Genomic DNA, 50424 nt, shown 5'->3' on the forward strand with positions numbered 1-50424 from the left:
GAGGGTTGGGAGGAGATGCCCGACTTCCTGGCGGACTACCCGCCCGCGAAGGTCGCCGAGATCACCGGGATACCCGAGGCGGACATCCGGCAGGCCGCGCGGTGGATCGGCGAGGCGGGGGAGTGGACGAGCTGCTGGACGATGGGCCTCAACCAGTCCACCCACGGCACCTGGAACACCAACGCCCTGATCAACCTGCACCTGGCCACCGGCGCGATCTGCCGCCCGGGCTCCGGTCCGTTCTCGCTCACCGGCCAGCCCAACGCGATGGGCGGCCGCGAGATGGGGTACATGGGCCCAGGCCTGCCCGGCCAGCGCTCCGTCCTGGTGGCGCAGGAGCGGGCCTTCGTCGAGGAGCTCTGGGGTGTCGAGGCCGGCACGCTGCGGACCGAGGCCGGGCGCGGCACGGTGGAGATGTTCGAGCGGATGGCCGCCGGCGAGATCAAGGCCTGCTGGATCATCTGCACCAACCCGGTCGCCTCGGTCGCCAACCGCAAGACCGTCATCGCCGCCCTGGAGGCCGCCGAACTGGTCATCACCCAGGACGTGTTCACGGAGACCGAGACCAACGCCTACGCCGACGTGCTGCTGCCCGCCACGCTCTGGGCCGAGTCCGACGGCGTCATGATCAACTCGGAGCGGAACCTCACCCTGGTCGAGGGCGTGGTCGACCCGCCCGGGCAGGCCCTGCCCGACTGGCAGCTGATCGCCCGGGTCGCCTGCGAGCTGGGCTACGCCGACGCCTTCGGCTACACGAGCGCCGAGGAGGTCTTCGAGGAGCTCAAGCGGGCCTGGAACCCGGCGACCGGCTGGGACCTGCGCGGCGTCAGCTACCCGCGGCTGCGCGGGACGCCCGTCCAGTGGCCGGCGCCCGCCGCGGACGGCCCCGACCGCAACCCGATCCGGTACCTCAACGACGGCGTCAGCCAGACCCTGCTGGAGCGCGCCGACGGGAGCAGACCCCGACTCGCGTTCCCCACCCCCACCGGCCGCGCCCGGTTCTTCGGCCGCCCGTACCTGCCCGCCGCCGAACTCCCGGACGACGACTACCCGTTCGTCCTCAGCACCGGCCGCCTCCAGCACCAGTGGCACACCCTCACCAAGACCGGCAAGGTGGCCAAGCTCAACAAGCTCGACCCCGGCCCGTTCGTCGAGCTCCACCCCGACGACGCCGCCGCGATGGGCGCCGGGCAGGGCGACCACATCGAGGTCGCCTCCCGCCGCGGCCGCGCCGTGCTGCCCGCCGTCGTCACCGACCGGGTCCGCCCCGGGAACTGCTTCGCGCCGTTCCACTGGAACGACCTCTTCGGCGAGTACCTCGGCATCAACGCCGTCACCAACGACGCCGTCGACCCGGTCTCCTTCCAGCCCGAGTTCAAGGCCTGCGCCGTGGCGCTGCGCGTGGTGCCCGCCCCGACCCCCGAGGAGACCGCGCCCGTGCCGGTGACCGCAGACCCGAGTGCGGGGACGGGGCAGCCGCCCCTCGCCGTGCTGCCCGTGCCGGCGGTGCCCGGGGGCGCGTCCGAAGCCGTCTCCGCCCTGACCGCGCTTTTCGGCCTCGCCGACCTCGCCCCGCCGGTGCTCGCCGAACCGGAGCGCCGCTACCTGTCCGGATACCTCTCCGGGTACGTCGCGGCCGCCGCCACGGCGCCGTCCGGCGCCGTTCCGGTGCTCCCGGCGGGAGCGCCGTTCGCCCCGGCGACGGCGCTCTGGGTGGACGGGGTGCTGGCGGGCATGTTCTCCCGGGGCGCCCCCGGGCCGGCTGTCCCGGCCGCGCCGGTGGCGGCCGGCGCCGAGCCCGCCGCGCCGACCCGGGAACTGCTCGTCCTGTGGGCCTCGCAGACCGGCAACGCCGAGGAGTTCGCCGCCGCCGCCGCGGCCCGCCTGGCCGGGGCGGGCCGCGCCCCGACCCTGCTCGCGATGGCCGACACCACCCCCCGGCGGCTCACCGCCGGTACCGACGTGCTCGTCGTCACCAGCACCTTCGGCGACGGGGAGGCGCCCGACAACGGCGCCGACTTCTGGCAGGGCCTCACCGCCCCGGACGCCCCGCGCCTGGAGGGCGTGCGCTACGCCGTCCTGGCGTTCGGCGACTCCAGCTACGACGACTTCTGCGGTCACGGCCGCCGGCTGGACGAGCGCTTCGCCGAGCTGGGCGCGACCCGCCTGCACGCGCGCACCGACTGCGAGGCCGACGACGACGGGCCCGCCGCGCAGTGGCTCGACCAGGTGACCGGCACGCTCGTGGCGCCGGTGGAGCGGGCGCCGGCGCCCGCTGTTCCCGCCGTGCCCGTGCCCGTGCCCGTGTCCGCCGCGCCCACCACCCCGGCCGCCACACCGGGCGGCTTCACCAGAGCGGCCCCCTTCCCGACCCTGCTGGTCGGCAACCGTCTGCTCAGCCTGCCCGGATCGCAGAAGGAGGTGCGGCAGTTCGCCTTCGACACCCGCGGCGGCGAACTCGCCTACGGGGCCGGCGACGCCCTCGGCGTGTGGCCGGCCAACGGCGCCGGACTGGTCGCCGAATGGCTCGCCCTGACGGGCCTGGACCCCGAGGAGCACGTCCGGCTGGCCGACGGCGACGACCTCCCGCTGGGGGAGGCCCTGCGGACCCGCCTCGACATCGCCCGCCTCACCCCGGACCTGCTCGGGTTCGTCGCCGACCGCACCGGCGACCGCATCCTGAAGCGGCTGCTGCGCCCCGACAACAAGGGCGAGCTGGCCAAGTGGAGCTGGGGCCGGCAGGCCGCCGACGTGGTCGGCGCCTTCCCCCTGCGCGCCACCGCCGCCGAGTGGGTCGGAGTGCTCAAGCGGCTCCAGCCCCGCCTGTACTCGATCTCCTCCAGCCCCCTGGCCCACCCCGGCGAGGTCCGGCTCACGGTGTCCGTCGTCCGCTACACCAACGACCTCGGCCGTGACCGCGGCGGCGTCTGCTCCACCTACCTCGCCGACTGCGCCGACGACGGCCCGGTGCCGGTGTTCGTGCAGCGCTCCCCGCACTTCCGGCCGCCCACCGGCCCGACCACGCCGATGATCATGGTGGGCCCCGGGACCGGGGTGGCGCCGTTCATCGGATTCCTGGAGGACCGGCAGGCCCGCGGCCACACCGGCCCCAACTGGCTCTTCTTCGGCGAGCAGCGCGAAGCCACCGACTTCTACTACCGGGAGGACCTGGCGGCCTTCCGCGCCGCCGGCCACCTGGACCGCCTGGACGTGGCCTTCTCGCGCGACCAGCGCAACAAGGTCTACGTCCAGGACCGGATGCGCGAGCACGGCCCGCGCCTGTGGCGCTGGCTCCAGGACGGCGCGCACTTCTACGTGTGCGGCGACGCGGGCCGGATGGCCAAGGACGTCGACCTGGCCCTGCGCGAGATCGTCGCCGCCCACGGCGGCCTGGACGAGGAGGCCGCCGCCGCGTACGTCCGGCAGCTGGCGAGCGACAAGCGCTACGTCCGGGACGTCTACTGAGCGGTGGCCGACGCCGCCCGGGGCGGGGCCGGTATGCCCGGGGCAGCGACGGTTCGGTCGGGCTGCCCGGCTTGCTCTTGCGACGCCACGATGAGTTGCGGACGCCCGCCGTCGCGGGGTGTGGCAGCCGGGGGCGCCTTCCTCGGCGGCGGCACCCAGCCGTTCTCCGAGCCGCAGCCGCAGATCCGGCGGCTGATCGACCTGAGCCGGGTCGGCCGGGAGCCGCTACGGGTGACCGCCGGGAGCGACCTGGAGATCGCGGCCACCTGGACGAAGGACGACTCGACGATCCGCCCAGGTCGTTGAAGGGCAACCTGGGCCGCTGCACCGGCTACCGGGCGATCGAGGACTCGGTGCGCGGCGTCAAGCACGGGGAGGAGCCCCGCGCCTTCCGCCGCTACCGGCTGCCCGCCCACGCCGACGTACCGCGCACCGCCGTGCACTTCGCCGAGACCTCCGACCCGATCGACCCGCTCGGCGCCCAGTCGATGAGCGAGAGCCCGTTCAACCCCGTGCCGCCGGCCTTCGCCAGCGCGCTGCGCGACGCCACCGGCATCCGCTTCACCGAGGCGCCGTTCCTGTGGGAGAAGGTGGGGCAGGCCCTCGCCGAGCACCGGGCCGGGAGCCGCCGTCCGCCGCACGGGTGAGCGGTGTGTGTGGGCGTCGCCCGCCGTCGGGGCCGCCGCCGCCCGGGCCGTCCCCCACGCGGCGCCGTCCGGCGTGCGGGGCGGCCGCCGACCCCCGAGAGTCGGCAGGAAGGCGACCCGACCGGCGGACCGGCCCGGGGCGCGGCGGCACGACGGGAGGAGCGGGATGGGCGCGAGCAGGCCGGCGCCCGGAGCGCCCACCCGGCACCCCCCGGCCGCCCTCCTCACCACCACCTGCCTGGTGCTCGCCCTCGCCGCGGCCGCGGTCGTCACCTGGACGTCCCTCGGCGACGAGGCCGACGACCGGCCCCTCCTCCCGCTGCTGCTCGGCAGCTGGCCCGCCACCGCGACCCGGGTCGGCCTGGTGCTCACCGCCGTCGCCGCGGTGGCCGTGATCGGCACCCTGGTCGCCCGCCACCCGCCCCCGGACCTGCCCGCCCCGGCCGCCGTCGCCCCGGTCGCGGCCGCCACCCTGCTGATCAGCGCCGAACAGCGGGGCCACCCCGTGGACGCCGTGGTCGGCCTCGCCGGCACCGCCCTGGTGCTGCTCGACGTGCTGCCGCGCGGCCCGAACCGCCGGGCCGGGTTCGCGCTCGGCCTGGCGATCGCGTTCCACCCCGTCCTGGCCCTCTTCGCCGTCGCCCTCCCGCGCCGGCGCGCCGTCCCCGCGTCCGCCGCCCTGACCGCCCTCGCGGTGGCCGCCCTGGTGCAGGGCACCGTCCTGATCGCCGACCCGGACCGCGCCGCCCGCTTCTGGCGCCGCTTCGACGCCCCGGCCGTCACCGGCGACCCGTCCGACCAGACCGCCCTCGGCGTGCTGCTCCGGCTCGGCCTGCACGGCCCGGCGCTGCTGGTCGGCTGGCTGGCGGTCACCGTCACCGCCGTGCTGCTCGCCGTCCGCCGCTCCGGCGGCTACGCGCGGGACGGCCAGCCGCTGCTGGCGGTCGGCGTGCTCGGCTGCGCCACCCTGGTCGCCGCACCGGTGGCCGGGCCGGGCCACCTCGGGTGGCTGCTGCTCGCCGCCACCGGTCGGCTCGGCCGCCGGCCCGAGTCCCGCGCGCTGTGGCCGGTGATCGCGGTCACCGTCGCGCTGCTGCCCAGCACGCTGCTCGACCCGGAGATCGAACCGGTCAGCGGCCTGCTGCTGCGCAAGGCCCCCACCCTGGTCGCCCTCGCCGCGGCCGCCGCCCTGCCGTTCCTGGCCCGCGACGACCCGCTCTGGCACCTGCGCCGCGCCCCCGGCCCGCCCCTGCGGCGGCGTCCCGCGCTGCCCTGGATCCCCCTGCTGCCGGCTCCGCTGCGGCCGGTCTCCCGCCCGAACCCGGTGCTGGAGCTGCTCTTCGTCCAGGTCGGCTACGGCGTCTACTCCTACATCCGCAACGTCGCGCCCGAGCGCGTCGCCACCGCCACCGGCCACGCCCGCAGCGTCTTCCGGCTGGAACAGCTGCTGCACGTGGACATCGAGCCGGTCGTCAACGCCTGGGCCCTGCGGACCGGTGACTGGCTGCTGGACGCGGCCCAGGGGTACTACAAGGTGCTGCACTTCGTGGTGCCGCTCGGCGTGCTGGTCTGGCTCTACGTCTGGCACCCGGACCGCTACCGCACGGCCCGGACCGTCCTGTTCGCCGCGACCGGCCTGGCGCTGGTCGGCTTCTGGGGCTACCCGCTCGCCCCGCCCCGGCTCGTCCCGGGGCTCAACCTGCGGGAGGACCCGTCCGGCATCCCCGGCGAGGCCCCGCTCGGCGTGCTCACCTCGCTCTCCAACCAGTACGCGGCGATGCCGTCGCTGCACATCGCCTGGTCCTGCTGGTGCGCCCTGGTCGTCATCACCACCGTCGGCCACCGCCGGCCGGCACCCCTGGCGGCGGTCTACCCGCTGCTCACCTTCCTCGTGGTGGTGGCCACCGCCAACCACTGGGTGCTGGACGCCGTCGGCGGCGTCGCCGTCCTGCTCGCCGGCGCCCTCACCCAGTACGCCCTCACCGCCCGACTCCTCACCGACCCCGCCCCGGCGCCCCCGCCCGCCGTCCTGACCCGGGAGGGCGCGTAGCGGGACGGGGCCCCTGGCGGCTCCGCCGAACGTCCTGCCGACGTGCGGCGGAGCCCCAACCGGCCTCTGTCACGGCCTGGTTCGAGCACGACCGCTCCCGTAGGATCGGCGGCCATGGTCGACCTCTACGCTCCCACCCACCCGTACAGCCACGGCTTCCTCGACACCGGGGACGGCAACCGGATCTACTACGAGGAGCTCGGCAACCCCGAAGGCAAGCCCGCCCTCTCCGTCCACGGCGGCCCGGGGGCGGGTGCCCCGCGCCGGCCGACACGGGCCTGGGACCCGGAGCGCTACCGGCTCATCCGCTTCGACCAGCGCAACTGCGGCCGCAGCACCCCGCACGCGAGCGACCCGGCGGCGGACATGCGCCTGAACACCACCCGGCACCTCATCGACGACATCGAGCGACTGCGCGAACACCTCGGTGTCGAACGGTGGTTGCTGAGCGGCGCGTCCTGGGGATCCACGCTCGCGCTGGCCTACGCGCAGCGACACCCGGAGCGGGTCACCGGGATCCTCATCCAGGCGGTGACGATGACCCGCCCCGCCGAGACCGACTGGCTCTACCGGGGCGCCGGGCGGTTCCAGCCCGAGGCCTGGGACCGGTTCCGCGACGGCGTCCCGGAGGGCGAGCGGGACGGCGACCTGCTCGCGGCCTACGCCCGGCTGATGGAGAACCCCGACCGGGCCGTCCGCGCGAAGGCCGCCGCCGACTGGCTCGCCTGGGAGGACGCCGTCGTCTCGAACGAGCCCAACGGCATCCCGGGGATGTACAGCGACCGCGAGGTCGACGAGCAGATCGCCTTCGTACGGATCTGCGCCCACTACTTCAGCAACGGTGCCTGGCTGGAGGAGGACCAACTGCTGCGCGACGCCCACCGGCTGGCCGGGATCCCGGGGGTGCTGGTGCACGGCCGGCACGACATGGGGAGCCCGGTGGAGACGGCGTGGGCGCTGGCGAAGGTGTGGCCGGACGCGCGGCTCCACATCTTCGAGGACTCCGGGCACGTCGGGAGCGAGGCGATGGCCGAGGCCTCTCGGGCGGCCATCGAGGAGTTCAAGGACCGGTGACCCGCCCGGGGTCCGAACACCCGGCCACCACGTGGTCACCGAGGGCCGGCACGTCCCCCGGCGACCACGTGGCGGGCGGTCCGGCCCGCGCGCGGATCAGGAGGGCCGGCCCCCCGCGTACGCCAGCGGTGGGGCGATCGCCTGGGCGTCCGCGCCCTCGCCGACCCACAGACCGATCAGGAACGCTGCCGTCGCCTCCAGCAGGCCCGCCCGGTCGAGGCCGCCCCCGTCGACCGGTGTGCAGCCGAGGTCGCGGACGAGGCCCCGTACGGTCTCCAGGGCCGACGCGTCGTCACCGCAGAGCGGCACCGCGAGCGGGCGTCCGTCGAAGACCGGCGGCGTCCTGCGCCACACGCTCTCGTGGCAGAGGTTGAACGCCTTGACCACGGAGGCGCCGGGCGCCGCGGCCGCGATGCGCTCGGCGGCCGAGGGGCCGCCCCGGGTTTCGAGGACGAAGCCCGGGGCCACCGGGTTGGTGCAGTCGATCAGTGCCCTGCCCCGCAGAGCGCCGGCCAGACCGGACACCACGCCGACCGCCGCCGCGTACGGCACGGCCAGCAGCACCGCGTCCCGGCCGTGCTCGGCCGCCTCCCGCGCGGTCCCCGCCCGTGCGCCGATCCGGTCGGCGAGGGCGCCGGCGCGGTCCGCGTCCCGCCCGCCCACCAGTACCTCGTGGCCGACCCGCGCCCACTGCTCACCCAGCGCCCGCGCCATCGTTCCGGTGCCGACGATCCCGATCCTCATCATGCTCGACCCCTCTGTCGTGACCCGTCCTTCAGAATCGGGACGACACTACGAAACCGCTGGGGCACCATCTGGTAAGTGACCACCGACCACGGCTTCCTCGCCGACTGCCGAGCCCGGCTCGCCTTCGATCTGCTCGCCAACACCTGGAACGCCGTCGTGGTGTGGGCGCTGCGCGACGGTCCCGCACGGCCCGGCGAACTGCGCGAGCGGATCGGCGGCATCAGCCCCAAGGTCCTCACGGAGACGCTGCGCCGGCTCCAGTTCAACGGTCTGGTGGAGCGCCGCGTGTACGCCGGGTCGCCGCCGCACGTGGAGTACACCCTCACCGGGCTGGGGCGGACGCTGCTGGAGCCGGTCGAGGCGTTCGGCGCCTGGGCCTTCGAGCACGGCGAGGGCGTGATGGCGGCCCGGGAGCGGGCGGAGGCGGCCGAGGACGGCCACGGCTGAGCCGGCCGCTCCGGTGCGGGCGGTCAGCGCCCCCGGCCGGCCCCGAGGGCGAAGCGGCGCGCGGCCGGGCGGCCCTCGACCAGGTCCGCGGCGAGGGCGCCGAGCACCGACGCGAACTTGAACCCGTGCCCGGAGAACCCGGCCAGGACCGTCACCGGGCCCCGCCGGTCGACCACGAAGTCGTGGTCCGGGGTGGTGGTGTACAGGCAGGTGGTGGCGGTCGGCGCGGTGTGGTCGACGCCCGGCAGCCAGCGCCGCGCGTACTCCCGCACCCGCTCCACCGCGCGCGGGTCGGGGTCGCCCGTGCGGTGGTCCGGGTCGACGACCGGGCCGACGCCGTGGAAGCCGACCTTGACGCCGTCGACGCTCCCGAGGCCGTACACGCCGACGTCCGAGACCAGTTGCGCCCCGCCGTGGTGGATGAAGCTCGGCCAGTCCAGCGGTGCGGCGGCCGGGAAGTGCACCGGCCGCTCCTCGGTCACCCGCATCGGCGGCAGCCCGGGCACGAGCCCCGACAGCAGGCCCGGCGCCCACCCGCCGACCGCCACCACGACCTGCTCGGCGAGGATCACCTCCTCCTCCGTGGTCACCAGCTCGACGCCTGCGCCGCCGTTGCCCCCGCCGCCGCTCCCGTCGCCGTTCCCGCCGCCGCGTACGGCGATCCGGGCGATCCGGACGCCGTGCCGGACCTCGGCCCCGTGCGCCGCGGCCGCCCGCTGGAACGCCGCCACCGCGTGGTCGGCGTGCAGCCGCCCGGCCTCGGGGTGGAACAGCGCGGAGGTGTCGGCCCGCAATCCCGGCCACCGCTCGGCCACCCGCGCCGGGTCGAGCAGCTCGGCGGGCCGCCCGGCGGCGGCCAGCGCGGCGTGCAGGGCCGAGGTCGCGGCGGCCGGGCCGTGGTCCACCGCTCCGGTGAGCTCCAGGAGGGCGGTGCCCGTCTCCTCCTCCAGCCGCCGCCACAGCGGCAGCGCCCGCACGGCGAGGGCGACGTACTCGGGCTCCGGGTAGGCCAGCCGGAAGATCCGTGAACTGCCGTGCGAGCTGCCGCGGTCGTGCCCCGGGGCGAACCGCTCCAGGAGCGTCACCCGCCGGCCCCGCGCCGCCAGGTGCCAGGCCGCCGACGACCCCATGACCCCGCCACCGACGACTACGACCTCACCGGTCATGCCCACTCCGTACGTTGTCGCCACGGTCCGCCTCCCGGCCGCGCCGCGCCCGGCCGTTTGACAGCGGAGACTACCGGAGGGCCGACGGCCCGGGTGGAGGGGGCGACGGTGCCGGTCGCCATCGACGGGAGAGCTGCGGCGGAGCGGTCGGCCCCACCTGGCGGGCGCTCAGGGGGTGCCATCCCGGCAGAAGTTCGGTCTTCGCACCCGGCCCGGTGGTGTACTGACGGAACCGGGAAGTTGTCCGAAGAACCGGTGGAGGTCCCACGGCGCGCCATGTTGGATTGTCCGGCTACGAGGAATCGGCCGAGGGCCGACCGAGCGGCGGACAGCCCGGATCGTCCGCGTACACGGGAGGGGGCAAGAGGTGGGTAGTGCTGGACGCCCGCAGGGGCGCCTGAAGGGGGAGACCGAACAGGCGGACGCCCTGGCACGGTTCGTGCGGGAGGTGACCTCGGGGGTGACCCTCCGCAGGCTCGCCCAGCGCTACCCCGCCGGTCGGACGAGCTGGAGCGCGTACCGCTCCGCGGAGAAGGACATCCCGTGGCACCTGCTCCAACGGCTGGTCCACGACCAGGTGGAGGACCCGCGGGCCCGGGCGGCGCTGCTGGCCCGGGCCGCCCAGTTGCACGAGCAGGCCACCCGGGCGGCCGAGGGGATCCAGCCGCCCGCGGCCCGGCGGTCGGCCGCGCAGCAGGCGCTGGACCGGGCCCGGGACGCGCAGCGGCAGGCCGAGGAGGGCATGGCGGAGGCGGAGGACCTGATCCGTGTGCTGGTCGCGATCGTGGCCGAGCTGCGGAGTGAGCTGGCCGGTGGTGCAGATGGTGTCGAGGGTGTCGAGGGTGTCGGTGGTACCGGCGGTACCGACGACCCGGAAGGTGCCACGACCGACCCGGTGGCAGCGCCGCTCCGGCAGGTCCGGCAGGTCCGGCTGCGGGAGGCGACCTGGTGTCTGGCCGAGGTACGGCGCATCAGGGAGAGCGCCCGTGAGGCGCGGCACACGGCCGGCCGGGAGCAGGAGGCCGTCGGGCTCCTGGTCGACCAGGAACGGTCACGGGTCGGGGCGGAGCCGGCGAGCAACGGGGTGGACGCGCACCTGCCGGTGCTGCGGCGGCTGGAGGCCGACCTCGTGGGGGTGCGGGAGGCGCTGGCCGGCCAGTACCGGGAGGTGAGCGGGATGGCTCTCGTCCCGGCCGGGCCCCGGATCGTCCGGGGGGAGCTGGTCCGGGTCGTGGACCACGGCCGGAGCGGCCCGACCGGCCCGACCCGCGAGGTCGCGGTCGGTGCGACCGTCCTCGGCCCGCCGCGCGGCGGGCCCACGGGTGCGCGATGGCGCCGTAAGGCCGGGGCGGGGGTGGTCGTCGGGGCGACGGGGGCGGTGCTGGCCGGGATCCTGGTGCTGGCCGGGGTGTTGGTGGGCGTCCGTCTGGGCGCGGCGGCGCACGGACCCTTCGACGCCGTCCCGCAGGCGGCCGGCGCCTGGGGCAGGCCGGGCTCCGGCGCCCCCTCACCGGCGGCCGGGAGCCCCTCGGCACCGGCTCCGGGGCCGGTCTCGTCGACCCTCTCCGCTCCTGCCACCCCGAGCAGTGCGCCCGACCGGTCCGGCGGGACGCCGACCGCACCGCCGGTGCCGCTGCCGTCCGCTCCGGTGGCACCCGAACCGGGCGGGACGGCCGCTCGGAGTACGGGAGCCGGCCAGCCCCCGGATCCCGCCGTTCCCGCCGTCCCCTCGGCCGAGGCCACGCCCGCCGGTACGCCCTCGGCGCCCGCCAGCTCCACACCGACGGCGGAGGTCCCGGCACCGGGCCGGCTCGGCGGCGCCCCGGTGGTTCCGCCGACGGGATCGGTGGAGATCAGGAACGGGAACAGCCAGCAGTGCATCGCCACGCCCGGAGGCACCCGGGAGGACGGCCGGGAGGTCCAGCAGTACCCCTGCGGGGACTTCCCCGACCACTTCTGGGAGGCGCAGAAGGCCTACACGGACCCGGACGGCGACACCTACTACCGGATCGTCAGCTACAACAGTGCCCTCTGTCTGTCCGTCCGGGACTCCAGTACCCGGGCCACCGCCGAGGTGGTGCAGTCGGAGTGCCGGAGCAGCCCCGGGCAGTCCTGGAAGATCGAGAAGTGGCCGCGCGGCATGCGGTTCGTCAACGACAACAGCCACCAGTGCCTCGCCGTCACCTACCGCAGTACCGCTCCGCAGGCGCCGCTGATGCAGTACCCGTGCGGGGACTACCCCGACCACTACTGGGACTACGGCCCGCGCCGGTAGCCCCGGTCCGGGCCCCGTCGGCGACCCGGGCGCGCCGGTGGCCCCGGTCCGGGCCTAGCGCGTAGGGACCAGTCCGAGGAGTTCGCCCAGCCGCTGGATCGTGGCGGGAGCCTCGCGGTGCAGACCGGCGACGTCCATGCCCTCGTCGCCCAGGATCATCAGCAGCGCCTGCTCACCGATCGCCAGCACCACGACGTAGCCGCCGTTGCAGCGGGTGACCACGTCGCGCAGGCCGCCCAGGCCGACCTCGGCGGCGGTGCGCCGGCCGAGGCCGAGCATGGCGGCGGACAGCGCGGAGGCCGACTCGGGATGGACGGCGGCCGTGTCGGCGGCCACGAGCAGGCCGTCGGCGGTCGAGACGACGCTCTCGGAGATGCCCACGACCCGGTCACGGAGGGACTTCAACTCGTCGACGAGTGCTGCGGATGACGTCTGGCTGCTCATGGTGCGCTCTTCTCGGTCTCTTCGGTCTTCTCGGTCCGCTCGGCGCGGTGAACGTTCGATGGCTGGCCGGAGACGGCAGCCGGGCCCTCGGGCCGGGTGGGCAGGCGGGGGAGCCCGCCGGCTGCGGTCGGTCCGTCCAGGACCTCCGGGCCGCGCCGCACGGGGACCCGGCGGGGCAGCGGTCCGTTCGTCGCCGGCGGCGGGCCGGTGTGCGGCGCGCGCGGCGCCACGCTCGGCACGGCGGCGGGCGGGACCACCGGCTCGCGGTGGAGCAGCTGCCGGGCGTCCATCCGGGCGAGGTCGAGCAGCACGGCGAACAGTCCGCGCCCGAGGGCGAACCCGATGTCGCGCGCGGTGCGCCGCCCGGTGGCGGCGACCAGGATCTCCCGGTAGCGGTCCGGGATCCGCGGGGCCGTCGACCCGGCCGGGGTGGCCGGGCGGATCCGGCTGCGGGCGAGCTGTCCGGGCGGCCCCCAGAGGCGGGTCAACAGGGCCACCCGCCGGCCGGTTTCCTCGAACAGCCGCTGCGGCTCGATGCCGGGGCGCAGCGCGATCCTGGCGGGGGCGGCCGCTTCGGCCACCTCCCAACTGCCGGGCGGGCTCAGGACCAGGGCGAAGGCGCCGTCGAAGGCGGCGGCCGCGCAGACCATTTCGAGTTCGGCGGCGCCGATCGACCCCTGGGCCACCAGTGCCGCGCCGAGGTCGCCGCCCTGGAGGCCGGTGACGCCTTGGGCGTTGGCGGCGGCGGCCGTCTCGGCGGCGGACCAGTCCGCCTCGCCGACGCGCCGTGACTTCAGCAGCAGGGTCTCGACGGTCGGGGCCCCGGGCGTCTCGATCGCGGTGATCAGCCCCCGCTCCAGGTGGATGGTGCCGCCCGGCGCGCTGGAGACGGTGACCGAGCCGGTGAACTCGCCCTGGCGCAGCGTCAGCAGGAGGGCGGGCACGTTGCGTGCGGCGGGAGACACGCGTGGGGACGCGGGCGCGGCCGGGTCGTGGAGACGGCCCGTCATGCCAGCAGGCCCGCTGCCCGGTCGGCGCTCTGGCGGATCGCCAGGGCGAGGTTGGTCTGCCCGCGGTCCAGCACGGTGGCCAGCAGCAGCGGGTCGCCCTGCCGGGGGACCACCTGGACGACGTGGTGGTGGCGGGTGCTGGTGACCACCAGGCTCTCCAACTCGCCCTCCGCCCCGGCCTCGCACAGCCGTTCGCCGATCAGGTTGGCCAGCTCGGCGAGTTCGGCTCCGGTCCCGAGCAGTCGGTGCTCCCCGGCGGACCGATAGGTGAGGCCCGTGACGGCGTCGACGAGCGCGGCGCCGACCACTCCGGGGGAGTCGAGCACATCGGAGAGGGAAGCTTCGAGCGCGTGCACCAGTACCCCTTCGCTTTCTGAACCGATGGCAGCGTACTTTATTTCACCATTTCCGTGCGGTGGCCACACCCGATGACCTTCTTGCTACTTTGATTCCTGCACACGGGGGTTCCGCCCGGATGGCACGCAAAGGACGAACAGGTCATGAACATTGACAGCGCACTCACGGACGCGATGGGCATCGAGGGCGCCATCGGCGTGGCCCTGGTCGACTACGAGAGCGGTATGTCGCTCGGGCATCTCGGGGGGAACCAGCAGCTCGATCTGGAGGTCGCGGCCGCCAGCAACACCGAGGTCGTCCGGGCGAAGCTGAGGGCCATGGCGGCGCTGTCGATCGACGATGTCATCGAGGACATCCTGATCACCCTCGGCGGCCAGTACCACCTGATCAGGCCCCTTGCGGGCGCGCGTGGTTCGCTCTTCCTCTACCTGGCCCTGGACCGCTCGCGGGCCAACCTGGCACTCGCCCGGCACAGCCTCAAGCGCATCGAGGCCGGGCTGGACGTCTGAGCCCGCCCACCGGAACCGGCCACCCCGGCCGGGCGAAATGCGGCGGACCGCGCTCCGCCCGGCAATTGCCGGGCGGAGCGAAAGCGATGCGTGATGAACCGATTACCGCCGGCCGCCCGTAGAAGGGGGTCCGGTATCCATTCGGGGAAATGCGTGACATTCCGATGACTGGGCGTCATATCCACTCCCGGCGGAACCCACAGTAATTCGACGGTGACGCAGCAGCGGCGAAATGCCACCCGCCGGAGTTCGCCCGAGGCGGCGGCCGGCGGCATCCCCCGGACCGGCCGGCGGCCGGGGAGCGTCCGCCTCCGCCGCTGATGCGTCGGCGAGCCGCCATGCCATGCCATGCCCATTGACCCGCGCGGCATGCGCGAACAGCTCCTCGGGCGCGGTCGTCGGGCGGGGGGAGCGGGGGCGGGCGGCCCGTCAGGGCCGGCGGCGCAGGCCGGCGACGAGGAGCGCGGCCAGCGGGCGCGCGTCGTAGCGGGGGTCGCTGTCGGCGCCGATGCAGAGGTTGCCGATGCCGCGCATGAGTTGGTACGCGGTGAGGTCGGAGTCGGTCTCGCCGGCGGCGGCCGCGGCGTCGAGGAGCAGGGTGCACACCGGCAGGAGGCGGTCGAGGAAGTAGGCGTGCAGGGTCTCGAAGCCGGCGCTGTCGGTCTGCATCGCGGCGGCCAGGCCGTGCTTGGTGACCAGGAAGTCGACGAAGAGGTCGGCCCACCGCGCGAGCGCCGCGTGCGGTGACGGGCTGCTCGCCAGCAGGGCAGGGCCGGCCTCGGCGCACGCCTCGACCTGGTGGCGGTAGACCGCGATGACAAGGTCCGCCCGGGTGGGGAAGTGGCGGTAGATGGTACCGATCCCGACGCCGGCGGCGGCCGCGATGTCGCGCACCGGCGCCTCGACCCCCGAGGTGACGAAGGCCGCGGCGGCCGCGTCCAGCAGGGCCCGCTGGTTGCGCCGGGCGTCCTTTCGCTTGGACCCGGCTGCGCTCTCCGCGCCCTGGCCGCTGTCGTTCACCACGGCCCTCCTCCCATGACCGACCGGGACCGTGGCGGACCCGGTCGACGAATGACGATCGACGAATGACGATCGATGGCCGACGCTTGTAAAGCGGAACGCCGTTCCGTATCGTTTGCGGAGCGAGGTTCCGTTTCGCCCATGATGGCAGAACACGGGGCCATCGGCCATGCCGTCCACCGGCTGTCCCGTCTCCACCGGACGGCGGAACGCCCACGATCGCCGATTCCCGGCCCGGCGGCGCCAGCCGCCGCCGGGCCCACCGAAGCCACCTGCGCAGCGAACCCGAACGGAAGCCACCTCCATGTCAGTTCCCCCCAGCACCGACGCACCCGCCACGGTGCTCTCCGCCAAGCCGGTCGTCCTGCCCGCCCCGGGCCGCGGTGAGGACCTCCAGGTCCGGGTGTCCGCCCCGGCGACCGGACGTGGCCTGCCGGTGGTCCTCCTCTCGCACGGCTTCGGCTGGTCGATGGACGGCTACGCCCCGCTCGCGGACTACTGGGCCGCCCACGGCTTCGTCGTCCTGCAGCCCACCCACCTGGACTCCCGCACCCTCGGCATCCCGGCCGACGACCCGCGCACCCCGCGGATCTGGCGCCTGCGCATCGAGGACCTCACGCGCGTGCTGGACGGGCTCGACGTCCTGGAAGCCGCCGTGCCGGGCCTCGGCGGGCGCGTCGACCACGGCCGCGTCGCCGTGGCCGGCCACTCCTGGGGCGCCCAGACGGCGAGCGCGCTGCTCGGCGCACGCGTCCTGGACGCCGACGGCGTTCCCGGCGAGTCCATGGCCGATCCCCGGGTGAAGGCGGGCGTCCTGCTGGCGGCGGCCGGTCTGGGCGACGACCTGACCCCGTTCGCCGCCGAGCACCTGCCCTTCCTGAAGCCGTCCTTCGACGCCATGACCACACCGGCCCTCGTGGTCGCCGGGGACCGCGACCAGTCCCACCTGTCCACCCGCGGCCCGGACTGGTTCACCGACCCCTACACCTACAGCCCGGGCCGCAAGAGCCTGCTCACCCTGTTCGGCGCGGAGCACTCGCTCGGTGGAATCGTCGGGTACGAGGTCGCCGAGACGACCGACGAGAGCCCCGCGCGGGTCGCCCTGATCCGGCGGCTCACCACGGCCTTCCTCCGCAGCACCCTCCAGGCCGAGGACGCCGACTGGCAGGCGGCGCTCACCGCCCTCGGGGCGGACCCCGAGCCTCTGGGCAGCGTCCGGAGCAAGTAGCGAGCCCGGCCCGCCCCGGCGCTACGGCGTCCGGTCGGCCTCCCGGACGTCGTGGAGGTGGACCAGGACGTCGAAGGACGTGCCGAGCGCGACGTGCCCGGGCGGGTACGGGTACTGCGTGCCGTAGGTGCGGACGGGCCGGGTGACGCTCAGCCAGGCCCTGGCGGCGGCCGGGGCGGTGCGGACGTCCAGGTAGAAGTCCCGATGGCGGACCTGGTCGAGGGTGTACTCGCTCAGGTCCGAGGTGGGCGGCCCCTCGGTGAACTTCTTCCAGGGGCCGCCCAGGGCGGCGTCCTTGGAGAGGAGCGATCCCTGGTAGAAGGTGAAGCCGATCGGCAGGTAGTCGCGGCCCATCGTGTCGTTCAGGTAGGCGCCCTGCGTCCTGGGGTACAGCGCCGGGTCGCCGGAGAGGCGGCCGACGTGGTCGTTGTGGGCGGAGAGCAGCACCTTCCCGCCGGTGCGCCGCTGCCACCAGGTGACGTTCTGCGCCATCACCTCGTCCCGGAAGCGTTCGAACTCGGGCAGTGTCGTGGCGTCCCCGGGGTCGAGGGAGAGGAAGGTGGCGGTCTGGGCGACGGAGCGGGCGTTCTGCTCGGCCCAGGCGGCGGCCTCCGGGTCGTTGCCCCGCAGACCGCCGACCAGGTCGAGGGCCTGCCGGGCCTGCGCGGCGAGTTGCCGGCGTTCGGCGAGCGGCCTGCCCAGGTAGGCGAAGGCGTCGTCGATCGGGCGCAGTCCGGTGTAGAGCGCGTCGAGCCGGGCGAGGGCCTGCGGGTCGGTCCGCCGCACGTAGTCGGTGATCCGGGCGAAGAACGCGTCGTCGAGCGAGGGCGCGCCGATGTCGTCGCCCATGAAGTGGACGGTGCGGTCCGGGTGGTGGCGGTTGTAGTCGCGCATCCACTCGATGAGGCTGACGAACTCCTCGCGGTCCCAGGGGGAGTCGGCCAGGGCTGCCTTGGCGACGCTGCGGGCGTCGCCGCCGCGGCCGGTCTGCAGGTAGTCGTCGATCCGGAGTCCGGCGGACCAACTGAGTTCCAGGGCGAAGGTGGTGAAGCCCTTCTCCTCGACGAGGTGGCGGAAGACCCGCTCCTTCATGGCGAAGAACTCGTGGGAGCCGTGGGTGGCCTCGCCGAGCCCGACCACCTTCGCGTCGCCGACCATCGCACTTAGGGCGCGCAGGTCGGCCGTGCCGCGGCCCGGTTCGGTCGAGCGCAGCGGGTGGGCCGCCCGGTCCAGCGCGCGGACCACGCCGCTCGTCCCGGCCGCTTCGACGGGCGGTGCCGCCGGCGCCGCCTGGGCCGCGACCGGAGCGAGGACCGCTCCGATCGCGACGGCCGCCGCGGCCAGCAGCCCCCGCCGACCGATGTGCTGGTGATGCCGTGCCATGTCTTCGACCCCTCAACTCGCTGACTGTGTCGTGGGATCGATCATCGCCTGCGATTCCATGGCGGCGCGCTGCGGATGGCCTCCGATTGATGCGGGGGTTTACCCCCGCGGGGCGAGCGACAAAGGGGCAGCCCAGGTTGCCCGGACGGCCCGGCCGCACCCCCGCCGGGTTCACCGGGGCAGGGTGATCGGGAGGCCCTCCTCGATGCGGCGCAGCAGCCGGCCGCCGTGGACCTTCGGGGCGTCGAAGCCGCGGTACTCGTCCGGGTCGTCGTCCGCCTCCGTGCGGAGGACCTCGGGGACCAGGACGGTGTCCGGGTCGATGTCCTGGGCGTAGCCGTCGAGGTACGGGGGCGCGATCACCGGGCCGCGCAGCGCCCCACCGACGAGGTCCGGGGCGAACTCGGCGGACAGCACCGTCACGTCCGCGCACAGGTCGCCGTGGATCATCACCAGCTTGTCCGTCATGTTCCCGACGAAGGCGCCGACCCGGACGCTCCCGCGGACCAGCAGTCTGGCATCGCCCTCCAGGTAGACGGCCGCGGCCCGCAGGTCGCCCAGGACGATCAGCGCCGGGCAGCCGTCGTCCAGGTTGAGGACGGCGCCGGCGACGTCCAGATCGCCGTCGACGACGAGGCCGCTGCCGTCCGGTTCCATCGCGTCCAGGTCCAGGTCACCGGCGACCGTCAGGGGGCCGGGGTGGACGTCGTAGTCCTCCTCGTAGAGGTTGCGGTAGGAGGAGGCGGGGAGCTGCCGCTGTTCGAAGAGAGCGGCGCAGTGCGCCCAGTCGTGGGGCGTGGTGACGGTGTCCATGGGCCGACTCTCGCACCCCGCACCGACAGCCGACCGGCTCGGGGTGGGCCGGCTGCCCGACCGGCCCGGGGGGCCCGGGGTGGTGACCGGCCGACGGTCTCACCCGCGGATCCGCCCGGCCGGCCCGACCGGGCCGCGGACTGCCGTGAACGCGCCCGGTACGGGCCTCGGCCGGGCTCCGGTGGGAGGGGGCACTACTGGCCCACCCGGCCGTCGACGCACTCGCGCAGCAGGTCGGCGTGCCCGCAGTGCCGGGCGTACTCCTCGATCCGGTGCACCAGCAGCTCCCGGACGGCGATCCCGTCCTTCTCCAGGCGCGCGCCGAGGTCGGTGTGTCCGGCCAGCGCGGCGTCGGTCGCCGCCTGCTCACGCGCCAGGTCGGCGTACGCGGCGTCGACGGCGGACCGTTCGCCGACCACGTCGTCGAAGTCCGCGTCACGCCTGCCGTACAGCTTGGGCAGCGGCTCGGCGTCGTCCAGCCAGTTCCGCCAGTCCCGTTCGACCTCGGCGAGGTGGCGGACCAGGCCGAGCAGCGACATCGTCGACGGCGGGACCGACCGGCGGGCGAGCTGCTCCGGCTCCAGGCCCTCGCACTTCATCAGCAGGGTCGCACGGTAGTCCGTCAGGTAGCCCATCAGCGTCGCGAGTTCGCCGTCCGGAGCGGGTCCGTCGCCGTTGCGCGGGTCGTTGTCCGGATCGACCCACATGTCGGGGTAGACGGTCGCCTGGGTCCATCGCACGGGTTGATCGTTCATACCGCCGATGATCGCCATTGCGGGTCTGGGCCCGCCAGCGGATTTCTCGACGGCGGGCCGGCCGCGCTCCGCAGGCGGCGGGGCCACCCGGTCGGCCGAGCGTACGGAACCGGCCGGACGCCGGGCAGCGGCCCGCGCGCCGCCCTGGGCGTTCCCCCGCAGGTCACGTTGGGTAGCACGATCATGACCATCCGTAGTGGATCGTGATGGTCCCGCACCGCCGCCGAGCGGCCACCCCGCCGCAGGTGACCGCCCCGGTGCGCGGCACGACGATGAGGAGCGGCGGTGTCGGAGCAAGGTCACCCGGGCCGGCGGCCCGACGCCGGCGACCCCGGGCCGGAGCCGGGCGCGACCCCCGCCCCGCACCCCGCGGCGCCGGGCGGCCCCGGGCCCGAGGACGCCCGCGGCGGGCTGGTCGCCCCCCGGCCGCCCGCCGACGGGGAGAGCGTCCCGGGGCGGGCCGGTCGCGGCGACACGCCCTGGCCGGACCGGATGCGGCCACTGGTGCGCATGCCGATGGCCGAACGCCCGCTCGCGGCCGGCGGAGAACCGCGGCAGCGGCCCGGCCCGGCGGAGGCGTCGGGCGTCCTGGACCTCGCCCTGCGGGTGGGCGAGGCGCTGCTCGCCAGCGGCGAGTCCGCGGAGGACGTGGAGGGCGCGATGCTGGGCGTCGCCCACGCCTACCGCGTCTACCCCTGCGAGCCGCAGGTGACCTACACCCTGGTGGCGATCTCCTACCAGCCGACGCCGGACGTCGCGCCGCTGACGGCCGAACGGGCGGTCCGCCGTCCGGCCAGCGACTACACCCGGCTCGCCGCCGTCTTCCGCCTGGTCACCGCCATCACGGCGGGCGAGGTGGCGGCCGAGGAGGCCCGGCACCGGCTGACCGTCCTGCTCGGCCGCCGGCCCCCGTACCCGGGCTGGCTCCTCGTCCTCGCCTCCGGGCTGCTGGCCGGCTCCGCGACCCTGCTGGTCGGCGGCCGGGCCGACGGCCGGGCCTGGCTGGTCTTCGGGACCGCCTTCGTCGCCGCCCTGACCGGTGACCGGCTGGCCGCCCTGGTCGCCCGCCACGACCTGCCCGAGTTCTACGGCTTCGTGGCCGCCGCGACACCGGCCGCGACGATCGGCAGCCTGCTCTCGCTGAACGGGCTCCACCTGCGCGGCTCCGTGGTCATCACCGGCGGGCTGTTCGCCCTGCTGCCGGGCCGCCCGCTGGTGGCCGCGGCCCAGGACGGCCTGACCGGCTTCTACCTCACCGCGGCCGCCCGGCTGCTCGAAGTGCTGTACCTGATGGCCGGCATCGTGATCGGCGTCATGACGGTGCTGTACCTGGGCGTCAGCAACGACGCCGACCTGACCCCCGACGGGGCGCCGGGCAGCACGGTGAACCCGCCGCTCCAACTCGCGGCCGCGATGCTGCTGGCACTGACCTTCGCCGTCCTGCTGCGCACCGACCGGGCGACCCTGGCCCCGGTCGTCCTCAACAGCGCCGTCGGCTGGACCACCTACGCCGTCCTGGCCGGTGCCCGCGTCGAGCCGATCGTGGCCACCGGGCTCGCCGCCGGGCTGGTCGGCCTGTTCGGCCAGCTGATGGCCCGCTACCGGGCGATGTCCGCGCTGCCGCACGTCACGGCGGCGCTCGGGCCGCTGATGCCCGGCTCGGTGCTGTACTTCGGCATGCTCGCCTTCGTCCAGGGCCGGCCCGAGGCCGGGTGCAGCTGGGTCGGCCGGGCGTGCGCCACCGCGATGGCCCTGGCCATCGGCGTCAACCTCGGGGGAGAGGTGGCCCGCCTCTTCCTCCCGGCCTCGCGGCCGGCGTTCACCTCCTGGCGCCCCACCGGCCGCCACCGCCGCTGAGGGGCGCCGTCCTCCCGGCGGGCGCCGCCGGACCGACCGACGTAGGTTTCGGCCGGGGGCGCGCGTGCGAGGGCCCGACGAACGGCCGCCCGGGAATGGCGGCCGCGGGAGCGGGCAGCGAAGGACCGGACGCACCCCACCGCCGCCACCGCGGCCTCCGCACGGAAGGAGCGACACCCATGCCCGACTTCGACGCCTTCGCCGCCCTACTGGACTACCCGGTGTACGTCGTCACCGCGGCCGCCGGCCGGGAGCGCGCCGGGTGCCTGGTCGGCTTCGCCGGTCAGTGCTCGATCCGGCCGGTGCGCTTCGCGGTGTGGATCTCCAAGGCGAACCACACCCACGCCGTCGCGTCGCGCGCGGAGTTCCTGGTGGTCCACCTGTTGCCCCGGCACCGCCACGACCTCGCCGAGCTGTTCGGCGGGCGCACCGGCGACGACACCGACAAGTTCGCGGACGTCCGCTGGACGCCGGGACCGGGCGGGGCGCCCGTCCTGGCGGACGCGGCGGCCCACTTCGCCGGCCGCGTCCACGCCCGGACCGACGGCGGCGACCACACCGGCTTCCTCCTCGACCCCGTCGACACCCGGACCACCGCGGACCGAGCGCCGCTCACCTTCCGCGACGTCACCGACATCGACGCGGGGCACCCCGCCTGACCGCCCCCGGCGTGCCGGGGACGGTCCCGGTCCACCGTCCGGCCGACCGCGCGGCCCACGTGCGGGTGACTCCGGCCCGGTTCCCTCCGCGTCGGCTGGACGGCGCGGTCCGGCCCGGCTCGGCTGGAGCGATGACCGACGAGACCCTGCCGCTCAACCTGGGTGAGCAGCTGATGGAACAGTTCCTCACCACGCGACGCACGCTCGACCCGGCCGACGTCCCGGTGCTGGCCCAGCAGTACGCCCAGACCCTCGGCATCGGCGTGAGCACCGTGTACCTGGCCGACATCCAGCAGAACCACCTGTTCGCCCTCGGCGGCGGTGCCGCCCTCCCGATCGAGGGCACGCTGGCCGGCTGGACGTACCGCACCGGGGGGCTGCGGGTGGCGGAGAGCGACGACGGCAAGCTGCTCGCCTGGTTCCCGCTGGTCGACGGCGCCGAGCGGCTCGGCGTCCTGGGCGTGCGGACCGCCGCGCTCGACAACGCCGCGGTGCGCCGCTGCCGGCTGCTCGCCGCGATGCTGGCGATGGTGATCACCTCGAAGCGCGACACCAGCGACAGCTACGCCCGGGGGACGCGGGTGGAGACGATGAGCCTGCCGGCCGAGATGCTGCGGGCCTTCCTCCCCCTGCGGACCGTCTGCAACGGCCAGGTCATCTCGACCGCCGTCCTGGAGCCCGCCTACGATCTCGGCGGTGACGCCTTCGACCACTCGCTGGCCGCCGGCGTCCTGCACGCCGCCGTGCTGGACGCGATGGGGCACGACCTCGCCTCCGGTCTGACCGCCGCGGTCGCCCTGGCGGCCTGCCGCAACGCCCGTCGCAACGGCGCCGACCTCCCGGACCTCGTGGACACCATCGACGACGCCCTGCGGCGCTGGTTCCCGGACCGCTTCGCCACCGGTATCTTCGCCCGGCTCGACCTCGCCACCGGCACCCTGCACTGGTCCAACTGCGGCCACCCGCCCCCGCTGCTGATCCGGGGCCACGAGGTCGTCGCGGACGCCCTGACCCGTACCGCCGAGCCGCCGCTGGGGCTGTCCGGTCTGTCGGGCGGTCCGCGCGCCGTGCACACCTTCTCGCTCCGGCCGGGCGACCGGATCCTCCTCTACACCGACGGCGTCGTCGAGGCCAAGGGCACCAACCACGAGATGTTCGGGCTGGAGCGCTTCGCCGACTTCGTCATCCGCGCCACCGCGGCCGGCGAGGCGGCCCCCGAGGCGCTGCGCCGTCTCATCCACGCCCTCCTGGAGAACCAGGACAGCACGCTGACCGACGACGCCACCATCATGATGATCGAGTGGCAGCCGTCCGACCTGCCGGCCTCCGACCCCGACCGGCTCCCGTGACGCCCGCCCCGGCGCTCCCGGCACGGGGTCGGCCGGTGCTCCCGGCGGGGGAACGGCCCGGGCGCGGCGCCGGACCAGGTCCGGCGCCGCGCCTTCGAGCCGTGCGGGTGGTCAGCAGCTGAGGACGGGGCCCGCCCAGTCGGCGTGGTCGCTGATGGTGCCGTCGCCGCCGTCGGTGACCACGAGCCGCAGTTCCTCGGCGCCCGTCAGGTCGGCGGTGAGGTGCCTGGGGGCCGACGTCACGGTCATCAGGCCGCTGTCGGCGACCTTGACGGCGTCCTTGTAGATCTCGAACGAGACGCTCGCGCGGCCGTTCGCCTCGGTGTCCACCCCCACGTCGGTGGCGAGCGAGGTGCAGGAGCCGCCGAGGAAGTAGACCACCTGGCTGAGCGCGTTGACGCCCAGGCCCTTGGCGTACGTGGTGCCCGCGATGGTGATGGTCCGTCCGTCCCGGGCCTGGTTCTCGCCGTTGCTCATGTCCTTCTCGACCGGGCCCCAGCTGTTGCCGGCGGAGGCCCAGGCGAGGTCGGAGAGCTGGTGGGCACCGGCGGCCGGGCCGCTGCCGCAGGCGAGCCGCGGGCCCGCCCAGTCGGCGTGGTCGTAGCTGGTGCCGTCGCCGGCGTCGGTGACCACCAGACGGACGGTGGTGGCGCCGGTGAGGTCGGCGGTGAGGTGCCTGGCGGGGTCCTTGCCGGTCATCGGCCCGCTGTCGGCGGCCAGGGCGGCGTCCCTGAAGATCTGGAACCTGACCGAGCCGTTGCCGTAGGTCTCGTCGTCGATCCCGACGTCGGTGACCAGGTTCCGGCAGGCACCCCCGAGGTGGACGCCGACCTCGCTGGGCGCGTGCACCCCCAGGCCCTTGGCGTACGCGGCGCCGCGGATGGTGAGGGTGTGGCCGTCAGCGGGCTGGATGTCGCCGTTGCTGCGGTCCCGCTCGACCGGTCCCCACTGGTTGGTGGCGGTGCCGAACGGGAGGTCGCTCAGCTGGGTGACCCCGGTGGGCGGGGGGACGGGCGAGCCCGGGGTGACCCGGAACATCGCGGTTCCGTGCCCCGGCACGACGGCGCTGACGGTCCCGTCGCCGGTGCTGGACTTCTTCGACCAGAGGTCCTTGACCTTGTAGGAGTTCGCCCCGGCGATGCCGAGGGTCCGTGCGGTCACGGTGATGGTGGCGTCGTAGGAGCCCTCGTTGGTCAGGGTGACCGCCCGGCCGCCGTCCGCCAGGGGCTTGGACATCACCACCAGACCGTTCTCGCTGGAGACCACCGAGCCCTGCCGGCCGAGCGGGTCCTGGTCGACCGCGATCACATCGGTGTTGGTCAGTATGGCCAGGGTCTCGGGGGCGGCGGTGCGCAGATCGGTGCCGATCATCAGGGGCGCGGCCATCTCGGCCCAGAGGCTGAAGTGGGTGCGGTACTCCGTCGCGGTCATGCCGCCGTTGCCGACCTCCAGCATGTCGGGGTCGTTGAAGGCCCCGGGCTTGGCGTAGTCGGCCAGGCCCTGGTTGGCCTGGGCGATGGAGATCATGCTGTCCCAGGTGTCGTCGATGTCGCCGGTGGTGCGCCAGGAGTTGCCGACCGGCGGGGCCCACTCCCACGGGCCGGTGCTGCCCCACTCGCAGATGCTGTAGAGGATCGGGCGGCCGGTCGCCTTCAGCGCGTCCCCCATCGCCCGGTAGCGGGTCCGGGCGTCGACGCCCTGGTTGTGGCAGTTGTCGTACTTGAGGTAGTCCACTCCCCAGGAGGCCCAGAGCCGGGCGTCCTGCTGCTCGTGGCCGAGCCCGCCGGGGAAGCCGTTGACGTCGCAGGTGTGGTCGCCCGCGCTGGAGTAGAGGCCGAACTTGAGCCCCTTGGCGTGGACGTAGTCGGCGAGCGCCTTGATGCCGTGCGGGAAGCGGACCGGGTCGGGGACGAGGTCGCCCGCGCCGTCGCGCTGCGGCTGCGCCCAGCAGTCGTCGAGGTTGACGTACTGGTAGCCGGCCGCCTTCAGGCCCTTGCTGACGAAGAGGTCGGCGATGCCCTTGATCATGGCTTCGTCGAACTGGGCGCCGCAGTGCGTGGAGTTCCAGTTGTTGAAGCCCATCTGCGGCGTCAGATTGAGGCCGTTGTCCAGCGCCAGCGCCGGTGGTGCGGTCGCGAGTTCGAGGCCGACGGCGAGGGCGCCGCCACCGGTGAACAGGGTCAGGGCGGTCAGCGCCGAGGCCATGCGGCGCGGCAGTTCCGTGCGACGCGACCGTGCGGCGCGGCGCGGTGGTGCGGTGCCGGGGGAGCGCAAAGGTCCTCCAGAGAAGGGGTGTCGGGTGGGACGGGGCCCCGGCTCCGGCGCTGCGCCGGAGCCGGGAGACAGGGGAGTTTCCGGCGGACGGCGCGTCAGGAGAGCAGGCTCCAGGACTGCCCGACCAACGATCCGTCGGGCGGGCCGGTCACGACCGGGGAGGTCGCGGCGGTCTGCGGCGCGGAGAGGACGAGACCGGTGGCGACGTTGGTGATGGTCAGCGCGCCGGTCGTGGTGCTCTGGACGACGCGCCACTTCTGGGCCGGGTCGGCCGGATCCCAGGCGTTCCGGACCCGGGCGGGCTGACCGGCGACGGCGGCGCCGGTCAGCGTGCCGTGGCGCTGCGTGTCGGTGTAGCAGTTGTCGGTGATGCGCACCGTGCCGTCCGGGTTCGGCGCGAAGTTCCACTGCTCGGAGGTGTGCCAGCTCCACCAGGTGTTGATGTCGGTGGGGGAGCCGTCGGGGGCGCTGCAGGTGCCCTGGACCTCCAGGGCCTGGCCGCCGGTGCCGCCGGCGCTGATGCCGTGGTAGCGGCCGTCGCCGATGACCGCGGCCGGCCCGGTGCCCGGCAGCGGCTTGAGGCGGTACAGGACGACGCCGTGCGGCTCGACCTGGGCGCCGAGCGCGCCGGTCACGTTGCCGGTGGCGCCGGTCCAGAGGTCCTTGGCCGAGTAGCCGGGGCCGGTCAGGCCGAGTTCGGCGAGCGTGGTGGAGACGTTCCGGTAGCCCGCCGGGTCCTGGTTGACGAGCAGGACGGCGGTGTCGCCGTCGGCGAGCTGCCGCTTGAGGACGATCGGGGCGGTGCTGCCGGCGGGCGGGGCGCCGACCAGGGTGGCGGGCCTGGTCAGCCGGTCCTGGTCGATCGCGATGACATCGGCGTTCTTGTAGACGGCGAGCTGCTCGGCGGTGATGCCGGTGGACCAGGTGAGGCCGTCCCGGGTGTGCCGGGAGTCCGCGGCGGTGCGCAGGTCCGCGCCGGAGATGAGCGGAGAGGCCAGCATGGCGAGGATCGACATCTCGCTGCGCGACTCGGTCACGGACATCGGCTTGTGGCAGGGGCAGGTGTCGGTGACGCCGTACACGCCGTACGGGTTCTGCCAGCCGGCGAACATCATGTCCAGGTCGTTCCAGCTGCCCGGCCGCACGTTGCCCGGGTACTTCAGGGCGGTCTGCAGCTGGCCGTTGTAGAGCACGCCCTCCAGGTCCGGACCGCGGTCGCCGCCGATCCGGCAGAGGTTGGCCACCTGTCCGCACCAGACCCCGGTCGGGGCGTAGCCGGGGGCCTCGAAGGCGGGGGTGCCGGCCGCGACCACCACCGGGTCGGTGCGGGCCGGGTCGTCGCCGGCGAGCAGGTAGGGGACCCCGCTGTGCACCGGCTGCGCGGAGACGCTGAGGGCCACCCGCGGGCGGCCCTGGGCCCGGGAGGCGGCGTCGAGCGCCTGCTGGAAGTCGCGCACCCGGGCGTAGATGGACCGGGTCAGCTCCCTCCCCTCGCCCTGGGTCCAGTAGTTGTGGCCGTCGGGCCCGATGATCTGCGGTCCGTAGGGGCAGTCGTCGTACTTGACGAAGTCCACGCCCCAGGCGACGAAGTCGGTGGCGTCGGTGGACTCGTGCCCCAGGCTGCCGGGCCGGCCCTGGCAGGTCGTGTAGGTGTCCGTGGCATAGAGGCCGAACTTCATGCCCTTGCTGTGGGCGTACCAGGACAGGTACTGGATCCCGTTCAGGGTCTGCCCGTTGACGGTGTGCGCGGGGTAGCGGGCCGGATCGGGGACGAGGTGGCCGGTGGTCAGGTCGAATCCGGTGCCGTCCGTCCCGCTGGTGGGGTTGCGGTTGGCGTCGTAGAGCTGCATCGCGCCGTAGGCGGTCTTCACCAGGTCGGTGGTCTGGCCGTCGCGGTGGCCGAGCGACCAGCCGTCGTCGATGGTGACGGTGTCGTAGCCGGCCTGGACCAGCCCGTTGGCGGCCATGAAGTCGATGGTCTGGAGGACCTCCTCCTGGGTCACTCCGGTGCCCAGGGTGTTCCAGGAGTTCCAGCCCATCGGCGGGGTGAGGGCGAGTCCGTTGTCCAGGGCCGCCGCGGGGGCGGCCGTCCCGAGGACGACGGTGCCGAGCCCGGTCGCCGCGAGGGACAGTGCGACGAGGGCACGGGGCAGTGCACGGCTCAGTGCTCGGGGCACGGCTCGGGGCACGGGTATCCGCATGGGCGCTCCAGGGTGCGCGAGGGGGGTGGGGGATCGGCAGCCCGCTGCCGTTCGTTTCTGTTCGAAAGTCTCAACAGAAAGCAACGCAGCAAAGAGAAGCACACGTGCTGGCCGTCCTCAAGTGCCTGACCCAGACTCGTCCGTGACGGTCACTCGGCGGGGCTCGGCGCGGGAGAACCCCTTGCGCGCCGCGTTGAGTCACAGGTTGATCTCGGCGTGACGGAGCTCTTGACGAGAGGATGCCAAGTCATGTGACATTTCACATGACGTTGAAATCCGTTTGGTTCTGATTACTTGTCAGGCGTCCGCTCGACGCCGGCGTGCCCGGCGCCACCCTCGATTCCCGCCTGCGCCGATACCGGGGTTCCCGGCCGGGACGAAGGAGCGTTCCATGAGTCGACACACCGTCGACAGGCTCTCGGTCTCCAAGCCGAACGGCCCTGACGCGGGCGCGCGTCAGGGCCGTGAGCACCGTGCGGGCGACCGGGGCCGCCGGGGCGGTCGCGCGGCCGGGGCGGGGTGGTGGATTCCCGGTGTGCTTAGGATGAGATGACTTGCTGTCAGGACGAGTGGGGATCTCATGCGGGACGATGCGATGACCGGCTGGTCGGGGCCGGTGGCGGCGGGGGAGTGGCAGCCGCCGGCGGAGCTGAACACCGGCACCCCGCACCCGGCCCGGATGTACGACTACTACCTCGGCGGGAAGGACAACTTCCCGGCCGACCGGGAGGCCGCCGAGAAGGTCATCGCGGCGATGCCCGACGCCCGGCTCGGGGCCCGGATCAACCGTGAGTTCCTCGGGCGCGCGGTGGAGTTCGCCGTCGGCCGGGGTGTCCGCCAGTTCCTGGACATCGGTACCGGGATCCCGGCCGTGGGCAGTACCGCGGAGGTCGCCCACCGGGTGGCTCCGGATGCCCGGGTGGTCTACGTCGACAACGACCCGATCGTGCTCACGCACGCCCGCGCCCTGCTGGCCTACCACCCGGCCGGTCACACCAGCGTCCTGCACGCGGACCTGCGGGACCCGGAGGCGATACTGGGGGATCCGGGCCTGAAGGAGGCGCTCGACCTCTCCCGGCCGGTGGCGCTGATGCTGGTGGCGGTGCTGCACTTCGTCCGCGACGAGGAGGGCGCCGCCGAGACGGTGGCCCGGCTGCGGGACGCGCTGGCGCCGGGCAGCATGCTGATCCTCTCGCACGGCACCCAGGACTTCATGACCGCCCGGGCGGCCGCCGAGACCACCGAGGTCTACAGCCGCGCGAGCTCGCCGCTGGTCCTGCGGGCCCAGGAGGAGGTCCGGGAGTTCTTCGGCGACTTCGAGCTGGTCGACCCCGGCCTGGTCCAACTGCCGCTCTGGCGGCCGCAGGCGGAGCTCCCGCCGCGCTGGCAGGAGGCGGCCCCCGCCTACGCCGGAGTCGCGGTCAAGCGCTGACCGGTTCCCGGGGCCGCACGGTGTCCCCCGCGTCGAGACGCGGGGGACACCGGCGTTTCCGGGCCCGGCGGGGCGCCCGTCAGCCCATGCTCTTGGAGCCGTCCAGGGCCTCGCGGAGGATGTCCGCGTGGCCGGCGTGCTGCGCGGTCTCGGCGATCAGGTGCAGCAGGACGCGGCGCGCCGACCAGCGCGCGGAGGCCTCGAACCAGGGAGCCTTCGGCAGCGGCTGCGAGGCGTCCAGGTCGGGCAGGACGGCGACCAGCTCGTCCGTGCGGCGGGCCGCCTCGGCGTAGTCCTCCAGCACACCGGCCAGCGTCTCGCCGGGCAGCAGCCGGAAGTCGTTGTTCCGCCGCTCCCAGTCGGCCTCGGTCATGGTGGTGAAGTCGCCCATCGCCGAGGGCCCTTCCAGGATGAAGGCCGTCCAGGCGCGCTCGACGCTCGCGACGTGCTTGATCAGACCGCCCAGGCAGAGCTCGCTGACGGTGGTCCGCCGCCCGGCCTGCTCGTCGGTGAGGTCACGGGTGGTGAAGCGGAGGAAGTGCCGCTGCTTGCCCAGCGCCTCCAGCAGCTCAGCCCGCTCCCCGCCGGCTGCGGCCGCCGCGGGCTGCTCGGGCGTGGTCGCGGTGGTGGTGGTGTCGGTCATGGTGTCCGCCTTCGTCGTTCGTTCTCCGTTGCCGAGAACCAAGGTAGGAGCCATCTGGGTCAGGTCCTGTCCTAGTGCCGCACCGGAGTGGGGCCAGTTCCGCGGAGCGGCGCACGGGGCGCGCGGGGCGGCCCGCACCGATACGGGGACGTAACGCCTTTACCGGAACCTGACGGTATCGATGAAGGGATGAAACCCTTTCCTGACAGAGGTCTGACGACCCGTCCGTAGCGTGCCGGACATGTCGATAACCCATGGTCGAACCAGTCGCCCCGACGGCCGGACCCACAGCCGGGCGCGCACCCGAGCCGTGCCGGCCGTTCACCGCACCCTCCCCCGGGCCTTTCCCCGCACGTTCGTCGCCGCGGGAGCCCTCCTGCTGAGTACCGTCGCGGCCGTCGTGCTGCTGCCGAACACGGCCCTGGCCGCGGCGCCCGCCGGTCAGGAGTCCGTCACCGCGCACGCCGGCGCCACCACCGATCAGGAGCGCGGCCGGATCGACACCTACTGGACACCGGAGCGGATGAAGCTGGCCGGTGCCATGGTCCCCGAGATCACCCCCGTGCCCGAGGACGACGACACGGCCGACGATCCCCGGCCGCTGCCCGCGGACACGCCGGACCCAGGGGGCGTCTGGACGCACGGCGGCGCGGTGAACAGGAGCGTCGGCCGGCTCTTCTTCACCTTCAGCGACGGCTACGACGGCAGTTGTACGGCAACGGTCGTCAACAGCGCCAACCGCAGCACCGTCATCACGGCGGCGCACTGCCTGCGGGGCGTCGGCGCCCCGGCCGCCGCGGACACCTGGCACCACAACCTCTACTTCGTGCCCGGCTACCGCAACGGGACGAAGCCGCTCGGCGGCTTCGTCATCAGGAGCGCGGCCACCTCCTCCCGTTGGGACGCCGACCCGGGCGGCACGACCTCGGCCGATCTCGCGGTGGCCGGCTACGACACGGGCGTGCTGGTCGCGCACCGTTCCGCCGACGGCCGACGGATCGCGGACGTCACGGGAAGTCAGCGGATCGCGTTCACCCGGCCGGTCGAGGGCGAGTTCGTCCACACCTTCGGCTACCCGAAGGACCGGCTCAACGACCCCGGCGCCAAGTACGCCGGATCCCGCATGATCCACTGCGCCGGACCGGCCCGGCCCGGCACCGCGGCCCCCCTGCTGTGGGGCGAGCCCTGCGACATGGGCCACGGGGCGAGCGGCGGCCCGCACTTCGCGACGTTCGACACCAGGACCGGCACCGGTACGGTCGTCGGCGTCACCACCACCTCCGAGGACCTGGCCGGCGGCCCGGCCGCCACGCTGTACGCCACCCGCCTCGGGGACAGCGCCCACCGCCTCCACACCTGGGCGCAGACCCGCCCGGCCTGACCACCGCGCGGCGCACGGGCCCGGGAGGTCCGTGCGCCGCCCGCCCCCGGGGCCCCGTGCTCCTGCCCCCCGCCCGCCCCGGCGACTGGCAGGATGGTCCCGCGGCCGCTCCGCTCCCTCCGCGAGTCAGGGTCGGCCGCCGGAGCGGCGGGAAAGCACGGGAGGGGAAGCTCGGTTGACGACCATGCGGATCATCGGTGGCGGCATCGCCGGAACGGCCGCCGCGCTGGCGCTGCACAAGGCGGGGTTCCACGTCACCGTCCACGAGGCGCACCCCGACACGGGCGAGGACATCGGGGCCTTCCTGACCCTCGCCTCCAACGGGATGCGCGCCCTCGCCGAGATCGACGCGGCCGAGGCCGTCGCGGCCCTCGGCTTCCCGATCACCACCATGACCGTGCTCGACGCGAGCGGCGCCGAACTGGCCGCCGTCCCGCTGGGCGAGCCCGGCCACCGGCTGACCCGCTACCGCTGCCTGCGCCGCGCCGAGCTGGCCGCGGCGCTGCGGGCCGAGGCGCGACGGCGCGGCATCGAGGTCCGGCACGGGGCCCGGCTCACCTCCGTCACCGAGACCGACGCCGACATCACCGCGTACTTCGCCGACGGCACCAGCGCCACCGGCGACCTCCTGGTGGGCGCGGACGGCACGCACTCCGCCGTCCGGGCCTGGCTGGACCCGGCCGCGCCCGCGGCCGAGTACGCGGGCCAGCGCGTCTTCTACGGGTACAGCACCGCCGCCGCGCCGTCCTCCGGGCCGGAGCGGATCACCATGGTCCGGGGCAGCGGCGCCGCGTTCGGGTACCTGGTCTCACCCGGCGGCGAGACCTGCTGGTTCGCCCGGGTGCCCGGGCCCGCCGCGTCCCCGGTGGAGGTCGCCGGCACCACTCCCGCGCAGTGGCGGGAGTGGCTGGCGCCGCTGCTGGGCGCGGACCGGACCCCGGCCGCGGGGATCGTCGCCAGGACGGGCGACCGGCTGATGGTCACCAACGCGCTCCACGTCGCACCGGGGGCGCGCTGGCGGACCCGGCGCGCCGTCCTGATCGGGGACGCCGCGCACGCCGCCTCGCCGGCCACCGGCCAGGGCGCCTCGATGGCCCTGGAGGACGCCGTCGTCCTGGCCAAGGCGCTGCGCGACACCCCCGGAGCCGCGGCGGCCCTGGCCCGCTTCGAGCACCACCGCAGGCCCAGGACCGAGCAGAACACGGCCGCCAGCGCCCGTCTGACGGCCGGCCCGCCCTCGGCCGCCCCGCAGGCTCGTCCGGACGGCGCCCGGCCGCGGGTGGACGAGGACCTGCTGCGCCTGCTCGCCTGGGACGTCCCGCTGCCGGCGCCGTCCGGCACCGTCTGAGGGCCCGTCACCTCGGGCGGTCAGGGCCGTGCGGCGGGCGGGAGGAGCGTGGCGATACCGGCGCAGATCAGCTCCAGGCTGCGGGCGAACTGCCCGTCCTGGTCGTGGGCGGCCGCGGCGACGGTGCGGGGAAAGCGCCGGTGCAGGGCGGCGACGGCCTCCGGGTCGGGCGGTACGACCGGCGGTTCGCCCTGCTCCTGGAGGACGTAGCCGGTCACGTGGCTGAGCACGGTGTCGGCGGCGGTGCCGCACCGCTCCGCCGGGACGCCCGCCGCCGCGAGGGTGTCGAGCAGCCGTTCCATCACGGACAGCGCGCCGGGGCTGAGCGTCTTCGGGCCGTCGGCGAACATGATCGCCCCGCCGGGGTGCCGCCGGATGCTCCGGCGCAGGGCGACGGCCTGCGCCGTCACCCGGGCCTGCCAGCCGCTGGAGGCGTCCAGCGCGGCGAGTGCCGCGGTGCCCGCGTCGTACGCCTGGCGGGCCACCCGGTCGGCCATCAGCTGCAGTAGCGCGGCCTTGTTGGGCACGTGGTAGTAGAGGCTTCCGGCGTGCGCGTCGAGGCGCTCCGCCACCCGACGCATGGAGAGGCCGTGGTAGCCGGACTCAGCGAACACGGCCATTCCGGCGTCGATGATCCGGTCTGCGGTCAGCTTCACCCCGGCAGTCTAACGATCACCCCGGGGTTCTCGAACGCCGTTTGAAACCGGCTCGGCAGCCTTTCGGCCACGAGCGGGCCGGGAGGCGGGGTCGGGAGCGGGCCGGGGGCGGGCTGATGCCGGCATCCCTGGGCGGGGTGCCGGCACGGTGGTTCAGCTCCGGTCAGACCTTGACGACGTTCTCCGCCTGGGGGCCCTTGGGTCCCTGGGTGACGTCGTACTCGACCACGTCGTTCTCGTAGAGCTCCTTGAAGCCGGTGGTCTGGATGGCGGAGAAGTGCACGAAGACGTCCGGGCCGCCGTCGTCCTGGGCGATGAAGCCGAAGCCCTTCTCCGCGTTGAACCATTTGACCTTGCCAGTTGCCATGCCGATCTCCTTCACACGTGCTGGGCGCGGCCACGATACCGCCACTGAGCAGTGTCGATGGCGGAAGGTGTCCGGTCTGTCACCCCGAGTGGTGCGAGCGGGTGATCCGGCGGCGGGTTCAGGTCCGGTCGCGCTCGTCCCGCCGGCGGATCAGCTCCTCCACCGCGCTCGGCAGGGTCGTCTCGAAGTCGATCAGCTTCGCCCAGGTCGGGGTGACGACGATCCGCACCATGCCGTCGTAGAGCGAGCGGACCTCGGCTTCCCACGCGGCCCGCTGCTCGGGGGTCATCTCGTAGGCGCCGTTCCCGCGCAGGTACTCGTCCGGGATGCCCTCGACGACGTCGAGCTCGGCCCGGCCGCGGACGAGCAGGATCTTCGGCGGGTGCGCCTCGGTGTCCATGGTCAGCGCGACCGCCGGGTTCCGGCGCAGGGACGCCAGCTTCGGGGCGTTCTTGACCGTGCACATCACGATCTCCGAGCCGTTCCAGACGAACCCGATCGGTACCACCCGGGGCGTGCCGTCCTTGGCGACATAGGCCAGCCGGGTCAGCGCCCGGGCCAGGAGCTCCTGGCTGAGCGGCCGGTTCAGGACCTCGTTGATCTCGGTCGGCTGCACGGTCGATCCCACCTTCCAGCGGTAGTCCAGCAGGGCCGTTCCAGCTTAGGAAGGCTCCGGGGCCGGGGTCTCGTCGGGCGGGGAAGGGGTCGAGCGGGCGGGGGAGGGGATTGACAGGGCCCAGGAGAGGAATGAATATTCATTCCGTGGCACCCAGGAAGCCCGGCCTCGACCGCCTGCTGATCGACACCGCCCTCGCGCTCTTCGCCGAACGCACCTACGAGGGCACCCAGATGCCCGCCGTCGCCCAGCGCGCCGGCGTGGGCGTGGGCAGCATCTACCGCTACTTCCCCAGCAAGGAGGCGCTCGGCAACGCGGCCTTCCAGCACGCCAAGCGCGCCCTGCTCGACCACCTCGCCGGCGCGCTCGCCGAAGGGGGACCGGCCGGTGACATCCGGGCGGAGTTCGGCCGCTTCTGGCGCGGCTTCACCCGCTACGCCGGCGCGTACCCGGACGCCTTCGTCTTCCTCGAACACCAGCAGCACGACACCTTCCTCGACCCCGAGAGCCGCGCCCTCGCCGAGGAGATCGACCGCGTCGCCGCCGACTTCATCGAACGCGGCCAGCGGGCCGGCGAGATCCGCGAAGGCGACGCCGCCCAGCTCGTCGCCCTCGCGCTCGGGGCCTTCACCGGCCTCGTCAAGCTCCGCCGCCCGGGCGGCCTGCACACCCTCCCCGCCGAGGACCTCGACCGCGCCGAAGCCGCCGTCTGGGACCTCCTGCACCGAAAGGTCTCGCCATGACCGACGCCGCACGGACCGTGCTGATCACCGGCTGCTCCTCCGGCCTCGGCCGGGAGACCGCGCTCGCCCTCCACCGGCTCGGCCACCGGGTCCACGCCACCGCCCGGCGCCCCGAGACCCTCGCCGACCTCGCCGGCCTCGGCATCACCACGCTGGCGCTCGACGTCACCGACGAGGCCTCGATGGCCGCCGCGGTCGCCGCCGTCGAGGCCGCGCACGGCCAGGTCGACCTGCTGGTCAACAACGCCGCGTACGGCCTCCACCTGCCGGTCGAGACCGCCGGCCGGGAGGAGATCCGCGCCCAGTTCGACACCAACGTCTTCGGGCTGGTGCGGATGGCCCAGCTGGTCCTGCCCGGCATGCGCCGCGCCGGGCGCGGACGCATCGTCAACATCTCCTCCATGGCCGGCCGCTTCTCCCCGCCCGGCGGCGCCTTCTACCACGCCAGCAAGCACGCGGTGGAGGCGATCAGCGACTCGCTGCGCCTGGAGGTCGCCCCCTTCGGCGTCGAGGTGGTCGTCGTCCAACCCGGCCCGACCATCACCGGGTTCGCCGCGACGGCGGTGGCCACCATGCACGGCGAGGCCGACCCGGCCGACCCGTACGCGGGGTTCCGCAGCCGCCTCGCGGAGATGTACGGCGGCCGCACCTTCACCCGCCGCAACGGCGCCGTGCCCGCCGAGGCCGCCACCCGGGTCGTGGTCCGGGCCGCCACCGCCGCGCGCCCCCGCGCCCGCTACGCCGTCGGTGCCCTGGCCCGCTCCACCATGCTCGCCAAGCGGCTGCTCCCCGACGCGGCCTTCGACGCCCTGATGCGCCGGAGCTTCCCGCTGCCCGAGCCGGTCCGAGCGGCCTGACCCGTCCGAGGGGGCCGGGCGGCGGGCCGGCCCGCCGCCCCGCTGGGGCAGAATCGCCCCGTGCTCGAAGAACACTTCACTCCCGTGGACGAACCGCTCGCCGGCCTGGCCCGCCGGCTCCTCGCGGCGCGGACCGGCGGCTGGACCGAGGACGGCGCCCGGGCCCTCGTCGACGGCCTCGGCCTGCGCCGGGCCGGGCCCGGCGACGGGGCGTCACCCGACGGACCGCGGCTGCGCCCGGTCGGGCCGTCCGAGCGCCGCTACGCCGAGGGGCGGGCCCATCTCGAACTGGCCGTGCCGGCCGGGCGGGGCGGCCCCGACGCCGCCGGCCACGTGCTGGCCTTCGGCCGGGCGCGGACCGAACTGACCGACGAACTCGGCGAGGCGTCGGTGATCGGCTCGTACGGCTCGCTGGGGCCCTACTACGGCCCGACCCCGGCCTGGGGCGCGCCGTTCCTGCGGTGGCGCGGTCCGCACGACACGCTCGAACTGCGGGCGGGCCGCCGGGGGCCGGAGCTCGTCCTGCGGCCCACCGCTCCGCTGGAGGACTGGTACCTCGGCCTCGGCCACGGTGAGGAGAACGCCATCGGCGGCTTCCTCGGCACCCGCCGGGCCCCGTCCACCGCCGGAATGAGCCTGCCCGGCCGCTGGTCGGCGCGGAGTTGGGAGACGGTGACCGGAGCGCTCGCCGCGTTCCTCACCACGCTGCCGGCCGAGTTCGCCGCGCTCGGCATCGCCAAGGTCATGCGGCTCTACGGCCGGACGGGCGGCGGGGCGCCGCGCCTGTTCGACATCGACGCGGACAGCCGGCTGATGCTGGCGTCCTTCGCCGACCACGACGCCGACGCGGCCGCGGCGGGCTGGGGCACCGTCGCCGAGCACCCCGGCACACGGGAGACCTGGGCGGACGACCACGAACCCAGGTGGCGCCTCGACGCGGGAGGCCCGGGGGAGCCGGACGGCCGGGCCCTGGCCGGGACCCTCGTGGCGACCGCGCGCGCGGCGGGCGTCGCCACCCCCGGTGACCTGCTGCTGGGCAGCGAGGCGGAGGACATCGGCCCCTACCGGGTGACCTTCCACGGCCTCGGCCTGGCCACCGTCTGACCGGCCGGCCGGGGGCTTTCGGCGGCGCCCCCGAAAGCCCCGGCCGGCCCGCCGTCAGCGGACGACGGTGACGGTCACGGTGGTGAAGCCGAGCGAGGTCAGCAGGTTCTGCAGCATCGCCCGGGTGTTCTTCTCCGCCGTCGCGGTGAGCGCGGTCTGCTCGGCGGCCGCCTTGATCTTGTCGGTCGCCAGGATCTCCAGCTTCTGCTGGTCGCCGGGGTTGCCGGAGAAGAAGTCCCCGAGCCGGTCGAAGAGCCCGCGCTGCTGGGAGAACACGTAGGAGCGCTTCACGTCCAGCGCCGGGTCGGCGAGTCGGGCGTGCGGCAGCGTGACGGTGGCCGAGCGCCGGTCGTCGGAGACCGTCACCGCGCCGTTCGCCAGCTCGCCCAGGTCCACGTACGCGTCGACGGTGCCCGCGGCCACGTACAGGGTGCGTTTGCCGAGGATCTGGGACGGGAGGAACTTCGCGTCCTGGTCCAGGTCGACGATGACCTGGAAGTTGCCGCCGGCCGCGGTGTAACGGCTCATGTCCTGGATGGACTTGAGGACGGCGGGCTGGCTCCGGTCGATCTGGCGCTCGGCGAAGGGATTGGGCAGTCCGGGCAGCAGGTCCAGCTTGGCGGCGGCCAGGAAGACCGCGAGGATCGCCGCCAGGGTGACCGGCAGTCCGACGTACCAGGGGACCCTGCGGGGCCGCGACCGGGCGTCCGGGGTGCGGCGGGGCGCCGCCCCCTTCCGCTCGGTCCCTTCCGTCCCTTCCGTACGCTGCTCGACGGATTCGTCGCTCCGTTCCGTGTACGGTCTCTCGGTTTCGTGCCGTCGACCGTTCGTCGGCCACCGCATCGCTGGACCTCCTCGACGGGCCCGCGCCGGGTCGGCCCGGGCATCGAGGCCCTTCTGCCCGCTCGGGCGCGGGGCAACGGTTCCGTCGTGTGCGGATCTGTTCCCGGGCGCTCCGGCGGCCGCACCGGGGCAGGCGTGGTCGGCGGCCTGCTGACGGCGGCCCTGCCGACCCGGGCCCGCCCCCGGCATGCCGAACTCCCGCGCCTGCGAGAGGTCTCGGCGCGGGACGCGGCCGGGCCGGCGCCGGCGGGTCCGGTCAGGTCCGCAGGTGGGAGGCTCCGTTGAGGTCGAGGATGGTGCCGGAGGACCACTCGGCGGCGGGGGAGGCGAGCCAGAGCACCGCGGCCGCGACCTCGCCGGCGGTGGCGACCCGGCCGAACGGGCTCTGCGCGCGGATCGCCTCCCCCTCCGGGCCGTTCAGCCGCGGAGCCACCCGCTCCGTCTCGAAGAAGCCCGGGGCGACGGAGGCGACGGCGATGCCGTGCGGGGCGAGGGAGACGGCGAGCGACTGCCCCAGGGCGTGCACGGCGGCCTTCGTCGCCCCGTACGCCGGGTGGTCCGGCTCGCCCCGGAAGGCGCCCCGGGAGCCGATGTTGACGATGCGTCCGCCGCCGCCCCGCTCGATCATCGCGTGGGCGGCCCGATGGCTCAGGTAGGCCGTGCCGAGCAGGTTGACCGAGACGTGCCGCTGCCAGCTGTCGACCCACTCGTCGTACGGCGTCCCGGGCAGCGGGTGGCGCAGATTGACGGCCGCGTTGTTCACCAGCACGTCGATGCCGCCCAGCGCCCGCACCGCCGCATCGGCGACCCGGGCGGCCTCCGCCGGGTCGGCGAGGTCACCGTGGACGAGCGCGTGGCCCGAGCCGTCGAGCGAGGCGAGCGTCTCGGCGGCGTCGTCCGCGCGGGTGCCGTAGTGCACGGCCACCCGGTCGCCGTTGGCGGCGAAGGCCTGGGCCACCGCGCGGCCCAGGCCCCGGGAGGCCCCGCTGACCAGCACGCGACGGCCGGTGGAGGGCAGGTTCATGGCGGGATGCTCCCGGGGTCGGGCCGTCGGGCACGGCCGGTTGTCCAGCACCCTACGGCGGGCCCCACCGGGGCGGCCGACCGGGCTGCCGACACGGTCGCAGGCCTACCGGCCTGCGGGCGCCGGGGTGAACATTTCACTGCGGGAAATATTTACCTCATCACGCATGTTGGAGGTCGGGCGGTGCGGGAAGGACCCGCCCGGCTGAGGACAGGAGCAGCGCCGTGCGCGTCGAGATCTGGAGCGACATCAACTGCCCGTGGTGCTACATCGGCAAGGCACGGTTCGAGAAGGCCCTCGAACGGTTCCCCCACCGGCAGGACGTGGAGATCGTCCACCGCTCCTTCGAACTCGACTCCCGGTCGCCCGCCGAGGCGCGCCCGGTGGTCCCGCTGATCGCCGCCAAGTACGGCCTCGGGCTGGACCAGGCCGAGGCGGCCGAGCAGCGCATCGCCGCCAGTGCCCGCGAGGAGGGGCTGGACTACCGCACCGAGGGGCGCGACGCGGCGAACTCCTTCGACATGCACCGCATGCTGCACTTCGCCGAGGAGCACGGTCGCCAGGCCCGACTGCTGGACCTGCTGTACCGGGCCAACTTCGCCGACGAGCGCTCCGCGTTCGCCCCGGGCCGCCTGGTGGAGCTGGCCGTCGAGGCCGGGCTGGACGCCGGGGAGGCGGCCCGCGTGCTGGCCGACCCCGACGCGTACGCGGAGGCCGTGCGCGAGGACGAGGCGACGGCGACGGCGATGGGCGCCACCGGAGTGCCGTTCTTCGTCTTCGACCGCCGGCTGGGGGTGTCCGGCGCCCAGCCGCCGGCGACCTTCACCGCCGCGCTGGAGCAGGCCTGGGAGAGCCGGGTCGTCCTCCTGCCGACGGCCGGCGCCGAGGCGGGAGGGGTGTGCGGACCGGACGGCTGCGCGGTCCCGCAGGGCTGAGCCGCGCGGAGTGGGACGTCGGCCGGTCCGACGTCCTGCTCGCACCCCCGGCCCCCGAAGGCCGTCGCCCCCGGTCAGAGCCGCTGGGCCGACCAGGACGGGTCCCGCCCGGTGAGGGCGATCAGCTGGTCCTGGGCGTCGGCGCCCGGTGCCGGGCTGCGGGCGGGGGCGAACTGGCCGGTGCCGGCGAGATCGTGGCAGCTCCGGAACTCGGCGAGTGCGTACCGGGCCGCAGCCTCGGGTATCCGGCCGTCCCGGCCCAGCGCCCGGGCGAGGTCCCAGCCGTGCACGACGGTCTCGGCGGTCAGCTCGCGGGCGTAGCCGCCGACATCGCGCAGCCCGTACGGTACGTGCGCCAACTGGTCCGGCGCGCCCGGTCGGTCGAGGGCGCGGACGGCGCTGCCGAGGGCCATCGACCAGACCCCGACCGGGTTGCGGCCCAGGACGTCGCCCTCGAACCGGTGGCCGATCTGCGCCGGGGTGTAGCCGGCGACCGCCTGGCAGACCCACAGGTGCTGGGCCGTGAGGTGGTTCAGCAGGGTGCGCACGTCCCAGTCGTGGCAGGGGGTGGGCGCCGTCCACCGGTCCTCGGGCACCGACCGGACCAGCCGGGTGACTTCCGCCCCGGCGGCGGCGTAGCGCTCGCGGACCTCGGTGTGGAACCCGAGTGTGTGGGGACATCCCATGGCCGGGCCTCCATTCCTGCCCTGGTGACTCCCAGTGAACCGCTACCGGGCGTGAGAAGCCAGATCTACGCGGGCTGATTCCGGCGACGGTGCCGGACGGTGACCGGGGGGTCGCCGAGCGGACCCGGGGGTGCGGTCCGCCGGGCGGGTCGGCAGCTGTGCCGTCGGGCGCTCGGGCCGAGCCGGCCGGCGCGGTGCTGGACCTCCGGACGCTGCTCAGGAACGACGCGATCGTCCGGATGTACGTGATCCAGCTGACGGAACAGGTGCAGCCGCCGCACAACCGCGTCCGCACCGCCGACCCGGCCGCCGCCGAGCCGGCGGCGGCACCCCGCGGTGCGATCGCCGTCCGTTCCGGGCAACCGGCGCGGGGCCCGTGTAGCGGCCACGGAGCGGGGCAGGCGCGGGTCATGGACGACACCGCGGCCGTGCCGACCGGGCCGACCGCCGGCGCCGGTCCCCCCGGCTGCCCGCTCGACGCAGAGGCCGAAGAGGCGATGAGGACGATCGACCACACCACCGAACCCCGTGCGCAGCAGACCAGGCGGCTGTTCCTGGCGGAGCGAGCCGGCGCCGTACCGCGCTCCCGCGACTTCTGCCGCCGCGCACTGACCGACTGGCAGTGGCTGCCGGCGGCCGACGACGAGCAGCTGGCCGCGGCCGAGGACGTCGTGCTGATGGTCTCCGAACTGGTCACCAACGCGTGCGTGCACGCCCCCGGAGGCCCGTACGAGCTGCGTCTCGCCTGGGACGGCAGCCGGCTGCGGATCGAGGTCGGCGACGCTGGCCGGGAGCCGCCACGGCTGCGCCCGCCCGCCGACCGGGGCGCGCCCGGCGGGCACGGGCTGCGGGTGGTCGACCGGCTCGCCCGTGCCTGGGGGTACCGGCCGGAGCGTGACGGGAAGACGGTGTGGGCCGAGGTGCCGGCCCCGCCCGGCCCCCGGCGGCCCTGACGCGGGGCGCCGGGGGCCGCTCAGCCGGCCCGCAGCCGCTCCACCGCCCCCGGCGCGCGGCCGGCACGCACCAGGCCGTCCGCGAGCCGGACGAGGTCGCGCGGCGCGACGAGGCCGGCCAGTGCCCCGGGGCTGCGGGGGAGGCCCAGGGTGGAGGCGCTCCGCCGGGCCCGCGTGTCGAAGTAGGGCCGGAGTTCCGGCCAGACGCCCTGGGTCTCGCGGCAGAAGATGTCGGCGGCGGTCGGGCCGATCCTGGGCACCTCCCGCAGCAGCCCCCGCAGCCGTTCGACGTCTCCGCCGGCCTCCCGGCGCAGCGCCCGCAGATCCCCGTGCCAGCGGTCGAGGACGAGCTGCGCGCCGTCGCCGAGAGCCGTGGCCGTGCTCTCGTCGTACCTGCGGTAGTGGGCGCGGCCCAGCGCGTCCACGCGGTCCTGCCACGTGGCACGCACCATCGCCCGGGGCGTCCGCAGCCCGGCCGCGAACAGCTCGCGGGCGGCGGCGACCGCCGTCTCGGTCCGGATCGGGGCCGCGCACAGGACGCAGAGCACCAGCACCTGGTACAGCGGCGCCGGGGTGTCGGCCAGGCGGATGCCGGCCTGGTGGGCATAGGTCTCGCCGTAGTCGTGGAGCACTCGGCGGGCCGTCCGCTTCGCGTCCATCGGAGTCACCTCCGCTCGGCGGCGCCGTGCGCTGGGGAGGTACCCGGCGCCGGACGGGCGGTTCCTCCCACCGGCTCGGCTACCCGGCCCGGCGCGGGTGACACGCCGGGCCGGTGGCACTGATCGGCGCTCAGGCCGCGGTGGTCTCGCTCAGCTGGGCCTGGAGCAGTTCGTGCTGGACCTCGCCGTCGGCGAGCGCCGGGTGGAGCCCGGCGGCCCGGCGCACCTGGGCCGCGCGGGCCAGGGGCAGACCGGTCTCCGGGTCGAGCAGCAGGTCTTCCTCTTCCACACCCAGGGTCAGCATGCCTGGCGACTACCCGCCGTCACCCGGATCGCTCCGGGGCGGCGGCGGCCTCCACCGCCATGCGCCCGGCCCACCCCCCGTTGACGGGCCCGGAGGGCGGGGCGCCCTGCGGGTTCGACCCGGTCGGCGGGGGTACGTACGAGTCGAGGCTTACGGGGGCGGGCGTCCGCGACGGTCGTGGGTGCGGCGGGCCCGCTCGCCGTGGGCGCCGGGCCGGTGCGTCCGGCGCCGGCCGAAAGGGGCAGCAGCATGGGCGACGCGGCGGCGGGCAGGACCGGGACACGGCCGGGTACGCAGGGTCGGCGGACTGTCGCAGGGCCTTCGCGGAGGTCGCCCCGGAGGACGCGGCCGCCCTTGTCACCCGGGTGCTCACCGGGCCGGACCCGGCGACGGCGAGCGACGCCGTCCGCGAGTACCTCGGCCGCCGGGCCGCCGAACTGCTCACGGACCCGGGCTACCCGGCCTGGTGCCTGGAGATGACCGGCCCGGTGGCGGCGGACGCCTCCGCCGCCCGGCGGCTGCGGGAGTGGACGCTGCTGCGGGCCGTGACGCTCGACGAACCGTGGGAGGCGGACGCCCTGCTCGCCGCCTCCGACTGGCTCCAGCTGCGCACCGCCGAGGAGTCCTCGGCGGTGATCGCCCTGGCCGTCCTCGCCGAGGGCGGCCGGACCAGGCGCATCCGCAACACCGCGCGGTCCCGGCTGACCGGCGCCTAGACCGGGGGACGGGCGGCGAGCACCTCCTGGACCTCGGCGAGCGCAGGCGAGTCCGTCCGGCGAGGGCGAGGGCGAGGGCGGCCCGGCCCCGGCGCTCGACGGCGGCACGGCCCCGGCCGACGGCGTGCTATTTTTGTGAGCGATCGTTCAACTAAGGGGGTCGCGGGTGGGGCGCAAGCAGCTCTGGGACCGGGGCGAGGTGCTGGCCCGTGCGATGGGGCTGTTCCGTCGCCGCGGCTACCAGGGGGCCTCGGTGCGGGACATCGAGGAGGCGACCGGGCTGCATCCGGGCAGCCTGTACCGGGTGTTCGAGAACAAGGACGGCCTGTTCCGCGCGGCGCTGGACGCCTACAACGACCAGGTGGTGCGGGGCCGGGTCCGGGAGCACCTCCTGGAGCCGGCGGACCCGGTGGCGGGTATCCGGTCGTTCTTCACCTCGACGTTCGAGACCGGCCCCGATCCCGACCCGGGGTGCCTGCTGACCAACACCGCCGTGGAGTGCTTCACCGTCCCGCAGGCCGCCGACGCGGTCCACCGGGGGCTGGAGACGATCGAGTCGGGCTTCGCCGAGGCCCTGACGCGCGCCCGGGCGCTGGGCCTGTTGTCCGCGGACCTCGACGTCGAGGTGTCGGCGGCCCAACTGCTGGCGCTCTACCAGGGCCTGCTGGTACTGGTCCGGGCCGCGACCCCCGTCACCAAACTGCGCACGATCACCGACGGCGCGATGGCGTCGATCGGCTACGAGAGAGACGGACAGCGATGAGTGACTCACAGCAGCTCTGGATGGACTACGCCGCGTGCTGGTCGGCGGACGCCGGCGAGCGGCTCGCCGCGCTCGGCGAGGTGGCGGTCGAGGACGTCGCCTACCGGGACCCGGGCACCGAGGTCGCCGGGCTGGCCGGGCTGGCCGGCTACATGGCCGGGTTCGCCGGGGCCTTCCCCGGTCACCGGTTCCGCATCGACGAGGTGCTCGAACACCACGACCGCTCGCTCGCCCGGTGGACCCAGCTCGGCGAGCAGGGCGAGCCCGCCATGGCGGGCGTGAGCACCGCGCTCCACCGCGACGGCCGGCTCGCCGACATCACCGGGTTCTTCCTCCCCGCGTGAGCGGTTCCCGCAGCCTCGCCGAGCACGTCGCCGACCAGCTGGCGCCGCTCGGCGAGGTCACCCTCCACCGCTACTTCGGCGGCTGGGCACTGCGCAGCCGCGGCAGCCAGTTCGCGATGGTGATGGACACCCTCTACCTCCGTGTCGAGGGCGCGTCCCGCCCCTCCTACGAGGAGGCGGGGTCCATGCCGTTCACCTACCACGCGGCCGGCCGCGAGGTGGTGGTGCGGGCGTACTACAGCGTCCCGGCGGAGGTGATGGACGACCGGGACGGGCTGTGCGCGCTGGCCCGCGCGGCTCTCGCCTGACCGCGCAGCTCCTCGAGGACACCGCCGCGCCACCCGACCGGGGCCGGCGGTCTCTCCGTCTCCCGCCGTCACGGCACTACCGTTTCAGGGCCCTGTACCGATTGAGGAGAGCGGTGAGCCGCTCCGGGTCGGCCGCGCCGTTCAGCTCGGCGGTGAGGTCGTCGGAGCAGAGTTCGTACGGGGCGCCCCACCCTCGGCGCCCCCGGTCGTCCCGGACGGCGGGTCAGGGGCCGCGGCTTCGTCCGGGGCTCCGCCGGCCTCCCGGTAGCAGTGGCCGGAGCAGAAGCTGTCCCGCCGCCGGACGCCGGGGTGCTCGTACGCGCGCCCGCAGCGCACGCAGGTCCGCGTACCGGGGCCGGCCGGCTCGGCCGCCAGCCCCAGGGCCTCCAGCAGCAGCCGGCAGTCCGCCTCGTCCAGGGCGTGCGCGGCCACCAGGGCACGGGCCCGGGTCGCGACGGAGGCCGGGGCGATCTCGGCGAGCGGCTCGATGGTCTCGCCCAGGGTCATCAGGTCTCGTTCGGCGTGTTGCACGATCGCCACCCCCGTCGGACTGCGCGGTCGGGAACCTTCCATCCTACTGCGCCCGGTGCCGGTCCGGACGGGCGGCGCGGAGGCCGTAGCGCGCCGTCCCGACGTCTCCGCGCTGCCCCGCCCGCCGGACGCGGCGGTACGGCGCCCTCCCGACCGCCCCGGCCTCCGGTGGGCGCCACGAGGGCGCCCACCGGCCGATGTGCGAGACAGAGCCGGATCACGTGGCCGAGGATCGGGGTGATCGATCCGAGCGGTTCGAGAACGACGGCCAGGTGCAGGACCTGGCCGGGCCGTCGGCGCGGCCGGGCGGAACCGGGCGCGCCACCGAGAAGGGACATCCGTCATGGGCCTGCACGTCAATGCGAACGAGGTGGTGGCAGTGCTGCTGTCGGACGGCTGGCACGGGGTGAAGCCGGGCACCTTCGCGGTCGGTCCGTTCGCCTTCGGCAGCTCGATGGAGGGCGGGTCCATCGACATCGCGGGGCAGCCCGGCTTCCGGTTCACCACCCAGGACGGGCCCGTCATCACCGGGCCGCTGTCCTCGGTGCTCGCCGTCCAGTCGGAGAGCACCCAGGTGCCGGGGCGTACACCGCTGCACGAACTCGCCGACCGCCTGGACGGCTCGATCGTGGCGGTGAACGGCACCGACGCCGTCCGGTTCTCCTACGCGGGGGAGGACTTCGAGGTCTGGCTGGGCGCGACGAAGTACGGGCCGCGCTGGCTGTTCGCCGCGGCGGGCAACCGGGACGGCGCGGTCGACTACGGCTTCGGCGAGAAGGACCCCGTGGACCAGGTGGCGCGGGCGGCGATGAGCGACCTCAAGGCCGGCATGCGCCCGGGCCGGACGGCCGCTCCCGGCAGCCCGTCGGCCACGCCGTAGCGGCTGCGGGTCCGCCGGGTCGGACGGCCCGGGCGCGTGCCGGCACTCACCGCCAGGTCGTCGCCAGGCAGGCGGTCACCGCCGCGACGGCCAGGAGCGTGAGGTTGAGCGCGACCCGGCGGTCGCCGAGGCGCAGGTGCACGGCGGTGGCGGCGGTCTGCAGGAGCACGAACCCGGCGGCCGCGGCCAGGCCCAGCCACGGCGCGACCCCGGTCAGCGGGGGCAGGACCAGCCCGACCGCGCCGAGCACCTCGACCGCCCCGATGGCCCGGACGGCCGCCATCCGCGTGCTGTCCACCCACGCCATCATCGGGCGGAGCCGCTCCCGGCTCCGGAGCAGCTTCAGCCCGCCCCCGTAGAGGTAGAAGAGGGCGAGCAGGCCGGCGGCGGCCCAGTAGGCGGTGTTCACGGTTCCCCTCCAGAAGTGTGTGCGTCGTGGGGGCGGGCGCCCGCGGGGTCACGGCCGGCGCCCGCCCGGCGGTCAGGCGAGGTCGGTCGCGGGCTCGGTGGCGTAGCGGCTCATCACCCCGAGGTGGGCCCGCGGCGTCAGCGCCCCGCCGCCGGCGATCATGTCCTGGAGGTCGCGGAAGTACTGCACGTAGAGGTCCGGCGTGAACGTGCTGAGCATGACGGCCGGTTGGTCGGTCGGATTGGCGAAGGTGTGCGGGGCGCCGGGCGGGACCATCACCAGGGTGCCCGGCGTCGCGTCGTGCTCCCGCTCCCCGACGGTGAACCGCACCGTGCCGGAGACGACGTAGAAGCCCTCGTCGTGCTGGGAGTGACGGTGCTGCGGCGGTCCGGGGGTGTGCGGCGCGAGCACGGACTCGGCGATCCCGAGCCGGTGCCCGGTGGTGCTGCCGTCCTCCAGGATGCGCAGTCGGGTACTGCCCAGGAGGATCGTCTCGCCCTCGCCCGGGCCGACCACCGACACCACGGGCTCCGCCGGCCGTTCGCCGGTCCTCGGTTCGTTCGTCATGCCCCGATTCCACCGCCGGGGCGCGGCGGCCGTCCAAGACCCGTTCCGGGCCGCCGATACCGCGCCGGTATCGTTGCACCATGGAGCTACGCACGCTGCGCTACTTCGTCGCCGTCGCCGAGGAACTCCATTTCGGCCGGGCCGCCGCCCGACTGCACATGAGCCAGCCGCCGCTGAGCCGGGCGATCAAGCAGCTGGAGACCGACCTCGGCGCCGTGCTGCTGTACCGCTCCGCCGCGGGCGTCTCGCTCGCCCCGGCCGGCGCCGTGCTCCTCGACGAGGCGCGGACGCTGCTCGACCGGGCCGAGCAGATCCGGCTGCGGGTGGCCGCGGCGTCGGGCGCCGCGACCATCACCGTCGGCATCCTCGCCGACAGCTTCGACCGAGGAGCGCGGCGGCTGGCCGCCACCTACGGCCGGCGGCACCCGGAGGTCGAGATCCGGATCCGCGAGACCGACCTGACCGATCCGACCTGCGGACTGCGCGCCGGACTGGTCGACGTCGCGCTGACCCGCGGCCCCTTCGACGGCGCCGGCCTGACGGTGCACGAGCTGCGCGCGGACCGGGTGGGCGCGGTGCTGCGCGCCGACGATCCGCTGGCGCGGCGCGACCGCCTGGAGCTGGCCGACCTGGCCGGCCGGCGCTGGTTCCAGTTCCCGGACGGCACCGACCCCCTCTGGCGCTCGTACTGGAACGGCGGCGAGCCGCGCGAGGGCCCCGTGGTGCGCGCCGTCCAGGAGTGCCTGCAGGCCGTGCTCTGGAACGGCACCGTCGGCATGGCGCCGCTCGGCCACCGGCCGCCCGGGGAGCTGGCCGTGGTCCCGTTGGCCGACATGGCGCCGAGCCGGGTGGTGGCGGCCTGGCGGGAGGGCGACGCGAACCCGCTGATCCGCTCGTTCGTCCAGCTCGCCACGGCGGCCTACCGCGACTGAGCTGCCGGGCCCGGCGGACCGGGGCGGGAGGCGCGGGGCGAGGCCCTCCACCGGGCGGTCGGGCGGACCCGGCCGGTGTCCCGCACCGGCGAAAAACTGTTGATCATGTCCCGGCCAGGCTCTAGCATCGCCCGCGATGCCTAACAACGAACAGATCATCGAGCAGGCCCTGGGGCGGATCGCCACCGGGTACGTCTTCGCCGAGAAGACCGAGTCCATCGACGCCGCGATCCGGCGTCGGCTCCAGGCCGGTGCGTACGACGGCCTGGACGGGCCGGCGCTGTGCGAGGCGGTGACCGCCGACTTCCAGGAGGTCTGCCCGGACAAGCACCTGCGGCTGCTCTGGGTGGACGAGCCCCAGTCGCTGGAGCCGGCGGACGAGGACGCCGGGCGGGCCGCGTTCCTCGCGATGCTCCGGGCCGCGAACCAGGGCGTGCGCCGGGTCGAGCAGTTGGACGACGGCGTCGCGTACATCGACGTCCGCCTCATACCGGACGCCGAGGGCGGCGCGGCCGTGGTCGGCGCCGCGCTGCAACTGGCCGCCGGCAGCCGCGCCCTCGTCCTGGACCTCCGCGCGTGCCGCGGCGGCGCGCCCGAGGGAGCCGCCATGTGGTGCAGCTACTTCTTCCCCGACGACCAGGTCCACCTCAACGACATCTACGACCGCGCCTCCGGGGCGACGCGGCAGTTCTGGACGTCCGCCCACCTGCCCGCGCCCCGCTACCTCGACCGCCCGGTGTACGTGCTCACCAGCGCCGTCACCTTCTCCGGGGGCGAGGACGTCGCCTACACCCTCCAGGCGCACGGCCGGGCCACCCTGATCGGCGAGACCACGCGGGGCGGCGCCCACCCCACGGCCCGGTACCCGGTCACCGAGCACATCATGGTGACCGTGCCGACCGCCCGGACCGTCAGCCCGGTGACCGGCACCAACTGGGAGGGTGTCGGGGTCGTCCCCGACATCGCCGTACCCGCCGACCGGGCGCTCGACGCGGCGCTGGACGCCTTCCGGGCGTCGGCCCGCTAAGCGCCCGCCACTCGGGCTGCTCCGGCGACCGGTGGCGGGGCCGGGCACCCGGGTGCCCGGCCCCGCCACCTGGTGGGCCGCCCACCACGTCGCCCTCCGCGGCGTCGGCACGAAGGCGCTGCACCATCCCGTGGTCGGCGACCTCACCCTCGACTGGACACCCTCGCCAGCACCACCGACACCGACCGGCAGCTCGTCGTCTGGTCCGCCGAACCCGGCTCGCCGAGCCACGACGCGCTGCGCATCCTGGCCTCCTGGGCCGACGCCCTGGGCGACAGCCCGGCCGGCTGACGCGGTCCGGGGGCGCGGCCGACGGCCGTCAGGCGGCCGCCGCCGGGCCTCAGTGGCGGGGTGGCGGGTGGTCGGGGTCCGGGGGCGCCGGCCCTGGGGTCCGGAGCTCGCTGATCACCGCCCAGGCCACCGACACCGCCGGTACCGCGACCACCGCGCCCAGCACCCCGCCCAGCACGGCGCCGCCCGTCACCGACAGGGCGATCACCACCGGATGGATCCGCACCGACCAGCCCAGCACCAGCGGATGCAGCAGATGGCCCTCGATCTGGCCGATCACCACGATCAGCCCGAGCACCAGCAGGGCCACCACCGGGCCGCGCGCGGCCAGCGCGACCAGTGCGGCGACGGCCAGCGCGATCGGGGAGCCGATCAGCGGGACGAGGGCGGCGACGAACTCCAGGACGACCAGCGGCAGTGCCAGCGGCACCTGCAGCACGGTCAGGGCGATGCCGACCAGGACGGCGTTGGTCGCCGCGACGATCAGGACGCCCCGGGTGTACCCGGCGAAGGTGCGCCACGCGGTGCGGCCCGCCCGGCCCCACACGGGCCGGGCGCGGACGGGCAGCTGGCGCTCCGCCCAGGCCCACATCCGGTCGCCGGAGTGCAGGAAGAACACGGAGCAGAACACCGCGAGGGCGGCCGCGGTGACCAGTTCGACGACCCGGCCGGCGCTGCTGATGGCGGCACTGATCAGCGTCGAGCGGTGGGCGTCCACGAAGTCGCCGAGTTTCGCCCGGAAGTCGGTGACGGCGCCCTGCCGCAGGTGGAAGGGGGCGCCGGAGAGCCAGTCGTCGAGCCGGGCCAGACCGCCGTGCAGCTCGGTGTTCAGCCGGCTCCACTCGCCGGCGACGGTCGTGCCGACCAGTGTCAGGACGCCGGTGACCAGGGCGATCGCCACCAGGAAGGCCAGCAGGACGGCGAGCGGGCGGGGGAGTGCGCGGGCCAGCAGGTCGACGGCGGGCCGCAGCACGGAGGTGATGACCAGCGCCAGGAAGACCGCGACGACCGGTAGTTCGAGGCGGGCCAGCAGCATGACGACCAGGTAGGCGGCTACGCCGATCAGCAGCAGCCGCCAGGTGTAGCCGGCGGCCTTCCGCAGGCCCGGCGGGACGCCGTCGCCCTTCGGTGACGGCCGGGCCGGTGGTGTGCGGACCCGGGGCCGCCTGACTGCGGGCGGCCGGGGCCGCCGGGCCGGTCCGCGGGTGTCCATGCGCGAGGGCCGCCTTTCCTGCGGGGGCCTGCTCGTCCGTCGGGTTTCCGCTCCGGAGCAGGTGCCCGGAACCGGGCGGGCCCGGCGACCGCCAGGGGCGGTCGCCATGAAGCGCTGGATCACGAACGCGGGGGTGTCGGAGTTCTATACGGTGATGGCGGT

49 protein-coding genes and 3 pseudogenes (1 of these 52 running past the window's edge) are annotated in these 50424 nt (G+C 74.9%); 28 read left to right on the forward strand and 24 right to left on the reverse strand.

The window, feature by feature from the left end:
- The 5 genes and pseudogenes from ABZ497_RS21790 to pip form a co-directional block, all read left to right on the forward strand.
- Positions 1 to 3465, forward strand: partial view of a bifunctional nitrate reductase/sulfite reductase flavoprotein subunit alpha gene (locus ABZ497_RS21790; RefSeq protein ID WP_359807686.1) — the 3' portion only. It extends 771 nt beyond the left edge of the window; 3465 of the gene's 4236 nt are visible here — the last part of the coding sequence; its start codon lies beyond the left edge, outside the window; the stop codon is at positions 3463 to 3465.
- 118 nt (positions 3466 to 3583) lie between these two features.
- Positions 3584 to 3693, forward strand: a pseudogene (locus tag ABZ497_RS21795) (FAD-binding molybdopterin dehydrogenase); the annotation flags it as partial.
- A gap of 158 nt (positions 3694 to 3851) precedes the next feature.
- Positions 3852 to 4112: pseudogene (locus ABZ497_RS21800) on the forward strand (hypothetical protein); the annotation flags it as partial.
- A gap of 166 nt (positions 4113 to 4278) precedes the next feature.
- The gene (locus ABZ497_RS21805; RefSeq protein WP_359807590.1) at positions 4279 to 6162 is read left to right on the forward strand and encodes a phosphatase PAP2 family protein; all 1884 of its coding nucleotides are present in this window, start codon (positions 4279 to 4281) and stop codon (positions 6160 to 6162) included.
- A 114-nt stretch (positions 6163 to 6276) separates the two neighbouring features.
- Complete coding sequence (gene pip / locus ABZ497_RS21810; protein ID WP_359807592.1) at positions 6277 to 7236, forward strand: prolyl aminopeptidase; 960 nt, start codon at positions 6277 to 6279, stop codon at positions 7234 to 7236.
- 96 nt (positions 7237 to 7332) lie between these two features.
- Here pip and ABZ497_RS21815 read toward each other — a convergent pair whose 3' ends face one another.
- Positions 7333 to 7980, reverse strand: coding sequence for an NAD(P)-binding domain-containing protein (locus tag ABZ497_RS21815; protein ID WP_359807689.1), 648 nt, complete (start codon positions 7978 to 7980; stop codon positions 7333 to 7335).
- A 78-nt stretch (positions 7981 to 8058) separates the two neighbouring features.
- Between ABZ497_RS21815 and ABZ497_RS21820 the strand changes: the two genes are divergently transcribed.
- Positions 8059 to 8430, forward strand: a complete 372-nt coding sequence (locus ABZ497_RS21820) for a helix-turn-helix domain-containing protein (protein ID WP_359807594.1) — start codon at positions 8059 to 8061, stop codon at positions 8428 to 8430.
- 23 nt (positions 8431 to 8453) lie between these two features.
- On the opposite strand, the gene ABZ497_RS21825 is transcribed toward ABZ497_RS21820, so the two are convergent.
- Positions 8454 to 9596 carry an FAD-dependent oxidoreductase gene (locus ABZ497_RS21825; RefSeq protein ID WP_359807597.1) on the reverse strand — a complete coding sequence of 381 codons (1143 nt, stop codon included), beginning with the start codon at positions 9594 to 9596 and terminating at the stop codon, positions 8454 to 8456.
- Positions 9597 to 10056: 460 nt separating this feature from the next.
- Here ABZ497_RS21825 and ABZ497_RS21830 point away from each other — a divergent pair, with 460 nt between their 5' ends.
- A complete protein-coding gene (locus tag ABZ497_RS21830; RefSeq protein ID WP_359807599.1) occupies positions 10057 to 11871 on the forward strand; it encodes an RICIN domain-containing protein in 1815 nt (604 codons plus the stop codon).
- Positions 11872 to 11925: 54 nt separating this feature from the next.
- Here the strand turns inward: ABZ497_RS21830 and ABZ497_RS21835 are convergent, their stop codons facing one another.
- The 3 genes from ABZ497_RS21835 to ABZ497_RS21845 are packed head-to-tail and all read right to left on the reverse strand — an operon-like array spanning position 11926 to position 13681.
- On the reverse strand, positions 11926 to 12315 hold the full coding sequence (locus ABZ497_RS21835; RefSeq protein WP_359807602.1) for a roadblock/LC7 domain-containing protein: 390 nt from the start codon (positions 12313 to 12315) through the stop codon (positions 11926 to 11928).
- Positions 12312 to 13280, reverse strand: a complete 969-nt coding sequence (locus ABZ497_RS21840) for a hypothetical protein (RefSeq protein WP_359807604.1) — start codon at positions 13278 to 13280, stop codon at positions 12312 to 12314. The genes ABZ497_RS21835 and ABZ497_RS21840 overlap by 4 nt, the downstream gene beginning before the upstream one ends.
- 41 nt (positions 13281 to 13321) lie before the next feature.
- Positions 13322 to 13681 (reverse strand): hypothetical protein, encoded by a 360-nt coding sequence (locus ABZ497_RS21845; protein WP_359807607.1) that lies wholly within the window; start codon positions 13679 to 13681, stop codon positions 13322 to 13324.
- A gap of 144 nt (positions 13682 to 13825) precedes the next feature.
- Here ABZ497_RS21845 and ABZ497_RS21850 point away from each other — a divergent pair, with 144 nt between their 5' ends.
- Positions 13826 to 14191, forward strand: a complete 366-nt coding sequence (locus ABZ497_RS21850; RefSeq protein WP_329485690.1) for a hypothetical protein — start codon at positions 13826 to 13828, stop codon at positions 14189 to 14191.
- A 429-nt stretch (positions 14192 to 14620) separates the two neighbouring features.
- Here the strand turns inward: ABZ497_RS21850 and ABZ497_RS21855 are convergent, their stop codons facing one another.
- Positions 14621 to 15211, reverse strand: coding sequence for a helix-turn-helix domain-containing protein (locus ABZ497_RS21855; protein ID WP_359807691.1), 591 nt, complete (start codon positions 15209 to 15211; stop codon positions 14621 to 14623).
- A 304-nt stretch (positions 15212 to 15515) separates the two neighbouring features.
- Between ABZ497_RS21855 and ABZ497_RS21860 the strand changes: the two genes are divergently transcribed.
- Positions 15516 to 16439 (forward strand): chlorophyllase, encoded by a 924-nt coding sequence (locus tag ABZ497_RS21860; protein ID WP_359807610.1) that lies wholly within the window; start codon positions 15516 to 15518, stop codon positions 16437 to 16439.
- Between the two features lie 21 nt (positions 16440 to 16460).
- On the opposite strand, the gene ABZ497_RS21865 is transcribed toward ABZ497_RS21860, so the two are convergent.
- From ABZ497_RS21865 to ABZ497_RS21875, 3 genes are all read right to left on the reverse strand, one after another.
- Positions 16461 to 17822: an erythromycin esterase family protein gene (locus ABZ497_RS21865; protein WP_359807611.1), complete on the reverse strand. Its 1362-nt coding sequence runs from the start codon at positions 17820 to 17822 to the stop codon at positions 16461 to 16463.
- Between the two features lie 171 nt (positions 17823 to 17993).
- Positions 17994 to 18635, reverse strand: a complete 642-nt coding sequence (locus tag ABZ497_RS21870) for a hypothetical protein (protein WP_359807614.1) — start codon at positions 18633 to 18635, stop codon at positions 17994 to 17996.
- Between the two features lie 194 nt (positions 18636 to 18829).
- The gene (locus ABZ497_RS21875) at positions 18830 to 19390 is read right to left on the reverse strand and encodes a DinB family protein (RefSeq protein WP_359807616.1); all 561 of its coding nucleotides are present in this window, start codon (positions 19388 to 19390) and stop codon (positions 18830 to 18832) included.
- 285 nt (positions 19391 to 19675) lie between these two features.
- Here ABZ497_RS21875 and ABZ497_RS21880 point away from each other — a divergent pair, with 285 nt between their 5' ends.
- The 3 genes from ABZ497_RS21880 (at position 19676) to ABZ497_RS21890 (ending at position 23255) form a co-directional block, all read left to right on the forward strand.
- Positions 19676 to 21247 carry a threonine/serine exporter family protein gene (locus ABZ497_RS21880; RefSeq protein ID WP_359807619.1) on the forward strand — a complete coding sequence of 524 codons (1572 nt, stop codon included), beginning with the start codon at positions 19676 to 19678 and terminating at the stop codon, positions 21245 to 21247.
- Positions 21248 to 21426: 179 nt separating this feature from the next.
- Positions 21427 to 21906 (forward strand): flavin reductase family protein, encoded by a 480-nt coding sequence (locus tag ABZ497_RS21885; protein WP_329485681.1) that lies wholly within the window; start codon positions 21427 to 21429, stop codon positions 21904 to 21906.
- 131 nt (positions 21907 to 22037) lie between these two features.
- The gene (locus ABZ497_RS21890; protein ID WP_359807622.1) at positions 22038 to 23255 is read left to right on the forward strand and encodes a PP2C family protein-serine/threonine phosphatase; all 1218 of its coding nucleotides are present in this window, start codon (positions 22038 to 22040) and stop codon (positions 23253 to 23255) included.
- Between the two features lie 111 nt (positions 23256 to 23366).
- Here ABZ497_RS21890 and ABZ497_RS21895 read toward each other — a convergent pair whose 3' ends face one another.
- Together ABZ497_RS21895 and ABZ497_RS21900 are read right to left on the reverse strand one after the other, a co-directional pair.
- Positions 23367 to 25460: an NPCBM/NEW2 domain-containing protein gene (locus tag ABZ497_RS21895; protein WP_359807623.1), complete on the reverse strand. Its 2094-nt coding sequence runs from the start codon at positions 25458 to 25460 to the stop codon at positions 23367 to 23369.
- Positions 25461 to 25624: 164 nt separating this feature from the next.
- On the reverse strand, positions 25625 to 27730 hold the full coding sequence (locus ABZ497_RS21900) for a hypothetical protein (protein ID WP_359807626.1): 2106 nt from the start codon (positions 27728 to 27730) through the stop codon (positions 25625 to 25627).
- Positions 27731 to 28310: 580 nt separating this feature from the next.
- On the opposite strand from ABZ497_RS21900, the gene ABZ497_RS21905 reads away from it, so the two are divergent.
- Positions 28311 to 29162 carry an SAM-dependent methyltransferase gene (locus ABZ497_RS21905; protein ID WP_329485677.1) on the forward strand — a complete coding sequence of 284 codons (852 nt, stop codon included), beginning with the start codon at positions 28311 to 28313 and terminating at the stop codon, positions 29160 to 29162.
- Between the two features lie 79 nt (positions 29163 to 29241).
- Here the strand turns inward: ABZ497_RS21905 and ABZ497_RS21910 are convergent, their stop codons facing one another.
- Positions 29242 to 29805, reverse strand: a complete 564-nt coding sequence (locus tag ABZ497_RS21910) for a DinB family protein (protein WP_329485676.1) — start codon at positions 29803 to 29805, stop codon at positions 29242 to 29244.
- 241 nt (positions 29806 to 30046) lie between these two features.
- Between ABZ497_RS21910 and ABZ497_RS21915 the strand changes: the two genes are divergently transcribed.
- Together ABZ497_RS21915 and ABZ497_RS21920 are read left to right on the forward strand one after the other, a co-directional pair.
- Positions 30047 to 31186 (forward strand): hypothetical protein, encoded by a 1140-nt coding sequence (locus ABZ497_RS21915; RefSeq protein WP_359807630.1) that lies wholly within the window; start codon positions 30047 to 30049, stop codon positions 31184 to 31186.
- Between the two features lie 184 nt (positions 31187 to 31370).
- Positions 31371 to 32534 (forward strand): FAD-dependent monooxygenase, encoded by a 1164-nt coding sequence (locus tag ABZ497_RS21920; RefSeq protein ID WP_359807694.1) that lies wholly within the window; start codon positions 31371 to 31373, stop codon positions 32532 to 32534.
- Between the two features lie 20 nt (positions 32535 to 32554).
- Here the strand turns inward: ABZ497_RS21920 and ABZ497_RS21925 are convergent, their stop codons facing one another.
- From ABZ497_RS21925 to ABZ497_RS21935, 3 genes are all read right to left on the reverse strand, one after another.
- A complete protein-coding gene (locus ABZ497_RS21925; RefSeq protein ID WP_359807632.1) occupies positions 32555 to 33190 on the reverse strand; it encodes a TetR/AcrR family transcriptional regulator in 636 nt (211 codons plus the stop codon).
- A gap of 163 nt (positions 33191 to 33353) precedes the next feature.
- Positions 33354 to 33557, reverse strand: a complete 204-nt coding sequence (locus ABZ497_RS21930; RefSeq protein ID WP_329485672.1) for a cold-shock protein — start codon at positions 33555 to 33557, stop codon at positions 33354 to 33356.
- Positions 33558 to 33675: 118 nt separating this feature from the next.
- Positions 33676 to 34173, reverse strand: coding sequence for a pyridoxamine 5'-phosphate oxidase family protein (locus ABZ497_RS21935; protein ID WP_329485671.1), 498 nt, complete (start codon positions 34171 to 34173; stop codon positions 33676 to 33678).
- Positions 34174 to 34319: 146 nt separating this feature from the next.
- On the opposite strand from ABZ497_RS21935, the gene ABZ497_RS21940 reads away from it, so the two are divergent.
- From ABZ497_RS21940 to ABZ497_RS21950, 3 genes are read left to right on the forward strand one after another with little or no spacing between them, the layout of a single operon-like run.
- Positions 34320 to 34916, forward strand: a complete 597-nt coding sequence (locus ABZ497_RS21940; protein ID WP_359807636.1) for a TetR/AcrR family transcriptional regulator — start codon at positions 34320 to 34322, stop codon at positions 34914 to 34916.
- Complete coding sequence (locus ABZ497_RS21945) at positions 34913 to 35773, forward strand: SDR family NAD(P)-dependent oxidoreductase (protein WP_359807639.1); 861 nt, start codon at positions 34913 to 34915, stop codon at positions 35771 to 35773. Before ABZ497_RS21940 ends, ABZ497_RS21945 begins: the two co-directional genes overlap by 4 nt.
- A gap of 60 nt (positions 35774 to 35833) precedes the next feature.
- Positions 35834 to 36877 carry a hypothetical protein gene (locus ABZ497_RS21950; protein ID WP_359807642.1) on the forward strand — a complete coding sequence of 348 codons (1044 nt, stop codon included), beginning with the start codon at positions 35834 to 35836 and terminating at the stop codon, positions 36875 to 36877.
- A 54-nt stretch (positions 36878 to 36931) separates the two neighbouring features.
- Here ABZ497_RS21950 and ABZ497_RS21955 read toward each other — a convergent pair whose 3' ends face one another.
- Together ABZ497_RS21955 and ABZ497_RS21960 are read right to left on the reverse strand one after the other, a co-directional pair.
- On the reverse strand, positions 36932 to 37720 hold the full coding sequence (locus tag ABZ497_RS21955; protein ID WP_359807644.1) for a DUF4230 domain-containing protein: 789 nt from the start codon (positions 37718 to 37720) through the stop codon (positions 36932 to 36934).
- Positions 37721 to 37976: 256 nt separating this feature from the next.
- Positions 37977 to 38744: an SDR family oxidoreductase gene (locus ABZ497_RS21960; RefSeq protein WP_359807647.1), complete on the reverse strand. Its 768-nt coding sequence runs from the start codon at positions 38742 to 38744 to the stop codon at positions 37977 to 37979.
- A gap of 224 nt (positions 38745 to 38968) precedes the next feature.
- Here ABZ497_RS21960 and ABZ497_RS21965 point away from each other — a divergent pair, with 224 nt between their 5' ends.
- Positions 38969 to 39679 carry a DsbA family oxidoreductase gene (locus ABZ497_RS21965; RefSeq protein WP_359807649.1) on the forward strand — a complete coding sequence of 237 codons (711 nt, stop codon included), beginning with the start codon at positions 38969 to 38971 and terminating at the stop codon, positions 39677 to 39679.
- Between the two features lie 74 nt (positions 39680 to 39753).
- On the opposite strand, the gene ABZ497_RS21970 is transcribed toward ABZ497_RS21965, so the two are convergent.
- Positions 39754 to 40365, reverse strand: coding sequence for a TIGR03086 family metal-binding protein (locus tag ABZ497_RS21970; RefSeq protein ID WP_359807652.1), 612 nt, complete (start codon positions 40363 to 40365; stop codon positions 39754 to 39756).
- Positions 40366 to 40523: 158 nt separating this feature from the next.
- Here ABZ497_RS21970 and ABZ497_RS21975 point away from each other — a divergent pair, with 158 nt between their 5' ends.
- Positions 40524 to 41318, forward strand: coding sequence for an ATP-binding protein (locus ABZ497_RS21975; RefSeq protein WP_359807654.1), 795 nt, complete (start codon positions 40524 to 40526; stop codon positions 41316 to 41318).
- A 20-nt stretch (positions 41319 to 41338) separates the two neighbouring features.
- Here ABZ497_RS21975 and ABZ497_RS21980 read toward each other — a convergent pair whose 3' ends face one another.
- Positions 41339 to 41977, reverse strand: coding sequence for an endonuclease (locus tag ABZ497_RS21980; protein WP_359807657.1), 639 nt, complete (start codon positions 41975 to 41977; stop codon positions 41339 to 41341).
- A 130-nt stretch (positions 41978 to 42107) separates the two neighbouring features.
- Entirely contained in the window at positions 42108 to 42281 is a 174-nt protein-coding gene (locus tag ABZ497_RS21985; RefSeq protein WP_359807659.1) for a hypothetical protein, read from the reverse strand.
- A 365-nt stretch (positions 42282 to 42646) separates the two neighbouring features.
- Here ABZ497_RS21985 and ABZ497_RS21990 point away from each other — a divergent pair, with 365 nt between their 5' ends.
- From ABZ497_RS21990 to ABZ497_RS22005, 4 genes are all read left to right on the forward strand, one after another.
- On the forward strand, positions 42647 to 42997 hold the full coding sequence (locus ABZ497_RS21990; protein WP_359807662.1) for a hypothetical protein: 351 nt from the start codon (positions 42647 to 42649) through the stop codon (positions 42995 to 42997).
- Between the two features lie 166 nt (positions 42998 to 43163).
- Entirely contained in the window at positions 43164 to 43760 is a 597-nt protein-coding gene (locus ABZ497_RS21995) for a TetR/AcrR family transcriptional regulator (protein WP_359807664.1), read from the forward strand.
- Positions 43757 to 44104 (forward strand): nuclear transport factor 2 family protein, encoded by a 348-nt coding sequence (locus ABZ497_RS22000; RefSeq protein ID WP_329485657.1) that lies wholly within the window; start codon positions 43757 to 43759, stop codon positions 44102 to 44104. The genes ABZ497_RS21995 and ABZ497_RS22000 overlap by 4 nt, the downstream gene beginning before the upstream one ends.
- Positions 44101 to 44412: a TfoX/Sxy family protein gene (locus tag ABZ497_RS22005; protein ID WP_359807667.1), complete on the forward strand. Its 312-nt coding sequence runs from the start codon at positions 44101 to 44103 to the stop codon at positions 44410 to 44412. The genes ABZ497_RS22000 and ABZ497_RS22005 overlap by 4 nt, the downstream gene beginning before the upstream one ends.
- A 141-nt stretch (positions 44413 to 44553) precedes the next feature.
- On the opposite strand, the gene ABZ497_RS22010 is transcribed toward ABZ497_RS22005, so the two are convergent.
- Complete coding sequence (locus ABZ497_RS22010) at positions 44554 to 44952, reverse strand: hypothetical protein (protein WP_359807669.1); 399 nt, start codon at positions 44950 to 44952, stop codon at positions 44554 to 44556.
- A 334-nt stretch (positions 44953 to 45286) separates the two neighbouring features.
- Here ABZ497_RS22010 and ABZ497_RS22015 point away from each other — a divergent pair, with 334 nt between their 5' ends.
- The gene (locus ABZ497_RS22015) at positions 45287 to 45823 is read left to right on the forward strand and encodes a hypothetical protein (protein ID WP_359807672.1); all 537 of its coding nucleotides are present in this window, start codon (positions 45287 to 45289) and stop codon (positions 45821 to 45823) included.
- Positions 45824 to 45869: 46 nt separating this feature from the next.
- On the opposite strand, the gene ABZ497_RS22020 is transcribed toward ABZ497_RS22015, so the two are convergent.
- Positions 45870 to 46232 carry a DoxX family protein gene (locus ABZ497_RS22020; protein WP_359807674.1) on the reverse strand — a complete coding sequence of 121 codons (363 nt, stop codon included), beginning with the start codon at positions 46230 to 46232 and terminating at the stop codon, positions 45870 to 45872.
- A 72-nt stretch (positions 46233 to 46304) separates the two neighbouring features.
- On the reverse strand, positions 46305 to 46799 hold the full coding sequence (locus ABZ497_RS22025; protein ID WP_359807676.1) for a cupin domain-containing protein: 495 nt from the start codon (positions 46797 to 46799) through the stop codon (positions 46305 to 46307).
- 80 nt (positions 46800 to 46879) lie between these two features.
- Between ABZ497_RS22025 and ABZ497_RS22030 the strand changes: the two genes are divergently transcribed.
- The 3 genes and pseudogenes from ABZ497_RS22030 to ABZ497_RS22040 all read left to right on the forward strand — a co-directional run.
- A complete protein-coding gene (locus ABZ497_RS22030) occupies positions 46880 to 47731 on the forward strand; it encodes a LysR substrate-binding domain-containing protein (protein ID WP_359807678.1) in 852 nt (283 codons plus the stop codon).
- 136 nt (positions 47732 to 47867) lie between these two features.
- Positions 47868 to 48758, forward strand: coding sequence for a S41 family peptidase (locus ABZ497_RS22035; RefSeq protein ID WP_359807681.1), 891 nt, complete (start codon positions 47868 to 47870; stop codon positions 48756 to 48758).
- Positions 48759 to 48828: 70 nt separating this feature from the next.
- Positions 48829 to 49049 (forward strand): annotated as a pseudogene (locus ABZ497_RS22040) (transcriptional regulator); the annotation flags it as partial.
- Between the two features lie 49 nt (positions 49050 to 49098).
- On the opposite strand, the gene ABZ497_RS22045 reads toward ABZ497_RS22040, so the two are convergent.
- Positions 49099 to 50262 (reverse strand): AI-2E family transporter, encoded by a 1164-nt coding sequence (locus tag ABZ497_RS22045; RefSeq protein ID WP_359807683.1) that lies wholly within the window; start codon positions 50260 to 50262, stop codon positions 49099 to 49101.
- Between the last annotated feature and the right edge of the window lie 162 nt (positions 50263 to 50424).

The organism is Kitasatospora sp. NPDC005751, assembly GCF_040630835.1.
Classification (GTDB): Bacteria; Actinomycetota; Actinomycetes; order Streptomycetales; family Streptomycetaceae; genus Kitasatospora.

What these genes read in the sequence shown, in the direction of transcription:
- ABZ497_RS21805 (WP_359807590.1), top strand. Translation starts at nt 4,279, where the DNA reads ATGGGCGCGAGCAGGCCGGCGCCCGGAGCGCCCACCCGGCACCCCCCG.
- pip (WP_359807592.1), top strand. Translation starts at nt 6,277, where the DNA reads ATGGTCGACCTCTACGCTCCCACCCACCCGTACAGCCACGGCTTCCTC.
- ABZ497_RS21815 (WP_359807689.1), bottom strand. Translation starts at nt 7,980, where the DNA reads ATGAGGATCGGGATCGTCGGCACCGGAACGATGGCGCGGGCGCTGGGT.
- ABZ497_RS21825 (WP_359807597.1), bottom strand. Translation starts at nt 9,596, where the DNA reads ATGACCGGTGAGGTCGTAGTCGTCGGTGGCGGGGTCATGGGGTCGTCG.
- ABZ497_RS21835 (WP_359807602.1), bottom strand. Translation starts at nt 12,315, where the DNA reads ATGAGCAGCCAGACGTCATCCGCAGCACTCGTCGACGAGTTGAAGTCC.
- ABZ497_RS21850 (WP_329485690.1), top strand. Translation starts at nt 13,826, where the DNA reads ATGAACATTGACAGCGCACTCACGGACGCGATGGGCATCGAGGGCGCC.
- ABZ497_RS21860 (WP_359807610.1), top strand. Translation starts at nt 15,516, where the DNA reads ATGTCAGTTCCCCCCAGCACCGACGCACCCGCCACGGTGCTCTCCGCC.
- ABZ497_RS21865 (WP_359807611.1), bottom strand. Translation starts at nt 17,822, where the DNA reads ATGGCACGGCATCACCAGCACATCGGTCGGCGGGGGCTGCTGGCCGCG.
- ABZ497_RS21870 (WP_359807614.1), bottom strand. Translation starts at nt 18,635, where the DNA reads ATGGACACCGTCACCACGCCCCACGACTGGGCGCACTGCGCCGCTCTC.
- ABZ497_RS21875 (WP_359807616.1), bottom strand. Translation starts at nt 19,390, where the DNA reads ATGAACGATCAACCCGTGCGATGGACCCAGGCGACCGTCTACCCCGAC.
- ABZ497_RS21885 (WP_329485681.1), top strand. Translation starts at nt 21,427, where the DNA reads ATGCCCGACTTCGACGCCTTCGCCGCCCTACTGGACTACCCGGTGTAC.
- ABZ497_RS21890 (WP_359807622.1), top strand. Translation starts at nt 22,038, where the DNA reads ATGACCGACGAGACCCTGCCGCTCAACCTGGGTGAGCAGCTGATGGAA.
- ABZ497_RS21895 (WP_359807623.1), bottom strand. Translation starts at nt 25,460, where the DNA reads ATGGCCTCGGCGCTGACCGCCCTGACCCTGTTCACCGGTGGCGGCGCC.
- ABZ497_RS21900 (WP_359807626.1), bottom strand. Translation starts at nt 27,730, where the DNA reads ATGCGGATACCCGTGCCCCGAGCCGTGCCCCGAGCACTGAGCCGTGCA.
- ABZ497_RS21905 (WP_329485677.1), top strand. Translation starts at nt 28,311, where the DNA reads ATGCGGGACGATGCGATGACCGGCTGGTCGGGGCCGGTGGCGGCGGGG.
- ABZ497_RS21910 (WP_329485676.1), bottom strand. Translation starts at nt 29,805, where the DNA reads ATGACCGACACCACCACCACCGCGACCACGCCCGAGCAGCCCGCGGCG.
- ABZ497_RS21915 (WP_359807630.1), top strand. Translation starts at nt 30,047, where the DNA reads ATGTCGATAACCCATGGTCGAACCAGTCGCCCCGACGGCCGGACCCAC.
- ABZ497_RS21920 (WP_359807694.1), top strand. Translation starts at nt 31,371, where the DNA reads ATGCGGATCATCGGTGGCGGCATCGCCGGAACGGCCGCCGCGCTGGCG.
- ABZ497_RS21930 (WP_329485672.1), bottom strand. Translation starts at nt 33,557, where the DNA reads ATGGCAACTGGCAAGGTCAAATGGTTCAACGCGGAGAAGGGCTTCGGC.
- ABZ497_RS21945 (WP_359807639.1), top strand. Translation starts at nt 34,913, where the DNA reads ATGACCGACGCCGCACGGACCGTGCTGATCACCGGCTGCTCCTCCGGC.
- ABZ497_RS21955 (WP_359807644.1), bottom strand. Translation starts at nt 37,720, where the DNA reads ATGCGGTGGCCGACGAACGGTCGACGGCACGAAACCGAGAGACCGTAC.
- ABZ497_RS21960 (WP_359807647.1), bottom strand. Translation starts at nt 38,744, where the DNA reads ATGAACCTGCCCTCCACCGGCCGTCGCGTGCTGGTCAGCGGGGCCTCC.
- ABZ497_RS21970 (WP_359807652.1), bottom strand. Translation starts at nt 40,365, where the DNA reads ATGGGATGTCCCCACACACTCGGGTTCCACACCGAGGTCCGCGAGCGC.
- ABZ497_RS21980 (WP_359807657.1), bottom strand. Translation starts at nt 41,977, where the DNA reads ATGGACGCGAAGCGGACGGCCCGCCGAGTGCTCCACGACTACGGCGAG.
- ABZ497_RS21985 (WP_359807659.1), bottom strand. Translation starts at nt 42,281, where the DNA reads ATGCTGACCCTGGGTGTGGAAGAGGAAGACCTGCTGCTCGACCCGGAG.
- ABZ497_RS22000 (WP_329485657.1), top strand. Translation starts at nt 43,757, where the DNA reads ATGAGTGACTCACAGCAGCTCTGGATGGACTACGCCGCGTGCTGGTCG.
- ABZ497_RS22015 (WP_359807672.1), top strand. Translation starts at nt 45,287, where the DNA reads ATGGGCCTGCACGTCAATGCGAACGAGGTGGTGGCAGTGCTGCTGTCG.
- ABZ497_RS22025 (WP_359807676.1), bottom strand. Translation starts at nt 46,799, where the DNA reads ATGACGAACGAACCGAGGACCGGCGAACGGCCGGCGGAGCCCGTGGTG.
- ABZ497_RS22030 (WP_359807678.1), top strand. Translation starts at nt 46,880, where the DNA reads ATGGAGCTACGCACGCTGCGCTACTTCGTCGCCGTCGCCGAGGAACTC.
- ABZ497_RS22035 (WP_359807681.1), top strand. Translation starts at nt 47,868, where the DNA reads ATGCCTAACAACGAACAGATCATCGAGCAGGCCCTGGGGCGGATCGCC.
- ABZ497_RS22045 (WP_359807683.1), bottom strand. Translation starts at nt 50,262, where the DNA reads ATGGACACCCGCGGACCGGCCCGGCGGCCCCGGCCGCCCGCAGTCAGG.